Source organism: Acinetobacter sp. YH01005 (assembly GCF_013420465.1).
GTDB lineage: Bacteria > Pseudomonadota > Gammaproteobacteria > Pseudomonadales > Moraxellaceae > Acinetobacter > Acinetobacter amyesii.
In genome coordinates this window covers 57,672-115,342 of the sequence record NZ_VOYA01000011.1, presented here as the reverse complement: position 1 = coordinate 115,342, position 57,671 = coordinate 57,672, and the positions used below count along the sequence as shown (strand labels likewise).

General features: G+C 41.5%; 51 protein-coding genes, 5 tRNA genes and 1 pseudogene (1 of these 57 only partly in view). 47 read left to right on the top strand and 10 right to left on the bottom strand.

The annotated features are described in order from the left end of the window. Nucleotides 1–46 precede the first annotated feature (46 nt). Together FTT72_RS09840 and FTT72_RS09835 are read left to right on the top strand one after the other, a co-directional pair. Nucleotides 47–325: a hypothetical protein gene (locus FTT72_RS09840; RefSeq protein ID WP_078190480.1), complete on the top strand. Its 279-nt coding sequence runs from the start codon at nt 47–49 to the stop codon at nt 323–325. Nucleotides 326–702: 377 nt separating this feature from the next. Next, nucleotides 703–2,064 carry a GGDEF domain-containing protein gene (locus tag FTT72_RS09835; protein ID WP_180178286.1) on the top strand — a complete coding sequence of 454 codons (1,362 nt, stop codon included), beginning with the start codon at nt 703–705 and terminating at the stop codon, nt 2,062–2,064. A gap of 54 nt (nt 2,065–2,118) precedes the next feature. Here the strand turns inward: FTT72_RS09835 and FTT72_RS09830 are convergent, their stop codons facing one another. After that, the gene (locus FTT72_RS09830; protein WP_168379005.1) at nt 2,119–2,739 is read right to left on the bottom strand and encodes a hypothetical protein; all 621 of its coding nucleotides are present in this window, start codon (nt 2,737–2,739) and stop codon (nt 2,119–2,121) included. 297 nt (nt 2,740–3,036) lie between these two features. Here FTT72_RS09830 and tehB point away from each other — a divergent pair, with 297 nt between their 5' ends. Further along, the gene (gene tehB / locus FTT72_RS09825; protein ID WP_180054221.1) at nt 3,037–3,909 is read left to right on the top strand and encodes an SAM-dependent methyltransferase TehB; all 873 of its coding nucleotides are present in this window, start codon (nt 3,037–3,039) and stop codon (nt 3,907–3,909) included. A gap of 149 nt (nt 3,910–4,058) precedes the next feature. Here tehB and FTT72_RS09820 read toward each other — a convergent pair whose 3' ends face one another. The 3 genes from FTT72_RS09820 to fadB form a co-directional block, all read right to left on the bottom strand. Continuing rightward, a complete protein-coding gene (locus FTT72_RS09820; RefSeq protein WP_180041547.1) occupies nt 4,059–4,778 on the bottom strand; it encodes a hypothetical protein in 720 nt (239 codons plus the stop codon). 369 nt (nt 4,779–5,147) lie between these two features. Beyond that, nucleotides 5,148–6,320 carry an acetyl-CoA C-acyltransferase FadA gene (gene fadA, locus FTT72_RS09815; RefSeq protein WP_168379008.1) on the bottom strand — a complete coding sequence of 391 codons (1,173 nt, stop codon included), beginning with the start codon at nt 6,318–6,320 and terminating at the stop codon, nt 5,148–5,150. Between the two features lie 12 nt (nt 6,321–6,332). Then, nucleotides 6,333–8,486, bottom strand: coding sequence for a fatty acid oxidation complex subunit alpha FadB (gene fadB / locus FTT72_RS09810; RefSeq protein ID WP_078190473.1), 2,154 nt, complete (start codon nt 8,484–8,486; stop codon nt 6,333–6,335). Between the two features lie 471 nt (nt 8,487–8,957). Here fadB and lpxO point away from each other — a divergent pair, with 471 nt between their 5' ends. Continuing rightward, the gene (gene lpxO / locus FTT72_RS09805) at nt 8,958–9,872 is read left to right on the top strand and encodes a lipid A hydroxylase LpxO (protein WP_078190472.1); all 915 of its coding nucleotides are present in this window, start codon (nt 8,958–8,960) and stop codon (nt 9,870–9,872) included. A gap of 71 nt (nt 9,873–9,943) precedes the next feature. On the opposite strand, the gene FTT72_RS09800 is transcribed toward lpxO, so the two are convergent. Next, the gene (locus FTT72_RS09800) at nt 9,944–10,255 is read right to left on the bottom strand and encodes a hypothetical protein (protein ID WP_180007011.1); all 312 of its coding nucleotides are present in this window, start codon (nt 10,253–10,255) and stop codon (nt 9,944–9,946) included. Here FTT72_RS09800 and FTT72_RS16305 point away from each other — a divergent pair. From FTT72_RS16305 to FTT72_RS09790, 3 genes are all read left to right on the top strand, one after another. Continuing rightward, the gene (locus FTT72_RS16305) at nt 10,254–10,754 is read left to right on the top strand and encodes a protoglobin domain-containing protein (protein WP_257233418.1); all 501 of its coding nucleotides are present in this window, start codon (nt 10,254–10,256) and stop codon (nt 10,752–10,754) included. The genes FTT72_RS09800 and FTT72_RS16305 overlap by 2 nt on opposite strands. A 15-nt stretch (nt 10,755–10,769) precedes the next feature. Further along, nucleotides 10,770–11,336, top strand: coding sequence for a GGDEF domain-containing protein (locus tag FTT72_RS16300; RefSeq protein WP_373686912.1), 567 nt, complete (start codon nt 10,770–10,772; stop codon nt 11,334–11,336). A gap of 182 nt (nt 11,337–11,518) precedes the next feature. Then, nucleotides 11,519–11,929 (top strand): PH domain-containing protein, encoded by a 411-nt coding sequence (locus FTT72_RS09790; RefSeq protein WP_180025935.1) that lies wholly within the window; start codon nt 11,519–11,521, stop codon nt 11,927–11,929. A 52-nt stretch (nt 11,930–11,981) separates the two neighbouring features. On the opposite strand, the gene FTT72_RS09785 is transcribed toward FTT72_RS09790, so the two are convergent. After that, nucleotides 11,982–13,040 carry an AAA family ATPase gene (locus FTT72_RS09785; protein ID WP_180065789.1) on the bottom strand — a complete coding sequence of 353 codons (1,059 nt, stop codon included), beginning with the start codon at nt 13,038–13,040 and terminating at the stop codon, nt 11,982–11,984. A 178-nt stretch (nt 13,041–13,218) separates the two neighbouring features. Here FTT72_RS09785 and uvrC point away from each other — a divergent pair, with 178 nt between their 5' ends. The 3 genes from uvrC (at nt 13,219) to pgsA (ending at nt 16,641) form a co-directional block, all read left to right on the top strand. Beyond that, nucleotides 13,219–15,018, top strand: coding sequence for an excinuclease ABC subunit UvrC (uvrC, locus tag FTT72_RS09780; RefSeq protein ID WP_180002824.1), 1,800 nt, complete (start codon nt 13,219–13,221; stop codon nt 15,016–15,018). 136 nt (nt 15,019–15,154) lie between these two features. Beyond that, the gene (locus tag FTT72_RS09775; RefSeq protein ID WP_180178294.1) at nt 15,155–15,949 is read left to right on the top strand and encodes a thioesterase family protein; all 795 of its coding nucleotides are present in this window, start codon (nt 15,155–15,157) and stop codon (nt 15,947–15,949) included. 104 nt (nt 15,950–16,053) lie between these two features. Beyond that, complete coding sequence (gene pgsA, locus FTT72_RS09770; protein WP_078190467.1) at nt 16,054–16,641, top strand: CDP-diacylglycerol--glycerol-3-phosphate 3-phosphatidyltransferase; 588 nt, start codon at nt 16,054–16,056, stop codon at nt 16,639–16,641. 999 nt (nt 16,642–17,640) lie between these two features. Here the strand turns inward: pgsA and FTT72_RS09765 are convergent. Both FTT72_RS09765 and argH read right to left on the bottom strand, forming a co-directional pair. After that, the gene (locus FTT72_RS09765; protein WP_078190466.1) at nt 17,641–17,910 is read right to left on the bottom strand and encodes an oxidative damage protection protein; all 270 of its coding nucleotides are present in this window, start codon (nt 17,908–17,910) and stop codon (nt 17,641–17,643) included. A gap of 27 nt (nt 17,911–17,937) precedes the next feature. Beyond that, complete coding sequence (gene argH / locus FTT72_RS09760; RefSeq protein ID WP_171319324.1) at nt 17,938–19,368, bottom strand: argininosuccinate lyase; 1,431 nt, start codon at nt 19,366–19,368, stop codon at nt 17,938–17,940. On the opposite strand from argH, the pseudogene FTT72_RS09755 reads away from it, so the two are divergent. The 31 genes and pseudogenes from FTT72_RS09755 (at nt 19,359) to FTT72_RS09605 (ending at nt 50,458) form a co-directional block, all read left to right on the top strand. Further along, nucleotides 19,359–20,512, top strand: a pseudogene (locus tag FTT72_RS09755) (sensor histidine kinase). The gene argH and the pseudogene FTT72_RS09755 sit on opposite strands and share 10 nt — an antisense overlap. Nucleotides 20,513–20,565: 53 nt before the next feature. Further along, entirely contained in the window at nt 20,566–21,306 is a 741-nt protein-coding gene (locus FTT72_RS09750) for a LytTR family DNA-binding domain-containing protein (RefSeq protein WP_180012128.1), read from the top strand. 95 nt (nt 21,307–21,401) lie between these two features. Continuing rightward, nucleotides 21,402–22,319, top strand: a complete 918-nt coding sequence (gene hemC / locus FTT72_RS09745) for a hydroxymethylbilane synthase (RefSeq protein WP_218953483.1) — start codon at nt 21,402–21,404, stop codon at nt 22,317–22,319. Nucleotides 22,320–22,322: 3 nt separating this feature from the next. Further along, nucleotides 22,323–23,102 carry a uroporphyrinogen-III synthase gene (locus FTT72_RS09740; RefSeq protein WP_180106151.1) on the top strand — a complete coding sequence of 260 codons (780 nt, stop codon included), beginning with the start codon at nt 22,323–22,325 and terminating at the stop codon, nt 23,100–23,102. Beyond that, nucleotides 23,099–23,941: a hypothetical protein gene (locus tag FTT72_RS09735; protein WP_180007023.1), complete on the top strand. Its 843-nt coding sequence runs from the start codon at nt 23,099–23,101 to the stop codon at nt 23,939–23,941. The genes FTT72_RS09740 and FTT72_RS09735 overlap by 4 nt, the downstream gene beginning before the upstream one ends. A gap of 6 nt (nt 23,942–23,947) precedes the next feature. Beyond that, nucleotides 23,948–25,141 carry a heme biosynthesis protein HemY gene (locus FTT72_RS09730; protein WP_180178285.1) on the top strand — a complete coding sequence of 398 codons (1,194 nt, stop codon included), beginning with the start codon at nt 23,948–23,950 and terminating at the stop codon, nt 25,139–25,141. A 9-nt stretch (nt 25,142–25,150) separates the two neighbouring features. After that, nucleotides 25,151–25,582 carry a thioesterase family protein gene (locus tag FTT72_RS09725; RefSeq protein ID WP_180036137.1) on the top strand — a complete coding sequence of 144 codons (432 nt, stop codon included), beginning with the start codon at nt 25,151–25,153 and terminating at the stop codon, nt 25,580–25,582. Nucleotides 25,583–25,724: 142 nt separating this feature from the next. Continuing rightward, nucleotides 25,725–26,051: an H-NS family nucleoid-associated regulatory protein gene (locus FTT72_RS09720; RefSeq protein WP_078190459.1), complete on the top strand. Its 327-nt coding sequence runs from the start codon at nt 25,725–25,727 to the stop codon at nt 26,049–26,051. 167 nt (nt 26,052–26,218) lie between these two features. Beyond that, nucleotides 26,219–26,962 (top strand): type II secretion system protein N, encoded by a 744-nt coding sequence (gspN, locus tag FTT72_RS09715; RefSeq protein ID WP_180092862.1) that lies wholly within the window; start codon nt 26,219–26,221, stop codon nt 26,960–26,962. Continuing rightward, nucleotides 26,962–27,828 carry a type II secretion system protein N gene (locus FTT72_RS09710; protein ID WP_180178284.1) on the top strand — a complete coding sequence of 289 codons (867 nt, stop codon included), beginning with the start codon at nt 26,962–26,964 and terminating at the stop codon, nt 27,826–27,828. Before gspN ends, FTT72_RS09710 begins: the two co-directional genes overlap by 1 nt. Nucleotides 27,829–27,870: 42 nt before the next feature. Beyond that, on the top strand, nt 27,871–30,102 hold the full coding sequence (gspD, locus tag FTT72_RS09705) for a type II secretion system secretin GspD (RefSeq protein ID WP_180002842.1): 2,232 nt from the start codon (nt 27,871–27,873) through the stop codon (nt 30,100–30,102). 77 nt (nt 30,103–30,179) lie between these two features. Next, nucleotides 30,180–30,929 (top strand): FHA domain-containing protein, encoded by a 750-nt coding sequence (locus tag FTT72_RS09700; protein WP_180012116.1) that lies wholly within the window; start codon nt 30,180–30,182, stop codon nt 30,927–30,929. A 77-nt stretch (nt 30,930–31,006) separates the two neighbouring features. Continuing rightward, entirely contained in the window at nt 31,007–31,675 is a 669-nt protein-coding gene (locus FTT72_RS09695) for a phosphoglycolate phosphatase (RefSeq protein ID WP_180002846.1), read from the top strand. A gap of 117 nt (nt 31,676–31,792) precedes the next feature. Beyond that, the gene (gene trpE, locus FTT72_RS09690; RefSeq protein ID WP_180178292.1) at nt 31,793–33,286 is read left to right on the top strand and encodes an anthranilate synthase component I; all 1,494 of its coding nucleotides are present in this window, start codon (nt 31,793–31,795) and stop codon (nt 33,284–33,286) included. Between the two features lie 98 nt (nt 33,287–33,384). Then, nucleotides 33,385–33,460: transfer RNA gene (locus FTT72_RS09685), tRNA-Thr, on the top strand. 54 nt (nt 33,461–33,514) lie between these two features. Next, nucleotides 33,515–33,598: transfer RNA gene (locus FTT72_RS09680), tRNA-Tyr, on the top strand. 38 nt (nt 33,599–33,636) lie between these two features. Next, a tRNA-Gly gene (locus FTT72_RS09675) sits at nt 33,637–33,712 on the top strand. A gap of 23 nt (nt 33,713–33,735) precedes the next feature. Continuing rightward, nucleotides 33,736–33,810, top strand: a tRNA-Thr gene (locus FTT72_RS09670). Nucleotides 33,811–33,964: 154 nt separating this feature from the next. Then, nucleotides 33,965–35,155: an elongation factor Tu gene (gene tuf, locus FTT72_RS09665; RefSeq protein WP_180002848.1), complete on the top strand. Its 1,191-nt coding sequence runs from the start codon at nt 33,965–33,967 to the stop codon at nt 35,153–35,155. A gap of 55 nt (nt 35,156–35,210) precedes the next feature. Continuing rightward, nucleotides 35,211–35,286, top strand: a tRNA-Trp gene (locus FTT72_RS09660). A 76-nt stretch (nt 35,287–35,362) separates the two neighbouring features. Next, nucleotides 35,363–35,803 carry a preprotein translocase subunit SecE gene (gene secE, locus FTT72_RS09655; protein WP_078189832.1) on the top strand — a complete coding sequence of 147 codons (441 nt, stop codon included), beginning with the start codon at nt 35,363–35,365 and terminating at the stop codon, nt 35,801–35,803. A 7-nt stretch (nt 35,804–35,810) separates the two neighbouring features. Beyond that, the gene (gene nusG, locus FTT72_RS09650; RefSeq protein ID WP_078189831.1) at nt 35,811–36,344 is read left to right on the top strand and encodes a transcription termination/antitermination protein NusG; all 534 of its coding nucleotides are present in this window, start codon (nt 35,811–35,813) and stop codon (nt 36,342–36,344) included. 115 nt (nt 36,345–36,459) lie between these two features. Further along, nucleotides 36,460–36,888, top strand: a complete 429-nt coding sequence (gene rplK / locus FTT72_RS09645) for a 50S ribosomal protein L11 (RefSeq protein ID WP_004868049.1) — start codon at nt 36,460–36,462, stop codon at nt 36,886–36,888. A 3-nt stretch (nt 36,889–36,891) separates the two neighbouring features. After that, nucleotides 36,892–37,587 (top strand): 50S ribosomal protein L1, encoded by a 696-nt coding sequence (gene rplA, locus FTT72_RS09640; RefSeq protein ID WP_078189830.1) that lies wholly within the window; start codon nt 36,892–36,894, stop codon nt 37,585–37,587. 349 nt (nt 37,588–37,936) lie between these two features. Next, nucleotides 37,937–38,443 (top strand): 50S ribosomal protein L10, encoded by a 507-nt coding sequence (rplJ, locus tag FTT72_RS09635; RefSeq protein ID WP_078189829.1) that lies wholly within the window; start codon nt 37,937–37,939, stop codon nt 38,441–38,443. A 48-nt stretch (nt 38,444–38,491) separates the two neighbouring features. Then, nucleotides 38,492–38,863: a 50S ribosomal protein L7/L12 gene (gene rplL / locus FTT72_RS09630; protein ID WP_078189828.1), complete on the top strand. Its 372-nt coding sequence runs from the start codon at nt 38,492–38,494 to the stop codon at nt 38,861–38,863. A gap of 304 nt (nt 38,864–39,167) precedes the next feature. Beyond that, nucleotides 39,168–43,256 (top strand): DNA-directed RNA polymerase subunit beta, encoded by a 4,089-nt coding sequence (rpoB, locus tag FTT72_RS09625; protein ID WP_180002850.1) that lies wholly within the window; start codon nt 39,168–39,170, stop codon nt 43,254–43,256. A gap of 171 nt (nt 43,257–43,427) precedes the next feature. Beyond that, on the top strand, nt 43,428–47,627 hold the full coding sequence (gene rpoC / locus FTT72_RS09620) for a DNA-directed RNA polymerase subunit beta' (protein WP_180178283.1): 4,200 nt from the start codon (nt 43,428–43,430) through the stop codon (nt 47,625–47,627). An 85-nt stretch (nt 47,628–47,712) separates the two neighbouring features. Next, nucleotides 47,713–49,281, top strand: a complete 1,569-nt coding sequence (locus FTT72_RS09615; protein WP_180178282.1) for a hypothetical protein — start codon at nt 47,713–47,715, stop codon at nt 49,279–49,281. A 147-nt stretch (nt 49,282–49,428) separates the two neighbouring features. Beyond that, on the top strand, nt 49,429–49,971 hold the full coding sequence (locus tag FTT72_RS09610) for a hypothetical protein (RefSeq protein ID WP_180178281.1): 543 nt from the start codon (nt 49,429–49,431) through the stop codon (nt 49,969–49,971). A gap of 130 nt (nt 49,972–50,101) precedes the next feature. Beyond that, entirely contained in the window at nt 50,102–50,458 is a 357-nt protein-coding gene (locus FTT72_RS09605; protein ID WP_180178280.1) for a DNA transfer protein p32, read from the top strand. Nucleotides 50,459–50,508: 50 nt separating this feature from the next. On the opposite strand, the gene FTT72_RS09600 is transcribed toward FTT72_RS09605, so the two are convergent. Beyond that, nucleotides 50,509–50,991 (bottom strand): DUF4442 domain-containing protein, encoded by a 483-nt coding sequence (locus FTT72_RS09600; protein WP_078189823.1) that lies wholly within the window; start codon nt 50,989–50,991, stop codon nt 50,509–50,511. Between the two features lie 128 nt (nt 50,992–51,119). On the opposite strand from FTT72_RS09600, the gene FTT72_RS09595 reads away from it, so the two are divergent. From FTT72_RS09595 to FTT72_RS09570, 6 genes are all read left to right on the top strand, one after another. Then, the gene (locus FTT72_RS09595) at nt 51,120–51,995 is read left to right on the top strand and encodes an alpha/beta fold hydrolase (RefSeq protein ID WP_180113616.1); all 876 of its coding nucleotides are present in this window, start codon (nt 51,120–51,122) and stop codon (nt 51,993–51,995) included. 96 nt (nt 51,996–52,091) lie between these two features. Continuing rightward, nucleotides 52,092–53,459, top strand: coding sequence for a Na+/H+ antiporter family protein (locus FTT72_RS09590; protein ID WP_180007047.1), 1,368 nt, complete (start codon nt 52,092–52,094; stop codon nt 53,457–53,459). Nucleotides 53,460–53,769: 310 nt separating this feature from the next. Next, complete coding sequence (locus FTT72_RS09585) at nt 53,770–54,372, top strand: OmpW family protein (RefSeq protein ID WP_180178279.1); 603 nt, start codon at nt 53,770–53,772, stop codon at nt 54,370–54,372. 156 nt (nt 54,373–54,528) lie between these two features. Next, the gene (locus tag FTT72_RS09580) at nt 54,529–54,876 is read left to right on the top strand and encodes a lysozyme inhibitor LprI family protein (RefSeq protein ID WP_180113613.1); all 348 of its coding nucleotides are present in this window, start codon (nt 54,529–54,531) and stop codon (nt 54,874–54,876) included. A gap of 117 nt (nt 54,877–54,993) precedes the next feature. Next, nucleotides 54,994–56,913: a molecular chaperone HtpG gene (htpG, locus tag FTT72_RS09575; RefSeq protein WP_180178278.1), complete on the top strand. Its 1,920-nt coding sequence runs from the start codon at nt 54,994–54,996 to the stop codon at nt 56,911–56,913. Between the two features lie 153 nt (nt 56,914–57,066). Continuing rightward, nucleotides 57,067–57,240: a hypothetical protein gene (locus tag FTT72_RS09570; RefSeq protein ID WP_180163164.1), complete on the top strand. Its 174-nt coding sequence runs from the start codon at nt 57,067–57,069 to the stop codon at nt 57,238–57,240. Between the two features lie 170 nt (nt 57,241–57,410). Here the strand turns inward: FTT72_RS09570 and FTT72_RS09565 are convergent, their stop codons facing one another. Continuing rightward, on the bottom strand, nt 57,411–57,671 hold the final stretch of the coding sequence (locus tag FTT72_RS09565; protein ID WP_306669430.1) for a hypothetical protein. Its footprint extends 879 nt past the window's final position; 261 of the gene's 1,140 nt are visible here — the last part of the coding sequence; the start codon falls outside the window, past its right edge; it ends in the stop codon at nt 57,411–57,413.

Here is a 57,671-nt window from a genome sequence, read left to right as displayed (position 1 = left end):
AAAGTGGCTTTTAGCAGAGTTTTACATCATATAGAGGTCCATGCTCATGCGAGCTATTCAGATTTTTGATGATATTCAGCAGGTCTATATCGACTTTATCGCGAACCGCCAATATCCACGTTTGGAAAGTTTAAACAATTGGGGCAAGAACCGTTTTTTCTTCAGTCAGTATTTTCGCATGATTGAAGATTGGCATCTGACTGAACAGATTGTGATTGAATTTAATCAACAATTTTATAGTTTGGATACAGGGACGGCGCCTGACTTTATGGATCAAGATAAATACATGGCTTGGTTGATGGAACAATTACAAATATTAAAATAAGTCCTTTTCATTCAAATTATTCAGCACAGCTTCGAGATATGTTATGCAATTCAAAGCCATCCTTTAGCGGATGGCTTTTTTTGTTGCTAGCGAACTTAATTGGGGGGAGCGTGGTCTGAGCTAGTATGAATGGCGCAGAAAACGTGAGCCCTAAAATTGTCCTGAGGCATTGGATTTGCAAATTTAATACAACTATCAATCAATAGTGTGACTTAAATCACTTAAAATACGCCGAAAATTTAAACATAAATTTTTAGCCAGCAGCCCATAACTCATAAGAAGCTGAGCTGTATTGAACTTGCAAACATTCTAACCTTAGACCGATTGGCTTTGAATGAAAGGTTTATCGCCATCTTTAGAGATGATTTTTTTAGCGTATGAAAAAATTAATACTGCTATGGCTTGCCATATGTGCGGTTTCATTGGTGTCGATAGGCTATACCTATGAATTATTCATTAGCCCTGTTTGGGTGGTAAATGCATTTGCTGCCTATGGCATGATTTTAATGCGGAAGCATTTAAGCCACGATTTACTGATCGTGCTCTATGCTTTTAGTGCGATCTTTGTGGCTTCGCTGATGGTCGATCCTGCCAAAATCTTAGAAGATAAATTTCTCCTGTATGCGATTTCGGCATTTCAGATTTGGGTATTTATTAAAGCCTATTTAGCGCTGAGCCATTTAAAAAAACGCCGCTTTAAGCGAACCCTAATGTTAGCTGTTCCGAGTATCGTGAGTGCTTTTGCAGGCAGTCTCTTGTTTGTGGCGTGCTTTCAGATGGACAACCAATACTTTGCCTTTGTTGATTATTTTCTAGAGCAATTTGCAACAAGTTTGGCTGTGGTGTGTTTACTGTTTGGTGTTCAGCGCTGGATGAATGTGCCGTGGGTGGATTATGGCTATCTGATCGTGGCACTGGCCGTCCAATATGTGATCTCAAATGATCAGATCTTCTATGCCTGCATGGTCTTGCCTTTATTGATGTGTTATTACGCGATCAAATACGACCTCAAAACCTTTTGCTGGCTGATTGGCTTAATGACGCTGATCTGTGGCTGGTATGGTGCCATGCCATTGGCTGGGCAATATTGGTCGGATGCACAGGTACATATGCTCTCGCGGATCAGTTCTTATCGTTTGGCATTGGGTATTTATCTGATCATTTTTCTGTTTATTTGTGAGCTGTATGCACGAAATAAACGCCTGTATTTGGCTTTGCAACGTGTAAGTTTTTGCGATGAGTTGACGGGGCTGAAAAATCGCCATGCCTTTAAAGAACAAATATTTATAGAGGGTGCGGTTGATAAAGGCTGTGTCATTTTGCTCGATGTCGATAATTTTAAAAAAATTAATGACCAATATGGACACCAAATGGGGGACAGTGTTTTGGTGCATTTGGCAAAAATTTTAAAAAATTGTAGTCCACGCGCTAGTTTTATTAGTCGTTGGGGCGGTGAAGAATTTTTAATTGTCCTCGAAGGTGCCGATTTGGAACAGGGTAAAAAGTTATGTGAAACGATATTGGAACGCTGTGAACATGTGCCGTTTCGAAAAGATCAATTAAGGCTAGATGTCAGCTTTAGTATGGGCTTGGCCGAATTTCAACAGTTGAGTTTATCCAATTACTCCACGACTTTACAACATGTCGATGCCTGCCTATATCAGGCGAAATCACAAGGGAAAAATCAGTTTGTTTATCAAAAGATTATTCCGTTGTCAGAAAGCAGTATTGCAGTCTAAATGGGCAAAAAAAAGATGCCGTGAAGGCATCTTTTTTTTGCATTTAATCAACGATTAAGCTGCTTTTTTGAACCAAGAAAAGAAACCTTTTTTCTCAGCTTTTGCTGCTTCAGCTTTTTTCTCTGCACATTTTTTAGCGCAGTCTTTTTTCGCTTCAGCTTTTACTTCTTCAGTTTTAGTTTCAACAGCTTCTTTTGCATCAGTTGCTTTTTCTACAGCTGCATCTTTTGCTTCAACAGTTTTTGCAACGACAGCATCTTTAGTTGCTACAGTTTTTGCTACAGTCGCGTCTTTTGCTGCAACAGTGTTTGCAACAACAGCGTCTTTAGCCGCTACAGTTTTTTCTACAGTTGCATCTTTTGCTGCAACTGCAGTTTCTTTAGTTGCTGCTGCTTTTTCTACAACTGCTTTTTTCATGTCAGCAGTTTTTGCTTTAGTGGTTTCTTTCACTGTTAAAGTTTTAGTTTGAGTCGCTTTTTCTGCAACAGCCACTTGAGTTTTAGCAGCATCTTTAGTTGCTTGAGCAGCAGCTACAGTTGCAGTTTTCGCTTGTGCAGCTTGAGCTTTTACAACTTCAACAGCAGTCGCAGGTTTTTGTTCTACAGCAGTAGTTGCCATAGCAGAAGTTGTAGCAGCAACTAAAGCAACAGCTAAAGTAGTTTTGATCGCGTTCATAGTCATCACTCTATAAAACTTAGTTAAAATAAGGCATTGTAAATTTTATGCCTTATCAACAGCGCTTAGGTTACACGGCACAGAGTGAGGGATTTGATTGTGTGAATATTCCACCAATGTTACAAACGGATAACATGGAGTTACGCAGAAAAACAAACAAGAACAGTGAGTATTGCACAGCATTCGAAATTTTCAATTCAAAGCTGATTTAAAATCACTATTAAAGCCGTTATGGTGAATATACATTTCCGCCATTGGTATGGCATAAAAATAATGTCGCATGAGGGATAACGTCAGATGCAGCAGCTTATTTGTTATAAACAGCTCCCTGTGTGGACGCAGCAGTCGATTCCACAAGGTTTTAAACAACAGCACAATACCAAAGCAGGCACATGGGCAAAACTCACCGTACTGCAAGGTGAAGTGAACTTTGCCATGCTGGATGCGTCAGGAAATATCCTCTCGACGCATGTATTTAGCCCAGATCAGCCACCGCCGTTTATTGAGCCGCAGGCGTGGCACAAAATTGTGTCTGCGAGTGACGATGTGCAATGTCAGTTGAGTTTTTATTGCTTAGTACAGGACTATTTTTATAAGAAGTATCAACTCAGCCCAACACATTCAGAAATTTTGGCAGCAACACCATATTTGCAAGGTGGTCGAGCTTTGGATGTCGGCTGTGGGCAGGGGCGTAATTCGCTGTACTTAAGTCAGTTGTCTGAGCAGCATTTTGAGGTGGATGCTTGGGATGTGAACCCACACAGTTTGCATAAGCTGCAAGAGGTGATCGCTGCGGAAGGCATTGAAAATATTCATGTACAGCAGCGTGATCTAAACGCTGACCCAAGCATTACAGGTACATATGATTTTATTTGCTGTACCGTGGTGATGATGTTTTTAGAAGCCAAGACAGTGAAGCCTCTGATTCAACATATGCAGCAAGCCACCAATATCAATGGTTATAACCTGATTGTCTGTGCGATGGATACGCCTGATCTGCCTGCACAGCCTGACTTTCCATTTACGTTTAAAGCAGGGGAGTTAAATGCTTTGTATGAGGGCTGGAATATTGTGAAATACAATGAAAATGTCGGTGAGTTGCATCGGGTGGATGCAGAGGGAAATCGAATTCAACAGCATTTTGCGACTTTGTTGGCGCAGAAAATTTAAGCCAAGAATTGTAGGATGTTGAGTTGAAGGATTGGTGATCAACTCAACACTTACTTTACTTAAATTGGAAAAAGGGAACCATTTTTGAGCTAGTCAGGGTGTATGTGTACTTAGAAAATTCAACCAATTGAATATGATCATACTCTGATTTAAGGCTGATAAATAAAGCCTAAAGCTTTTAAAGGCAATTGAATGATGTCGATTGTGAGTGTTAAAGGCAATAGTGGTAATTCTGCCAATTTTTCCTGCCCTGACTTTTTGACATAGCCACTTTGGTCTTCGTAATGCTGGATACGGATCTTATAGGGATGGCTTAAGGGCTTTAAATCTGCGGCATTCGCAACTTTTGGGTAAACCGTACCTGCAATTTCTAAGTTAAACAGGTGATCTTGTTGTTCTGCCTTTGAACAATCACATGGTGCTACACCATATTGGTTGAATAATGCCCTTTCCGTAGGACTTAGTGTTCCATTGGGAGGCGCATAATAAAATTTAAAGCTTCCGCTAAATTTAGTGCTGTTCGGGCTCGGAGAATTAAAGTCAAGTTCTCGATGGAGACGAATATATTGTGGATTGAGTTGGCTTATCAGTTGAATAAAATCAGCACCGCCTTTATTGATCAAATAGCTGTATTTATTGCCTGCGACTACGATGCTATCGATTGGTTCATTGGGTATTGCTTTAGCAGGTTTGCCAAATGCGATCACATCATCTTCAAGGATTGTTCTCCATGCATATTTTGTTTCGTATTTTTGAAACAGATCACGGGAGAGTTCACCGATTTGATTATTTGTAACGCAAGCTGTAAGAAAAATAAAAGTGCTTAGGTAGCTCATCTTTATGAGGTAGTGAAGTCGTTTATTTATCATTGTTATGCATATTTAAGTTTTGGTTCAGGCCTTACCATAATTCAAAAATCGCTGAAAATCGAGAATTAACGTTTTAAATTTTAAATATGCTAAGACGTTTTTTAAGGGTTGTTTAGCACGGTTTATTGCTGAAGATTTTTGAACAAAATTTACTTCAAAATGGACATTCCCTCTCCTTTTAAGGAGACTTGCGCAGAATACCGCTCAGGGAGAGGATTTATATGAAAAATTTCCCTCATCCTCTTGTGGCGCATGCTGCTCATCCCAGAGGGAGAAGGGGCTTCCAGTATGTATTCATGAGAGTTTAGTTAACAAATAAAAAACCCCGCACTAAGCGGGGTTTCTTTTATCTCAGTATTTAACTAAATATTAAACACGTTCGATAATGGTCGCGATACCTTGACCAAGACCGATACACATAGTCGCAAGACCGATTTGTGTATCTTGCTGTTCCATAACGTTCAGCAAAGTCGTTGTGATACGCGCACCAGAACAACCCAATGGGTGACCCAATGCAATCGCACCACCGTTCAAGTTCACACGGTCTTGTTGGTCATAAATGCCTAAGCCTTTAAGAACAGACAAACCTTGCGCAGCGAACGCTTCGTTCAATTCAAACGTTTGGATGTCTGCGATAGACAAGCCAGCACGTTTAAGCGCTTTTTGAGTTGCTGGTACAGGACCATAACCCATGATCGCAGCATCACAGCCTGCAACTGCCATAGAGCGAATCACAGCACGTGGCTTAAGACCTAAAGCTTGAGCACGTTCAGCAGACATCAGCAACATTGCAGAAGCACCGTCAGACAAAGCTGAAGATGTTGCAGCAGTTACCGTACCGCCTTTCGGATCGAATACTGGACGTAACGATTGGAATGCTTCAAGGTTTGCATCAGGACGAATCACTTCATCGATATCGCACAGGATTTTGAAACCATTTGCATCGTGACCTTCAACGCCCACGATTTCATTTTTGAAACGGCCTTCTTGTGTTGCAGCCCAAGCACGGCGGTGTGATTCAACACCAAACGCATCTTGTTCTTCACGCGAAATACCGTTCATACGACCTAACATTTCAGCCGTTAAGCCCATCATGTTAGACGCTTTTGCATAGTGCTTAGACGCTTCAGGGTTGATGTCGATGCCGTGCATCATGCCAACGTGACCCATGTGTTCTACACCACCAATGATGAAGATATCACCTTGGTTGGTTGCAATTTGCGCAGCCGCTGTGTGGATTGCTTGCATAGAAGAACCACAAAGACGGTTCACTGTTTGACCTGCAACAGTACGTGGTAGGTCTGCTAACAATGCAATATTACGACCAATGTTCATACCTTGCTCTAGGGTTTGGTTTACACAGCCCCAGATTACGTCTTCAACTTCATTGGTATCAAACTGGTTACGAGCAACAAGCGCGCGTACTAATTCAGCAGATAAGCTGTCAGCACGGACGTTACGGAACATACCATTTTTGGTTTTACCCATTGCTGAACGTACGCCATCAACGATGACAACGTCACGTGGATTTAAAGTAGCCATTCACGTTGCTCCTTAACCGTAGAATTTTTTGTTGTTAGCAGCCATGTCACGCAACATTTGTGGCGCTTCATAAGCCTTACCTAAATACGCATATTTGTCGCAAAGCGCTACGTATTCAGCGACACCTGTTTGGTCGATGTAACGGCATGGACCACCACGGAATGGAGGGAAACCTACACCCATGATCATCGCCATATCTGCTTCAGCAGCAGTCGCTACGATGTTGTCTTCTAGGCAACGAACAGTTTCGTTACAGAACGTCAGCATCATACGGTCAATGATTTCTTGAGCATCAAATTCACGTTTTTCCGCAGTTGCAACAGAAGCCACAAGTTCGTAAGCCACTGGATCAACCACTTTGGCTTTCTTACCTTTACGGTCAAGTTCGTATTTGTAGAAACCAACGTCGTTCTTTTGACCAAGACGTTTGTTTTCGTACATGGTTAAAGTTGCGCCTTTGTAGTCTGGCTTCATGCGGTCAGGGAAACCTTCCGCCATTACTTCCGCACCGTGTACGCCTGTGTCGATACCCACAACGTCGATGAGGTAAGCAGGACCCATTGGCCAGCCGAATTTTTCCATGACTTTGTCGACTTGTTGGAAGTCAGCACCGTCTTTCAGTAGAAGGTCAAATGCACCGAAGTAAGGGAATAGTACGCGGTTTACCAAGAAGCCTGGGCAGTCGTTAACCACGATTGGTGTTTTACCCATTTTCTGAGCAAGAACCACAGTTGTCGCGATTGCTTCAGCAGATGTTTTCTCACCGCGGATCACTTCTACCAATGGCATCATGTGAACAGGGTTAAAGAAGTGCATACCTACGAAGTTTTCAGGACGTTGTAGGTTTTCAGCCAAACGTGTGATTGAAATTGTTGAAGTATTTGAAGCAATGATCGTATTGTCACGAACATTTTTCTCAGTTTCAGCAAGTACGATACCCTTAACTTTCGGGTTCTCTGTTACTGCCTCAATCACGATGTCCACTTCTTTGAATTCGTCATAGCTTAATGTAGGACGGATGCGAGCAAGAGTTTCACCCATTTGAGCAGGTTTCATCTTCTTACGTTCAACTTGTTTGGTCAGTAAGCCATTTGCTTCTTTCATACCTAAAGCAAGTTGTGGGTTACCAATGTCTTTCATGATGATTGGTGTGCCTTTGCTTGCCGCTTGGTAAGCAATACCACCACCCATGATACCCGCGCCTAATACAGCGGCTTGGTTGACAGGGTGCGCACCTTTTTCATATTTCTTCGAAGTTTTCTTCACAATTTGGTCGTTAAGGAATAAACCAATTAACGCACCTGCTTGTGGAGTTACAGCCGCTTTAGCAAAACCTTGCGCTTCGATTTTCAATGCTTCATCACGTGGAAGGCTTGCACCTGCTTGTAATGAGTCTAAAAGAAGTTTTGGCGCTGGGTATTGAGCAGGATTTGCTTTTGCAAGAACTGCACCTTTCGCTGTATTGAATGCCATCATTTGTTCAAGCATGTTCAATTTAACAGGATCTAATTTTTCTTGGCGTTTTGCTTTCCAGTCTACACGGCCAGCAATCGCTTGTTTCACAAGGTCAATTGCAGCGTCTTGTAGTTTGTCTGCAGCAACAACTGCATCAACAGCACCGTCTTTGAGCGCAGCAGCAGGCTTTTTCGGCGCAGCCATTGCCATCCATTCAACCGCATTGTCGATACCAATCACACGGCTTAAACGAACCGTACCACCAAAACCAGGGTAGATACCAAGTTTGATTTCTGGAAGGCCAACTTGTGCAGCTTCTGACATCACACGATAGTCACACACTAAGCACATTTCAAAACCGCCGCCCAATGCCATACCATTGATTGCAGCAACTTTAGGAACGTTTAGATCTTCAAACGCATTGAAGATGTCGTGAACAGGCAATGCCCAATCCACAATCGCTTGTTCGCCTTGAGCGAAGTTTTCACCGAATTCAGTGATATCTGCACCCACGATAAATGTAGATTTACCTGAAGTAACGATTAAACCTTTGATGTCACCGTTTGCTTTAACAGCGTCAATTGCAGCTTTAAAATCTTCAATTGTTGCGCGGTTAAACTTGTTGACCGACTCACCTTGTAAGTCAAAGCGGAATTCTGCAATTCCGTCCGAAAGCATTTGGACGGTAATGGCATTGCCAGCGTGGATCATGCCTGATCTCCTTTATTTTGGAGGACTTCTAAGTTGATGTTGTGAAGCGAGTACGCGGTTCCTGCGTACACTTTATGCCTCGCTAATCTTACGATAACTATATCTAAAAAGAACATAACAAGTTGTATCAAGCCGTGACGCTAGGGTCATCAAAATTTCTTTTGGAAATAGCCTTTGGATCTGCCTTTAATCGCTATCGCTCTAATTAAATATGTTGAAGCTTATGTTTCAGTTCACATTTTTTTATAAATGTAAGCTATAGATTGAGATGCAAAAGAAAAATTCAAGAAAAAAGCAAGTGTATTTTTCGGCAGAATGGTCAATTCACTTTTAACATTGTCATCCATCTTTGCTGAGACACAGTGTTCTATGCTGCTTATTTAGGCATCACTGAGCACTATGCTATACTCGCCGCGTTCTCAAAAGTTAATTTTTCATTAAGCACAATGCTTATTAGCACCAGGTCCTCATATGATTAAGTGGATTATCCTGGCGGTCTTTGTCATTTCTGCGTTTTATATCCAGCAACGCGGTAAAGTCCGTCATTCATTTTATCGTCAGTTTTTTGATCATTCGACATTGCTCGCACCGATCAATTTTCTCATGTACATGTTTTCAAAAGTGCCGAGTCAACCCTATATCGACACGCAGCATTTTAAAGATTTAAAAGTCTTAGATGAAAACTGGGAAATGATTCGTGATGAAGCCAAGGCCTTGTATGAAAAAGGGGGCATCAAAGCATCGAGTACTTATGATGACCTTGGATTTAACTCGTTCTTTAAAACAGGTTGGAAACGCTTTTATTTAAAATGGTATGACTCAGCTCATCCTTCGGCTGCTGAACTTTGCCCAAAAACTACGGCCTTGTTAAAAAATTTACCCACTATTAAAGCCGCGATGTTTACTGAGTTGGCGCCTGACAGTCGTTTAGTCCGTCATCGTGATCCCTATGCCGGTTCATTGCGTTATCACTTGGGCTTACTAACGCCAAATGATGACCGTTGTTTTATTGATGTCGATGGTCAGCGGTACTCATGGCGTGACGGCGAGAGTGTGGTGTTTGATGAAACTTATATTCACTATGCTGAAAATAAAACGGATCAGAACCGGATCATTTTCTTTGCAGATGTTGAACGGCCATTAAAGTCAAAGTGGATGGAAGCTTTTAACCATTGGTTTGGTAAAAATGTCATGACTGCTGCAAGTTCACCGAATGAAAGCGGTGATAAAACAGGTGGTTTAAATAAAGTATTTGGCTATGTCTATCAAATTCGCATAAAAGCCAAAGCCTTGAAAAAAACCAATCGTTCACTGTATTACTTTTTAAAGTGGTTCCTGATGTTGGGGCTGTTCTTCCTGATTTTTGTACGTCCATATTTATTTTAAAAGTGGAATAAATATCGAAAAAATGCGCCCTTAGGGGCGTTTTTTTATGCTGACAGTCAGCGAAATATCAGTTATCGTGCAAGCAGAATAAAAATAATCATGCAGAGCAAATCAGCAAAAGCAGAAATAGTGTTAGCCAGAATAAGCCAGAACCAGAATAAGCCAGAAAAAATGTGCCAACAGACGAGGAATATGATGTTGACGTCCAAACTTAAGCCCATGCAAAACCGTTGAGCTGAAAGAAAAGCGTCATCATCAATGATAGCCAAAACCCAAGGGTGAAAACGGTGGAAGCTTTGCATGCAGGCATGAAGACCTACTGCATAGAAACCCTGTGTAAGCGCCTGAAGGGATTGATTTGGTGGGAAGGGTATCCGATTCATGAAAGCAACCAACCAAACATTGATGCATCAAATGCATATTTCGATGCAAGATATAGAACGACGTAAACAGTTGCTTGGCTTGACTGATTTAGAGCTGGCGGAACTGGCTTCGATTGGTGGAATTGTGGCGCCGATCCTCGACAGTATGGTCGATGAATTTTATGAAAATCAGACCTCAATTCCAGAAATTGCAACATTGATTGGTGATCTTGATACCTTGAAGCGTTTGCAACGCGCGCAGCACCAGTATTTATTGGACTTATTTTCCGGGCGCTATGACAGCGCTTATGTGAATAACCGTTTACGGATTGGTTTGGTTCATAAGCGCATAGGTGTAGAGCCGAAGTTGTATCTCTCTGCGGTGCATACCCTAAAGACCATGTTGTTTCGCTTAATTCAGCGAACCTTTAATGATACGGAACAATATCAGCGGATTATTAACATCTTGGAAAAGCTCTTTATGTTCGACACCACATTGGTGGTGGAAACTTATGTGTAGAGTTTGATTAATGAGGTGAAGATCTCCCGTGAAAAAATGGAACAGTATGCGCATGCGCTAGAGTTTCGTGCACAAGAAATGGAAGAACTTTCACAGCGCGATCCATTAACAGGACTCTTAAATGTCCGGCATTTATCGACCTTATTGACCAGTATTTTATATACCGCACAGCGTAATCATGAACCTGTAACAGTAGTGTTTATTGATATCAATGATTTTAAAAAGATCAATGATGAACAAGGTCATCCACGTGGAGATCAGGTACTACAAATGGTTGCTGCGGCCATAAAGTCGGTTGCACGTTCGGATGATCATTGCTTCCGTTATGGCGGAGACGAATTTTGTTTGGTCTTGCCCGGATGTAGTGAAAAGCATGTGGAAGGGAGTTTTATCCCGCGTTTATTAGAAGCAGTGGCTGAAATGGAAGCAGGCTTAAGTTTAAGTATTGGGTTGTGTCAAACAGACCATCAGCAAGGCTATGTAGATGCGATGAGCTTAGTACAACAAGCCGATGCTAAAATGTATCAAGAGAAAAAGAATTATAAACGTTTGCAGGAACAACCCATGTCGAAAGAAGCGTGATCTGAGCCTAGAGAATGTCAAAAATGACAATGGATGAATTGCAAAACTTGAGCTAAATGGGTCTTAATCTTCCTGGAAATAATGTGATAAATACGCTTATTTCCTGCAAAAAAATAAAGCTGAAATAGCAGATGCATCCTTCAAAATCTTGTATAGAATAAAAGCTGTTGATGGGGGATAAGATGCAAGTTTTTCGTTCAAAAAAAGATTGGTGGGTGGTCGCATTTATTATTTGTATGAGTGGCTTGCTCATTCAATTATTACTGACGATGCAAGCTAAAGGTACCATGCAGCAATATCCTGTTCATACCGCCGTGTACGTGTTGACGGTGCTGATTTTATGGTGGCCTTTCAATACGCGTTATCAAATCACGAAAACACATTTGAATATCCGCAGCATGTTTGTGCGTTGGCGTATTCCATTGGTCGAGATTCAGCGCGTTAGTCCAAGTCAGGATTTATCTGCTGCGCCTGCGCTTTCGATTAAACGTTTAAAAATCGAATATGTGCAGGAGGGGAAAGCCAAATTTGTCATGGTTTCACCCAAAGACCAGCAAGCTTTTGCGCAGGCATTGGGCATCAACTTAAGTTGATTATCAATTTGGTTGCTTAAAATCAATAGAAAGCACGCGATCACGTGCTTTTTTATGAATTAAGTTCGTCGGTGATCACCAACTTGTCGTGTTGTGCATCTAAGTGTAATTGAGTTTGTTCAGGATACTGTAAAAAATACATCGCCAAAATTGGCTCAAGTTCTACTCGTATTTTTCGTGCTAAATGTCGTGCGCCATAACGAATATCATGGTTCTGATAAAAATGTGCTTTGGCTGCATCTGTGAGTTTGATACTGCGTTTTTGATGTTGTAGGCGTTGATTAAGTTTTTCCAGTTCAATCTCCACCAAACGGGGCAAGGCATCATCTTGAACGGGTTGATATTGCAGTACACGGTCAATACGGTTAATAAATTCAGGGTCGAATTTACGTTGCATGACTTTTTCAATAATGCTGCTGACCGGCACGCGTTTGAGACAAACCTTCTGTATTTTTTCGGGTAAAAAATTTAACTTATCTAGATATTGCTGTGCCGCTTGTGCACCGACATTGCTGGTCATAAAGATCATACAATTACGAAAGTCGATGGTTTTTGTACCTGAGGTTAGGGTTAATTTTCCGCTATCCAGCACATTCATTAAGCCGCGAAGCACTTCGGTTGACGCTTTTTCCAGTTCATCAAAAAGCACGATGCCCGGTCGGGTATGACTACCTGCAATGGCAACTTCATCAAATAAACTATGGCCTTCTTTAGAACCGACATAGCCCGGAGGCGCGCCAGTAATGGCAGCCGCATAATGTTCCTGTGCGAGCGTGTTCATATCAATACGGCAAAAGGCATCAGGTCGGCCATAAATCACTTCACTGATTAAACGCACAGTTTCGGTTTTACCAACACCTGTCGGTCCAAGCATTAAGGTTACGGAGAGCGGTCGTTCAGGACTGGAAAAATCAGCCTTGACCACATGCAGCATTTTTTCAATTTCGTCTAATGCTGCTTCTTGTCCAATGATCCGTTGCTTTAGGTGTTGCATAACGTCATGCGGTTCAAAATGAAAACGCGGCTTACCCATCAAACGGTTTTTTTCAGCAGTGCTATGCGTCGAAGTTGTCGGGTGTACGACATGGATGGCGGGATTGGCGTTCGTCATGCATCATGTTCCTAAAGCGGGATGTTTTGAGCATAGCAAATTTAGAATTTTGCATTAATAGCTTTTAGCAATCAGATCATTGCTATGAGCAACAATAAATTTGCTGGATTGCTTGAAAATGCAGGTAAAAGCATCACATCATGTCAAAGAGCAATATCGAAGACGGAACAAGGCAAAAGTGAACGAAAACGCACGCGAACATATTGAAAAAATTCTTGCCAATATGACGACTCTACCCGGTGTTTACCGCATGCTGGGTAAAGACGGTGAGTTGCTGTACGTGGGTAAAGCAAAGAATTTAAAAAATCGTGTGTCGAGTTATTTTGTGAAAACCATTGAGCATCCCAAGACACAGGCTTTGGTTGCCCGTATTTATGATATTGAAAGTTTGGTGGTGCGTTCTGAAACGGAAGCCCTATTGCTCGAACAAAACCTGATTAAGCTGCATCGTCCGCCCTATAACATCATGCTGCGTGACGACAAATCCTATGTCTATATTTTTATTTCAGCCGATAAACCCTATCCACGAATTGCCGCAGGGCGAGGCAAAGCGAAGCATCAGGCCGGTAAGTTTTTCGGGCCTTATCCGAGTGCTTATAACGCGCGTGATACTTTGGTGGTGCTGCAAAAACTGTTTAATGTGCGTCAGTGTGAAAATAGCTATTTTTCACAGCGCAAACGACCATGCCTGCAATACCAAATTAAACGTTGTTCCGCGCCTTGTGTGGGGTTGATCTCACCCGAAGATTATAAAGAAGATGTCAATAACTCGATTCGTTTCTTACAAGGCGACACCAAAGAGCTCAATCAAGAGTTAATTGGGAAAATGGAAGCTGCGGCCGAAGCACTCGAGTTTGAAAAGGCGGTGTTTTATCGTGATCGTATGGCGCTGCTGCGTGATGTGCAAACTCAGCAAGCGATTTATAAAGTCAAAGGCGAGGCAGATATCATTGCCATTGCTTATCAAGCCGGTGTGACCTGTGTGCAAATCATGCATGTGCGCAATGGCAAAATGCTCGGCGGAAAGAGTTATTTCCCTGATATGCAGGGTGATGATCTAGGTCAAATGCTCTCGGACTTCATTGCCAATTTCTACTTTCAAGTTGCAGATGAGATTCCAACTGAACTCATCATCAATGTCGATATTCCAGATCGCAAAGACATGGAAGATGCCCTACATCAGCACTTTGATAAAAAAATTCAAATCAAACATAAAGTGCGAGAAACTCGTGCCGAATGGCAAGAGCTTGCACAAATGAATGTGCAGCATGCGATTAAAGGTAAACTGGCTGATCATTTTGAATTGAATGAACGTTTTCATCAGTTAGAACAAGTGGTAGGGCGACCAATTGACAGTATTGAGTGTTTTGATATTTCTCACACTATGGGGGAGGCAACTATCGCGTCTTGTGTGGTCTTTGATGCTGGCGGTGCAAGAAAGCGCGACTATCGCCAATTTTCCATCAATGACATTACCGAAGGCGATGATTATGCTGCCATGCGTCAAGCACTGACCCGCCGCTATAAAAAGCATATGTTGCCCGATTTGCTATTAATTGACGGAGGCAAAGGTCAATTACACATGGCGATGGAAGTCATGCAGGAGCTCGAGCTCGATGCCTTTATGGTCGGGGTGTCCAAAGGCGAGGGGCGTAAACCAGGTCTGGAAACCTTGCACTTTACCGATGGTGAAAAAATCCAATTGCCCGAAGACCATAAAGCCCTGCATTTGATTCAACAGGTTCGTGATGAAGCCCACCGCTTTGCTATTACTAAACATCGAGCGAAACGAGATAAAAAGCGTGGCTCATCGGTACTTGAGGTGATTCCGGGCTTAGGGCCAAAACGTCGTCGGGATCTGTTGACCCATTTTGGTGGCATTCAGGGGGTACTCAAAGCTTCGGAAAATGATTTAAAACTTGTACCGGGATTAGGCGATGTGATGGCGCGCACCATTTATAAAATCCTGCATGAATAGCGCGAACTAAGCCCAATCGATGACGCATCAAGTCTGAATTTGCCAAAATGCTCATTGACGCATGAGTCACTGATCATTCACATCATTTGATTTTTATACAATGATATAAAAATCAAAAATATGATCAGGGATGATGATGTCACTCGCACAGTTGTATCAACATATTGAACACAATGAATGGGTTGAGATTCCAGAAGGATGGTTGCAAGGACGTACGATCTATGGCGGCTTAGTGGCTGGCATGATGATGCACAAAGCCGTTGCCACCATTGCCGATCCGCAGCGACGTTTACTCAGTTGTAATGTGACCTTTGTTGGGCCAGTACAATTGGCGCCCGTGCGTTTAAGTGCTGAAATTTTAAGACAGGGCAAATCCGTCACCACCATCGAAGTTCGACTTTGGCAAGATGATGCCGTACAAAGCATTTTATTGGCGAGCTTTGGTGTTCCACGTGAATCAACTATTGCCGTCAATCAGGAACGTCAAGCACCCGATTTCCCTGAAGTGAGCAGTTTAAAGATCGCCGAACATCATCCACTTGCACCCCAGTGCTTTCAGCAAATGGATTTGGCCTGGGTAGATGGGCAGTATCCGTGTACTGCAAGCAAAAAGCCTGACTTTAGTGGTTGGATGCGTTTTAATCCAGAACGCCACGATAATCGTAAGATGACCGTAGCCGATTTACTGGTCTCGATGGATATGTGGCCGCCCGGCGTGCTGCCTATGTACAAAACCATGGCGCCTGCGAGTTCTTTAACGTGGACATTGACCTATGTACATCCCTTGCAATCAAACTTACATAATTGGTTTAAATATAAAGTATTTACCGACTATGCAGCGGATGGATACGCCACGGAATATGCGCATTTATGGGATGAAAATAACCAGTTGATAGCGATTGCGCGACAGACTGTTACGGTGTTTGCCTAGTGACACTGAGGGGTATTTCGTATAAAGTGAGTGCAACTAACGATGGATAAATCCTCAAATTATTTTGCATTTTCATCGTGCATGAGGGGAAAACTGGGGTGTCTATGACAACAGGTCGAATCCTGAATATTCCTAATATTTTAACATTGGCACGAATTGCTTTAATTCCTGTGTTTTTGTTGGTGGCGTACTGGCCACCTGCAATGGGCGTGGGTGAGCATGCTGCAAGCATGTCACGACATATATTGCTGACTGCTATTTTTGTGATCGCAGCTGTCACTGACTGGTTTGATGGCTACCTTGCAAGAAGTTTAAATCAGACTTCAGCATTTGGACGTTTTCTCGATCCTGTTGCAGATAAACTGATGGTCGCAACTGCGTTGATCGTCTTGGTGCAATGGCAACCGACCATTTCGATGGCCTTTGCAGCGATTGTAATTATTTCACGTGAAATCACGGTGTCTGCCCTACGTGAGTGGATGGCTGAATTAGGCGCGCGTACCAGTGTTGCGGTTTCAACCGTTGGTAAATATAAAACAGCATTTCAGATGATTGCGATTTCAGTGTTCTTGCTAAATTGGCAACCCCTAGAAATGTTGGCGTATGGATTGCTCTATACAGCCGTAGTTTTAACGTTATGGTCGATGTTTATTTATTTAAAAGCCGCATGGCCGTATTTAAAGCAACCTTGATTTAAAGGTAGTTATTAAAAGCTCCGTGATCGGGGCTTTTTTATTGCCGAGTTTTTAGAAAAAATTGAGGGTTTGACTAGTTTGAACAGCGCTTCATTTGATTAGAGCTTGAAGTTAAATGTGAGACGTTAGTGCAAATTTTGGATAAAAAAATTCCCAGATTTTGGGGGAAATCTGGGAAGGAAAATCGGGGTTACTTATCGCTATTATGGAAGATGTTTCCATCTCCTTGATTGCTATTATAGGAAAGCAGATTTAGAAATACATGGAGTTTATTGTAGTGTAATGTTGTGTTTTATTGAGAAATGTATCACAAATTTACATTCAGAATTTTTGATACAAATTGGCCAATAACTTTGGTAGGTTTTGTTTGGATTTAAACGATAAAAGTCGATATATGTAATGGAAAAAATACAATTAACATTATTTAAATAATAAGTTCATTTATTTAAGTTTAAATAAAATTGATCAATGGATAAAAGATTTTCCAGCAATGATGAAGATCATTTCTGAATGAAAGCTTACACAGACGTCATCTTGGTTTTGCGAAAATAGCAGTGCTCCGAAGCAAAAAAGAGTCCTTTCAGACTTTATTTTGAAATTACGCACTTCGCTTGTCTTACGTAATTTTTAGAGCAATAAAAAAGAATCCCCAAGATTGGAGATTCTTTTCAATTCAAGCCTACGAGCAGCATAGCTGCTTGTCTTGCGGCGTGGCAGTACTCCTAAGCACAAAAAAGGGGCCCCTTTGGACTCCTTCATGACATTTGAAGCTACGCGCTTCGCTTGTGTTGCGTAATTTTTAGAGCAATAAAAAAGAATCCCCAAGATTGGAGATTCTTTTCAATTAAAGCCTACGCACAGCATAGCTGCTTGTTTTGCGGCGTGGCGGAGCAGTGCTCCTGAGTACAAAAAAGGAGTCCCATTGGACTCCTTCATGACATTTGAAGCTACGCGCTTCACTTGTCTTGAGTAAAACTTAAAGCAACGCTTTAAGTTTTACTCAGGCTTTAGGCCTTCGGCTTTTTCTAAAGATTCATCATTGCTGAAGAATTTTTCACGTTGCTCTTCAAGGAACTTTTTCGCGTCAGCTTCAAACACGTTTAAACGTTTTTCATTGATCAACGTAGTTTGGTGTTTTAGCCATTCTTGCCAAGCTTGTTTAGATACCGTATCAAACAATTCTTGTCCCTTTGCACCCGGGAATGGTGCAAAGTCTAAACCTTCCATTTCAGCCTGATATTTACGGCAAAAAACTTGTCGAGACATATCAATACTCCATTTAACTTGAAAAAGTTATGCGTAAAGTTTTTCTAAACGTGCATGCGCGCGTTCAATTGCTGCTTCAACTTGAGCAGGTGCAGTACCACCAATGTGGTTACGTGCATTGACAGATGCTTCGAGTGTTAAAGCTTTTTCGAAGACATCGGCCTGAATCAAGTCAGAGAACTGTTGAAGTTGCTCAAGGGTTAATTCTGAAAGGTCTTTGCCTTCTTGAACACCGAGAGCAACTGCTTTACCCACAATCTCATGTGCATCACGGAATGCTACGCCATTTTTAACGAGGTAGTCGGCAAGGTCAGTTGCAGTTGAGAAGCCACGCAGCGCTGCTTCACGCATGATGTCAATGTTTGGTACTAGTGCAGGAATCATGTCGGCAAATGCCATGAGTGAGCCACGAACAGTATCAATTGCATCGAATAGTGGTTCTTTATCTTCCTGGTTGTCTTTGTTGTATGCCAATGGTTGACCTTTCATCAGGGTCAATAGGCTCATCAAATCACCATATACACGGCCAGTTTTACCACGGATCAACTCAGGAACGTCTGGGTTTTTCTTTTGCGGCATGATTGAAGAGCCAGTGCAGAAACGGTCAGGAATGTTCACAAATTTGAACTGAGCCGATGTCCAAAGAATCATTTCTTCTGACATACGTGATAAATGCATCATGATGAGTGATGCCGCAGCATTGAATTCAATACCGAAGTCACGGTCAGACACAGCATCTAAAGAGTTTTCTGCAACGGCTTCAAAACCTAGTAATTCTGCAGTGAATGCGCGGTCGATCGGGTAGGTTGTTCCAGCAAGTGCAGCAGAACCTAAAGGCATGCGGTTGGTACGTTTACGGCAGTCAATTAAACGCTCTGAGTCACGAACCAACATTTCAAACCACGCCATTAGGTGGTGGCCAAAAGTCACTGGCTGTGCAGTTTGTAAATGCGTGAAGCCCGGCATGATGGTATTGGTATTTTTCGCCGCTAAGCCTAGGATGCCTTTTTGTAATTTTTTCAATAATTCTAAAATCGCATCGATTTCGTCGCGAACATACAGACGGATATCGGTTGCAACTTGGTCATTACGGCTACGACCGGTGTGTAGTTTTTTACCTGTAATACCGATACGTTGAGTCAAGCGTGACTCAATATTCATGTGCACATCTTCTAGGTCAATGCGCCATTCGAAGTTACCCGCTTCAATTTCTGCTTTAATGGTGTTTAAGCCATTAATAATATCGTCACGCTCTTGTTCAGTTAGAACGCCAACTTTTGCAAGCATGGTTGCATGTGCAATTGAACCTGCAATATCTTGTTTATAAAAGCGTTGGTCAAACTGTACAGATGCTGTAAATTCAGCAACAAAAGCGTCAGTAGCTTCGGAAAAACGACCGCCCCACATGCCTGAAGTTTGGGCTTGTGACGGATTTGAGGAATTAGAAGATGTGGTCATGTCGGCTCAATAAGATAAAAAGCATAGAACTGAGCAAGAGTATAGCAAATTCGAACCCAGTTGCCGAAGGGCAAGTTGATCAAACTTTTAGACAGGGTTTAGGTCTATGACAATTTCTGTATTTTCAGGAAAAATGGGCCGTTGGCACTATCTGTGGGAGCTGTTTCTTGCGGGCAATATTGTGGCTTTGGTTTTGGTCTTGGCCCAAGCTCAATCGTGGCAAGCCTTAAGTGTTTCCAGTGTCATGCAGCATGTGTTGTTTATTAACTGGATATTATTGGCATTTGCAGCATTTTCAGAGCTTTTGCAGAGCAAGACGCGTGGTTTAAGCATGAAAATGCTCATGTTTAGCGGGTTTGTTTTATTGCAAGCTTTGGTGTTATTCACCACCATAACTTTAAATGTTTTGATCTATTTTGGTGAAAATTTCAGTTTAGCTGGTTTGAGTGCAGACGTTTTAACTGCTGGTGTGGTTTTAAATCTGAGCTATGGGGTATTACTTGGGGCATTTTGTTTTCGATATTTATATTTAAGAGAACAGTGGGGTCGACAACATCATAGTGAATTAAACTCACGCATTCAGGCTATGCAAGCTCGGATTCATCCACATTTTTTATTTAATAGCTTAAACAATGTGATTAGCTTGATTGCGATTGACCCAGATAAAGCGGAGCAAATGCTACTGAATTTATCTCGATTATTCCGTGCAAGTTTTCAAGAATTGAAGTTGGTAAGTCTCAAAGATGAGATCGATCTGTGTCAGCGTTATTTGGCCATTGAACAAATGCGTTTAGGTGATCGGCTTAAGGTGGAGTGGAAACTAGAAGGTACTGAACAATACGCTCAAGTACAAATTCCACTATTAACTTTACAACCTTTATTAGAAAATAGTATTTTTCATGGAGTTGAAAAGATTTTGACAAAGAGTACGATAAATATATTGATTGAAATATTACAAAATCAAATTAATATCGTTATTACAAATCCCTATACACAGGATACAATTAAATTACGTCAGGGGAATGGTATTGCCATCGAAAACGTGAAACAGAGACTTGAGGCATATTATGGTCAGCATGTCACTTTTCAAACCTACGCAGGCGAGGGGATGTATACGACTGTGGTGCAATATCAATATAAATAGAAATCTCAGTTGACCAATAAAAATAAATGACGTTAACGAGATAAGGAGGAGAAATGGACATCCTAATCTGTGATGATGAGCCTCTAGCAGTAGAGCGATTGTCACGTTTAGTCACTCAACTTGGACATCAAGTGGTTGCGAAAGCTTCACATGGTCAACAAGCGATTGACTTGGCTCAAAGCCTCGAGCCTGATGTCATCTTACTAGATATACAAATGCCTGAAATGGATGGGTTGACTTGCGCGAAATTGTTGCGTGAATTAGACCCCATGCCCGCTATTATTTTTTGCACTGCATATGATCATCATGCACTTGATGCATTTAAATCGAATGCAGAGGGATATTTACTAAAACCAGTTATGCAACAGGAATTGCAGCAGGTTTTAGATCATTTAACTAAATTAACCCAAGCTCAATTGAGCACGATAAAACAAAAAGAAAATATGGACGAAATTAAAATCAGCCGCCATCAAATCGCGGCAAAGACTTATCGTGGTGTAGAACTGGTCCCTGTGGAAAATATTTATTATTTTCTTGCAGATCAGAAATATGTCACTGTTCGGCATAAAAATGGCAATGTACTTATTGATGAAACGCTGAAGGATTTAGAGCATGAATTTGGTGATCGCTTTATACGCATTCATCGCAATGCCTTGGTGTCTGTGAGCTTTTTAGATGGTTTGGAAGTCGTAAGCTCAGGGCAATATCAGGTGCGTTGTCGAGATTTAGAAGAGCGTTTGGCGGTCAGCCGTCGACATTTACCAAATTTACGTGAGCGAATACAAAAATTATAGGGCAAGGGTCAAAGCACATTGCGAATTAAGCTTGCATTTTCAACTGAGCAAGTTAAGTTTAGAATAATAGCCCTATAGACTGTATTTTAAAATTTATGAATATCCTTAAGATCGCAACTCGACAAAGCCCGCTTGCACTTTGGCAGGCGGAACATATTCGTGCACGCTTAGAAGCACTTCATGCAAATTTGAAAGTTGAGTTGGTGACCTTTGTGACTCAAGGTGACAAGATTCTAGATACCCCCTTAGCCAAAATTGGGGGGAAAGGATTATTTGTAAAAGAATTAGAAGCGGCATTGTTGGATGGTCGTGCAGACTTGGCAGTTCATTCGATGAAAGATGTGCCAATGGCCTTGCCTGAAGGTTTAAGCTTGGCCGTGATTTGTGAGCGTGAAGACCCATTAGATGCTTTCGTTTCAAATACCTATAACAGTTTTGATGAGTTGCCACAGGGTGCGAAGGTGGGAACGTCGAGCATGCGCCGCAAATGCCAAATTTTAAAACAACGTCCAGACCTTGAGATTATTGATCTGCGTGGCAATGTGGGTACGCGTTTATCTAAACTCGATGCGGGTAACTATGATGCGATTATTTTGGCGAGTGCAGGGCTGAAGCGTTTGGGCTTAGCAGAGCTTATTCGTCATACTCTTGAGCCTGTTGTGAGTTTACCTGCAGTTGGACAAGGCGCATTGGGCCTAGAATGTCGTAGCCAAGATCAAGCTGTATTGGATTTAATTTTGCCCTTAATGCACGCAGAGACCAATGCCTGTGTACGCGCAGAACGTGCTTTTAATGCATATCTAGAAGGTGGCTGCCAAGTACCGATTGCAGGTTATGCAACCTTAGAAAATGGTCAGATTCATTTGGAAGGTCGTGTCGGTAGTGTTGACGGTCAAACCTTGTTGAAAGCACAGCAAGTAGGTCTTCCCGAACAAGCTGAACAGTTGGGTGTCAAATTGGCCCAAGACTTGTTAGCCCAAGGTGCAGGTGAAATTTTAAAGGCACTGTATTAATACATGCTTTTTATCAATACACGTCCAGCAGATCGTGCAACGCAGCTTAGCTTGACGCTGCGCTCTGCGGGTGTTGCTGTGGCTGAGCTTCCATTACTTGAGCTCAAGCCACGGGCATGGTCAGAAGCATTGGCAGCGTGCTACGCTCAGTTGAGTGCTGCGGATGTATTGGTTGTGGTGAGCCCCTCTGCGGTCACCTTTGGTATGCAAGGTCTGCGTAAAGCAGGCATCTCACTTGAGCAGCTCGAACATACGCAATGGATTGCAGTCGGTGACGCAACCGCAGCAAAGCTGGCTGATTATGGCATTCACAGTGTTGTGCCGCAGGTGGAAACCTCAGAGGGAATGCTCACCTTAAGCCATTTAGAACAATTAGAGGCCGGGGCTTGTGTAGCGTTTTGGCGCGGTGAAGGTGGTCGTCAATTTATGATGCAGCAGTTGCTAGCACGTGGCATTCAGATTCTCAATTTTGTGCTATACGAACGGCATCTACCGGAAGAGACCACTCAAAAAGTAAAAACACTCATTTCTGAACATCAGTTGTCATCTCCGTATTGTATGTTGATCACCAGTGAGGCCAGTTGGCTCAATTGGCTTGACTTGATTCAGTCGCATTTATCAGTGCTGAGTCATGCACATTTTTTAGTTTTAGGTGTAAGGTTGTTCGAGCTACTTGAGCAAAGTCGTATAACACTGAACAAAGATTTTAAAATTATTCAACTCGAAGATTTAAACGCGACACACATATTGCAGCATGTGCAAGTCGTGCAGGGAAATACATGAAGAAGTTGTTTGTCGTTGTGGTCATTGTCGCCGTACTTTGGTTGGCTAAACTCAGTTTTGACTTGTTTCAGGTCAATGCTCAACAAACCGAACTGATGCAACAACAAACTTTATTGCAACAGCGCAATGCAGGTTTGAATGATCAGGTCGTGGCTTTGAAACGCCAGTTGAATGGCACAACGACCGAGATGTCGGCTGCAACGACATCGAATGCTTCGATTGCTGCTGAGGCGACCCATAGTATTGAGCCAATGATGGTTGTGGGCCAGCAACTTGATTTGGTTGAATTTGCCATGCAGCAACAACAATTTGCTGTCGCTTTAGAAAAATTAAACCAATTAGACCAACAATTAGATCAGTTGAGCTTGGCACCTGCACTGCGTATGAGTTTGCATCAGGTGATTCAAAAAGACCGTGAGACCTTAAAGCAATATGTGACAGAGCGTCAGTTGCAATCTGATAAAGTGAAAAATACCCTGCAATCCATCGATCAATTGTTAGAAAAAGAAATATTAAAGCCCTATAGTTCAAAAGAGCAGCAAAAAGGTCTTTCTTTTTGGCAAAAATGGATTCAAGTCGAATCAGTCGAACAACCGAGTCCCGTATTAATGCAGCGTAGCTTGGTATTAAAAGAAATGCAGTTACGTTTAATTTTGGCTCAGCAAGTTTTAAATCAAGGACAATATCCTCAATTTCAACAAGAAATCACTGAAATTATGCAAATTATGCAGCAATTGCCAGATGCTTCATTAAAACCGATACGCCAACGTCTAGAACAATTAAAGGACATTCCGGTTATTTCTGTACCGCTATTAAATACTCGGGCACTCATAGGATAATCGACTATGAAACATATTTTATTGGCCTATTTATTTATTAGCTTATTGGTTGTTGCCATTATTAGTTTGCTGAGTTTTGGACATGGTGCAGGCTATGTCTATTTATACTGGCGTGAATGGCAAGTTCAATCCAATATTTGGTTTTTAGCATTATTGCTGGCACTACTGAGTTTGTTCGTGCAAATGCTTTGGTATGCGGTTAAACGCTATTTAAGTCGAGAGCAGCGTAAATCTGAAACAGTCTTTAGTTTTAATAAACTGCATCCCTATGAACAATTGGCTGTCATTTGGCTTTTAAATGCTGCGCAAGATCAAAAAAACTTTATTCAGCAAGCTTTTACTGAGTCTGGATTATTAAAAGGGGTGATTGATGCGCGTTTATATTGGATTCAGCAACAATATGAAACAGCATTAAATGCATTAACTCAGACCAATCCAATGGCTTTTGAACTCGCAGAATTGCAACGGATTGAAATTTATTTATCCCAACAAGAGGGTGAAAAGGCTTTAACGCATCTCGAATTTTTGAATCAACATGAATTATCGCCATGGTTGCAAAAAGTCAGCACTGCCTATGAGCAGCGTTTAACCACGCTATGGGGCATGTTTGCGTTGCAGTTTCCTTGGTTGTATTTGCGTTCGACACGTTATGGACATTTAGATGAGCTGACAAAACAAGCTTGGTTGGAGCAATTATTATCTGCATTTGATCAAGCTGATGTCGATGACTTACAGCATTTAAAGCAGCGTTATTTGGATTTGCAAGATCAAATAACAGAGCGTAAATATGCGGTCAAAGTGTTGTGGTTAAAAGTCTTGTCTCGTATGCCAGAGATGAGTCAGGAACATGAGCAATTGGCTATTCATTTACTTGAACAGCAATTTAACAAAGAAGTGTTCTTTTTGTGGTTCCAGCAAAAAATGCTGAAGCAAAACCCTGACTATGTGGCTGTAGAACAGCAGATTCAACGTTGGGAAGAAAAGTATCCTGCGCTGCCTGTTTTTAGTTTTGCAAAATGGAATATTTACCAAGCGACAGCACGTCAAGCTGAAGCAGATGCATTGTTAGAATTATATCCAGATGATGTATTAATGAGTTATTTACGCATCAAGTCAGCCTTAAATCAGCAGGATGACTTGATCAAACAATTAAATTTAATATTTGAAAATAATGCCAATTTTATGGAAATTCGAATATAAGGACATTATATGCAAGAAGATTTAGCTCAATATTCATTGGTTCATACTCAACACGTCGCTTGGGGGGATATGGATGCTTTTGGTCATGTAAATAACGTGCATTATTATCGTTATATGGAAAGTGCGCGGATTGGTTATTTAGATCAGTTGGATATATTTAATCAGTCTGTGGTTACGGTTGTGGCTTCAAGCCAGTGTAAATATTTAAGCCCCGTGGTTTATCCTGATATTTTAAAAGTGGCAACGCGCGTTGAAGAATTAAGAAATAGTGCATTTCGTATGAGTTATATATTATGGAGTGAACAGCAACAAAAAATCGTTGCAACAGGCGATGCGGTTATTGTGTGCGTGGATAAAACTACCCTACAAAAAACTTCAATTCCAGAAAGTATAAAGACCAAAATAAAAGCTTTAGAGATTTCAGTGGGAAATAATATTTAAATACAATTTAACTTTATATATTTTAAGGAGTCGTGTTAAAATATTGTAGTAAAATGAAAATTATTTATTGAATAAAAATTTTATTATAATATTATGAGCGAGTTTTCATAAGCATTATTAAAATGAAATTTCGGAGTTAAAGATTATGCCTGATATTAGTAATTTATCAGTTGAAGAGTTAAAGAAGCTTCAAGTAGAAGCTGAAGCACTGATTGCATCTAAAAAAGATCAAGCGATTGAAGATGCGTACAACCGTATTGTTGAAATTGCAGAAAATTTAGATTTAAGTGTTGAACAAATCCTTGAATTTGGTTCAAGCAAACGTAAAAAATCAACTCGTAAAGCTGTTGAGCCACGTTACCGTAGCAAAACCAATGCAGATGACACGTGGACCGGTCGTGGTAAACAACCGCGTTGGTTAGTGGCTGAATTAGAAAAAGGCGCGAAACTAGAAGACTTCTTAATTTAAGAATAATTCATGAAATCGTCATATCCTGAGTTCAGGATAATTAAACCAGGCATTTGCCTGGTTTTTTTATCTCTTTGAATTGGCTATGCAGAAAAAGTATGCATAATGTGTCTATAAAGAAAAATGTTTAAATGATGGAAAAAAATTGATGGATCGGTTGTGGTGGGATGATCAATAAAACTAATAATATTCGGTGGCTCATTTTTGCTGCGATCAGTTTTTTAATTTTCGTTATGCTGCAAGTACCTGCAGCTTGGCTCATTACAAAATTTTATAAAAATAACCAAATGCTACATAACGTCAGTGGCAATATTTGGCACGGGCAAGCAGATTGGACACGAGGAAATTTGAAAGGCTCGTTAAACTGGAGCACACGCCCGTGGGACTTGATCTTATTGCGCTTGGGTGCAAATGTTGAGATTCATAGTGGCAATACCAAACTACAAGGTGTGATGGGTTATGGTTTTGGTAAAAGTATTAGTATTAAAAACTTAGAGGGTCAAATTGCTCCTGAAACCTTAAAAAGTTTTGCCGATTGGCAATGGCCAACGAATGCCATTCAATTAAATGATGTGCAGTTTAAATATAAGCCACAACAGGGATTTAGTCAGTCATCAGGTGAGATGCAGTGGGCAGGCGGGGATTTATCCTTTAGCTTTGCACAGCGTCAAGAGTCAATGAATGTGCCTGCCATGTTGGCCCAATTAAAAGATGATAATGGCAAATTATCGATTGATGTTCGAGATCAACGTGAACAAAAAATGATGAATTTGTCACTTGAGCCAGACCTCATGTTGGATGTGCAATTAACCCAGCGCTTTTTGATGAATGTTGCTTCCTATGAAGGTAAGGCAGGATTAGATACGTATGTGATTAGTTCGCGTCAACCCCTATTGAGTGGGGTGAACTGATGGCTGACTATTTAGAAAAAATCCGCGAGATCAATTGGAAGCAAACAGATCGTCTTGCACCTGTGGTCTTGGCTTTAATAATTTTGTACCTGTGCTGGAAGTTAGCCGCTTTATTTTGGTTATTGATTGCACCGCCACAAGCCATGCAGTTAGACCGAGTTGAATTGGGTTCACAGCAAACGCAAGTTCCTAATATTAGCTCTTTTGCCTTGTTTCAGGAAAACCGCAGTTCAGCAGCTGACGCGCAGTTAAATATGGTGTTACAAGGTGTGGTGGTTGGACAGCCAAGTCGCTACTCGTCGGCAGTGATTAAGGTTAATGAGAGTTCAGATCGCTACTTGGTTGGAGAAACCATTCAAGGTTCATCATATCAACTGGCTGAAGTGTACTGGGATAAGGTGATTTTAACGCAGGGTAATGGTGCACGGCGTGAATTAGCGTTCCAAGGCATTGAAAACGGATTAGATCAACCGATTGTCCCTACAGCCAATGCAACATCAGGCGGATCTTTGCAGAATAACAGCATGCAAAATACAACTGATCCTGCAAATTCAGGGCAAAGCACCACGCAGTCCGCGATTGGTCAGGCCGTACAACGTATGACTGAAAATCGTGAACAATATATGCAGGAAATGGGGGTAAATCCATCAGGTAATGGTGGATTTGAGGTTTCAAACCGAACACCTGCTGCCTTGAGAAATAAATTGGGTTTGCAACCGGGTGACCGCATCATGTCTTTAAATGGGCAGGCGGTCGGTGCGGGACAATCTGAGGCGCAATTATTAGAACAAGCCCGCCGTGAAGGGCAGGTGAAACTTGAAGTCAAACGTGGTGATCAAGTGATGACCATACAACAGGATTTTTAGTGATGTCTCATCACTTTATAGGGTTAGGAAACACAGGCGTATATGGCTTTATTTAATAATAACCGTTCAACTTTAGCTGCCTATGCCATGGTGCCCTTGGTTGCTATGGTTAGCACAGCAAGTTATGCACAAACTTGGAAAATCAATTTACGTGATGCAGATCTTACGGCATTCATTAATGAAGTCGCAGATATCACGGGGAAAAATTTTGCAGTTGACCCACGGGTACGAGGAAATGTAACGGTTATTTCCAATAAGCCTTTAAATAAAAATGAAGTCTATGACCTGTTTCTCGGTGTATTGAATGTCAATGGCGTGGTGGCGATTCCATCGGGCAACACCATTAAACTGGTTCCAGACAGTAATGTAAAAAGCTCGGGCATTCCTTATGATGCGCGCCACCGTGCGTCTGGAGACCAAATTGTCACCCGAGTAATTTGGCTTGATAACACCAATGCCAACGACTTAATTCCAGCCCTACGTCCACTGATGCCGCAATTTGCACATTTGTCAGCAGTGGCGGGGACCAATGCGCTGATCGTCTCAGACCGTGCTAGTAATATTTACCAGCTCGAAACGATTATTCGTAATTTAGATGGAACGGGTCAAAATGATATCGAAGCCGTGACGCTGCAATCGAGTCAGGCCGAAGAAATGATTGGGCTGTTAGAGTCGATGAGTTCGACCGGCGCATCAAAAGACCCGAAAGGTTCACGAATTCGTATTATTGCGGACAATCGAACCAATCGTATTATCATTAAAGGTGATACAGCGACACGTAAGCGTATTCGTAAGATTATTGAGACCTTAGATGTGCCTGCTGCAGATCGATTGGGTGGATTGAAAGTTTTTCGTCTAAAGTATGCAAGTGCCAAAAACTTGTCAGAAATCTTACAAGGCTTGGTCACAGGGCAGGCCGTTTCGAGTACAAATTCATCGAATAGCTCAAATAGCAGCACGATGAACAGTTTAATGAATGATAGTAACAGTTCGAATTCACAGTCATTCAGTTCACAAAATAACACCAGTTCAGGTATTAACCTCAACAGTAATAACTCTTCCAATAATACGCAAAACGGTATCTCAAGCTTTAATGCCAATGGCGTGAGTATTATTGCTGATGCCACACAAAATGCACTGATTGTGAAAGCAGATCCGCAGCTCATGCGTGAAATTGAATCTGCGATTCAGCAGCTCGATATTCGTCGTCAGCAAGTGCTGATCGAAGCGGCGATTATTGAAGTTGAAGGCACGGATACCGATCAGCTCGGTGTGCAATGGGCGTTGGGAGATATCAGTAGTGGTATCGGCTTAATTAACTTTGATAACTTTGGTTCTAGTTTAAAAAATATTGCCGCAGGTTATTTAACTGGTGGTGCTGCGGGTGCGGGTAGCGCGGTGAGTGCGGGTACTTCTGTAGTTCTTGGTGATTATCGTGAAGGCAGTGATGGTTCGCGCAAACTCTATGGTGCGATGATTCAGGCCTTAAAAGAAAAGACCAAATCCAATTTATTATCTACACCGTCGATAGTGACGATGGACAACGAAGAAGCCTATATTGTGGTGGGTGAAAACGTTCCATTTGTGACAGGTTCGGTCACCACCAATGGTGGTACAGCCAATCCGTATACATCGATTGAGCGTAAAGATGTCGGTGTTACTTTGAAAGTTGTGCCGCATATTGGTGATGGCGGCTCGGTGCGTTTAGAGGTCGAGCAAGAAGTTTCTGATGTAAAAGACAATAAAGGTCAAGCGTCGGACTTAGTTACGACTAAACGTGCGATTAAAACCTCGATCTTGGCAGAGCATGGTCAAACGATTGTGTTGGGTGGTTTGATCTCGGACAATACATTGCATGGGCGTCAATCCGTTCCGGGGCTCGGGGCTATTCCTGTACTGGGCAAACTTTTTAGCTCGGAAGGAAAATCCAACAGTAAACGCAATTTGCTGATCTTTATTCATCCGACCATTGTTGGAAATTCTGCTGATGTGAAGAAAATGTCTCAGCAACGTTACAGTCAGCTCTATAGTCTGCAACTGGCACTGGATAATGACGGTAATTTTGCGAAATTACCTGAAAATGTGGACGATGTGTATCAGCAGCGCATACCTGTTTCAAAAGGTACAGCACCAGCCCCTGTGTATAAGACGGTACCTACAGCACCACAAACCACACAGCCAGCGGCAGTGGTCTCCACGCCAGTCGCCATTGAACCTGCAGTGAAGCGCCAAACCATAACCGTACCGAATGGCAAAGTGGCGGAAACGCCTTAGGTTAGACAGTAGGGTGGTTTAGCTTTGAAACCACTGCATGCTATGATGAAAAAAACGAGCAATAGAGAATTAACTTCATGACTTGGAAAATTCAAGCAATTTCTGGTGATTTAACAGGACAAGAAATTAGTATTGAGCGAGATATGTTGGTGGGTCGTCATCAACAAGCAGATATTGTTTTACAAGAATCTGATGTATCGCGTAAACATGCTGCCTTTGTACTGAAAGATCAGGCACTCTGGTTGCAAGATCTCAATTCATCCAATGGGACGTTTATTAATGATGTCCGTTTGACTGGTGAATCACTTTTAAAAGAAGGTGATATTGTACAGTTTGCCAGTGTGAAGTTTAGTTTATTGGCTCCAGCTAAAGCTGTTCAGATCCCAGCGGATATTGAACAAAGCGTTGAAGCGTTGCAAACAGAAGAAATTACACCTGTTCAGCAGCCGTCTGAAGCTGTTGCGGTTTCTGAAACTGCGGCACAAGAACCTGTTGTTAAAACGTCTGAAACTGAGACACAAGAGCCTATCGTTAAAACTGCAGCACAACAAATGAATGATCAAGGGATGCCAGAGTTGAAAGAGCGTGATGGTTCAGTTCAATTGACTCGTGATGGTATGCCGACCAATGTGGGTGTGCCTAAACCTGCGCCAATCCCTGAGGGAATTGACATTACTGCTGCTCCGAAAAATGAAGCATGTGATGTAGAAATTCCAGCGACATGTGTAGAGCAAGAGCGTGAAGCGCAAAAAAATGCCTCTGTAGGCTTAATCTCAGTCATTGTTTTAATCATTCTTGCAATTATTGCATGGGTGTTGTTTAAATAAACCGAGACATTCCTCAAAAGGCATGCATGGGCATGCCTTTTTTATGGGGAAAATTTACAAAAAAATAGAGGGATATTATGTTTGAAGTTCGTTTAGCAGAACGCCAAATGATTTTATTTGATCTGGATGGAACGCTAGTCGATTCAGCATCTGACTTACATCGTGCGATGAATATGAGTCTAAATGCGTTGCAATTACCTTTGGTCACAGAAGAGCAGGTGCGAAACTGGATTGGGAAAGGGACTTCATTATTTTGTCATAGCGTACTTGAATACTTGACCGGAAAGGTGGATGCCGCACAGCACCATCTTTTACTGGAAACTTTTCTAAAGATTTACAATGCCGATCCTTGTGTCTTGACGCAGCCCTTTGACGGCATTCTATCGTTCTTGGATTGGGCAAAAGCAGAGCAGAAAATTCTGATTTGTGTAACCAATAAACCAGAGCAACCGGCACGCAGTATTGTGCAAGCACTGGGTATGCATGATTACTTTGATGATGTGATAGGCGGAGATCGTTTTGAAGAGCGGAAACCACATCCCAAGCAGCTAGAGTATTGTGCGGAACATTATGCCTTACCAAAACAGCAAATTTTGATGGTGGGTGATTCTGTCAATGATGTAGAGGCAGCACGTCGTGCTGGTATTGATTGTATTGTGGTCAGCTATGGCTATAATCATGGTGAAAATATTCGAGATTGTCAGCCGCAGCATGTGGTCGATAACTTAAAAGAATTATTGGGTTGAAATAATTAGGGTTAAGGAAGTGAAAATGAGCAAGTGTGTAGGTTTTCGATGGCGTCACTCAATCAGCATGAGAAGAAATTAACTGAAATTGACCACGCGAAATATAGAGAAACCGAGATGACTACACAAACTCAATTTGAACAACTGAAAGCTGCTGGATATAACTTGATTCCAGTCTATCGTCAGCGCTTGGCAGATACAGAAACTCCGCTGTCTGTCTTTGCGCGATTAAAACAACATAAACAAGCCTATTTATTTGAATCTGTAGAGGGTGGCGAAAACTGGGCACGTTACTCCATTATTGGTTTGGGTGAGTCCACCGTATTTTCGTGTAATGAAGGGCAGTTGACCGTTCAACATGTTGATGGTTCGATTGAAAAACAACAATGTGCAGACCCATTTCAATACATCCGTGACTTCCAAGCACAATATAAAGTCCCTACACAGCAAGATTTGCCTGCGTTACCGAGCTTTACCGGTGGATTGGTTGGATACTTTGGTTATGACGCTGTGCGTTATATCGAACCGAAGCTCAATAATGTGCCAGAAGCTGACCCAGTCGGGATTCCAGATATTTGGATGATGCTATCTAAAACCGTCATTGTCTTTGATAACCTCAAAGATACTTTATTCTTAATTGTACATGCCGATGTAAATGATGCTGAGGCCTATACCCAAGCGCAGCAACAATTGGATGAGCTAGAAGAACTTTTGGCAACCCCAATTGCACTCAAAGCAAATAAGCATACTGCACCACAGTTTGAATCCATCACTGGACATGACAACTTTATTGACTCTATTGCAAAAGTAAAAGAGTACATTAAAGCCGGTGATGTGATGCAGGTTGTGCCAGGTCATCGTATGGTATCCGATTTTGATGGTGAGCCTTTACAGGTCTATCGTGCACTACGTCACCTCAATCCATCGCCATATTTGTTCTTGGTGCAAGGGCAGACACTAGAAAATGACATTCCTTTTCATATCGTCGGTTCATCACCTGAAATTTTGTCCCGTTTAGAAAATGGTGTGGCAACAGTTCGTCCTTTGGCGGGAACGCGACCACGAGGTAAAACAAAAGAAGAAGATTTAGCGCTAGAAAAAGATTTGCTATCTGATGAAAAAGAAATTGCAGAGCATTTGATGTTGATCGATTTGGGGCGAAATGATGTTGGACGCGTTTCTAAAATCGGTAAAGTTCACGTGACTGATCAAATGGTGATCGAACGTTATTCGCATGTCATGCACATTGTGTCAAATGTGCAAGGTGAAGTACGTGATGATGTCGATGCTTTGGATGTTTTTAAAGCAACATTCCCTGCGGGCACACTTTCAGGCGCACCAAAAATCCGCGCTATGGAAATTATTGACGAAGTTGAACCAGTAAAACGTGGAATTTTTGGTGGTGCTGTTGGTTATTTAGGCTGGCATGGTGAAATGGACATGTCGATTGCGATTCGTACCTGTGTAATTCGTGAAAATAAGGTCTATGTTCAAGCTGGAGCAGGGGTGGTGTATGACTCTAATCCTGAATCAGAGTGGAATGAAACCCAAATAAAAGCTCGCGCAGTGATCAAAGCGGTTGAATTATCATCAAATGGATTGATTTTATGAGTTTTTCACGTTTTTTTTAGAAAAAACACTTGCAAGGATTTCAAGATTTGCTAAACTGCACACCGTTCCGATACGAAACGTACGAAACACTAAGAAACGCCGGCATAGCTCAGTTGGTAGAGCAACTGACTTGTAATCAGTAGGTCCACAGTTCGAATCCGTGTGCCGGCACCATCTTAGAAAGTTTGAGAGTGAGTAGAAAGAACGACACTGAAGTAAGTGTAAAATGGTGAGGTTCCCGAGCGGTCAAAGGGGGCGGACTGTAACTCCGCTACGAAAGTTTCGAAGGTTCGAATCCTTCCCTCACCACCAATTTTAAGACTTCAATAAGTGGTTTGTACCAACATCGTGCGGGAGTAGCTCAGTTGGTAGAGCGGTAGCCTTCCAAGCTACATGTCGCGAGTTCGACCCTCGTCTCCCGCTCCATATCTATTGAAGTGCTTATATTTGCTCTTATAGCTCAGTGGTAGAGCACTCCCTTGGTAAGGGAGAGGTCTCGAGTTCAAATCTCGATAAGAGCTCCAGATTTTACAGTTTAGCAACTTTAAATGTTGCGCAAGATTCCAGAAGCAGGCTTTTTAGTCTGCTTTTCAAGTATTGGGTGTTTATTTTTTTAGGCGATATGTCGGAGCTGGGTTTTACTCAGAATTGTGTTCGACGTAAACGAGGAAGAAAAGCATGGCTAAGGCTAAGTTTGAACGTAATAAGCCACACGTTAACGTGGGCACAATCGGTCACGTTGACCATGGTAAAACGACTTTAACAGCTGCGATTGCAACTGTATGTGCAAAAAAATTCGGTGGTGAAGCGAAAGATTACGCTGCAATCGACTCTGCACCAGAAGAAAAAGCACGTGGTATTACAATTAATACTTCACACGTAGAATACGATTCTCCAATCCGTCACTACGCTCACGTAGACTGCCCAGGTCACGCCGATTATGTTAAAAACATGATTACTGGTGCTGCGCAAATGGATGGTGCGATCCTTGTATGTGCTGCGACTGATGGTCCAATGCCACAAACTCGTGAACACATCCTTCTTTCTCGTCAGGTAGGTGTACCTTACATCGTTGTATTCTTAAACAAATGCGACCTTGTTGACGACGAAGAGCTTCTTGAATTAGTAGAAATGGAAGTTCGTGAACTTCTTTCTACTTATGACTTCCCAGGCGACGACACTCCAGTAATCCGTGGTTCTGCTCTTGCAGCGCTTAATGGTGAAGCTGGTCAATACGGCGAAGATGCTGTAGTTGCTCTTGTTGAAGCTCTTGACTCTTACATCCCAGAACCAGAACGTGCTATCGACCAAGCATTCCTTATGCCAATCGAAGACGTATTCTCAATTTCAGGTCGTGGTACAGTAGTAACTGGCCGTGTTGAAACTGGTATCGTGAAAGTAGGCGAAGAAGTTGAAATCGTTGGTATTAAAGATACAGTTAAAACAACTGTAACTGGCGTAGAAATGTTCCGTAAACTTCTTGACGAAGGTCGTGCGGGCGAGAACTGTGGTGTTCTTCTACGTGGTACTAAACGTGAAGACGTTCAACGTGGTCAAGTATTGGCTAAACCAGGTACAATCAAACCGCATACTAAATTCGACGCAGAAGTATACGTACTTTCTAAAGACGAAGGTGGTCGTCATACTCCATTCCTTAACGGTTACCGTCCACAGTTCTACTTCCGTACAACTGACGTAACTGGTGCAATCGCGCTTAAAGAAGGCGTTGAAATGGTTATGCCTGGTGACAACGTAGAAATGTCAGTAGAATTAATCCACCCAATCGCAATGGACGCTGGCTTACGCTTCGCGATCCGTGAAGGTGGCCGTACAGTTGGTGCGGGTGTTGTTTCTAAAGTAACTGCATAATATAATACAGTTATCTTTGTACAGATCGAGAGTTTCGACTCTCGATTTGCTCTGCAGGTCAGTAGTTCAATTGGTAGAGCGTCGGTCTCCAAAACCGAATGTTGGGGGTTCGAGTCCCTCCTGGCCTGCCAAATTTTTTTAAAAAGAAGCTTGATGCTGGCTCAACTGGTCATATAATAAGTCGCGAATCCTACGACGAGTACAAAAATGTCGAATGATAAATCGCGTGACGCATTAAGCGACGCGCCAATTCCTCAAAGAAATAATCCTGCTGAAGTTGTTAATTCTGGTTCCCCTTTAGACTATGTTCTGTGGGTTATCGCGTTGATTTTACTCGGTAGTTCTATGATGGTGAATCAACATTTGCCAGCATACTGGGCACCAGCGAATGATGTCTGGGTCCGTGTTGGGGTAATTTTGGCTTGTATCATCGTGGCTTTAGGTTTATTATACGCCACCCATCAAGGCAAAGGCTTTGTTCGATTGTTGAAAGATGCTCGAATTGAGTTACGTCGAGTGACTTGGCCAACCAAGCAAGAGACCATGACCACATCTTGGCAGGTACTTGCGGTAGTCTTAGTGGCATCTATTTTATTATGGTGCTTTGACTATGCTTTGAGCTGGTTAATGAAGTTTATTATCGGGTAAGAGAGCTATGAAACGTTGGTACATTATTCATGCCTATTCAGGCTATGAAAAACAAGTGTTACGCTCACTTAATGATCGAATCCAGCGTAGCGCTGTAGCCGATAGCTTTGGTGAAGTCCTTGTCCCTACTGAAGAAGTAGTGGAAATGAAGGATGGTAAGAAACGTAAATCTGAGCGTAAATTCTTTCCAGGCTATGTGTTAGTCGAAATGGAAATGAATGATGAAACTTGGCACATTGTTAAAGAATGTCCAAAAGTATTAGGTTTCATTGGTGGTACTGCAGAAAAACCTGCACCAATTACGCAAAAAGAAGCTGATGCGATTCTTGCACGTGTACGCAATACTGGCGAAGCACCTCGTCCTAAGACGATGTTTGAACCAGGTGAAGAATTACTCGTAATTGACGGTCCATTCACCGACTTTAAAGGCGTGGTGGAAGAAGTTCTATACGATAAGTCACGTTTAACGTTGACGATTAATGTATTTAATCGACCAACTCAAGTTGAACTGGAATTTCGCCAAGTCGAAAAATCGGTTTAATTTAACTTGGTTGATAAACGCCCGATTTGTTATGAGTCGGGCATTGTTGTTGTAACGGTATCGTTACTTAAATGTATGGGGAGCCTAGCGGCGTTAGTACCCAGAGGTAATTGAAATGGCTAAGAAGATTGACGGCTATATCAAGCTGCAAGTTCCAGCTGGTAAAGCAAATCCATCTCCACCGATTGGTCCTGCACTAGGTCAACGTGGTGTTAACATCATGGCATTCTGTAAAGAATTCAATGCTGCGACACAAAAAGTTGAAGCTGGTCTTCCAATTCCAGTAGTGATCACTGTGTACAACGACAAGTCGTTCACATTCATCATGAAAACTCCTCCTGCTGCGATTCTTCTTAAGAAAGCTGCGGGCATCCAAAAGGGTTCAGCTGTACCTAACAAGACTAAAGTTGGTAAGTTGACTCGCGCTCAATTAGAAGAAATTGCGACTACTAAAGAACCAGATCTTACTGGTGCTGATTTAGACGCACGTGTACGTACCATTGCTGGTTCTGCGCGTTCTATGGGCTTGGAAGTGGAGCTATAAGACATGGCTAAATTAACTAAACGTCAAAAAGCCATTGTTGCTGCTGTTGAAGCTAACAAAGTTTACACTTTGGAAGAAGCAGTTGCAGTTCTTAACGGCCTTCCAGCAGTAAAATTCAAAGAATCTTTGGATGTTGCTGTAAACCTAGGTGTTGATCCTCGTAAATCTGACCAAGTTGTTCGTGGCGCGACTACACTTCCTGCAGGTACTGGTAAAACTGTACGTGTAGCTGTGTTTGCTCAAGGCGCTGCTGCTGAAGCTGCTAAAGCTGAAGGCGCGGACGTTGTTGGTTTTGATGATCTTGCTGAAAGCATCCAAGCGGGTAACCTTGACTTTGACGTAGTAATTGCAGCTCCGGATGCAATGCGCGTTGTTGGTAAGTTGGGTACGATTCTTGGTCCACGTGGCTTAATGCCAAACCCTAAAGTGGGTACTGTAACTCCTGACGTAGCTTCTGCTGTTAAAAACGCGAAAGCTGGTCAAGCACGTTACCGTGTAGACAAAGCTGGTATTATCCACGCTGCGATCGGTCAAGTAGGTTTCACTGCTGAAGCTGTTCGTTCAAACGTTGAAGCTCTTGTAGCTGACCTTAAGAAAGCAAAACCTGCTACTTCTAAAGGTGTTTACATCCAAAAGATCACTTTAAGCTCAACTATGGGTCCTGGTCTTGTTGTTGATGTAGCAAACGTTTCTAAATAAGTTTCGACTTATTACAGAATTTTAAAGCCCTGAGTAATATTTAAAGCGCTGCTTTAAATATTACGCAAGATAGAAATTAAGCTTCATTCGAAGCACAGCTTCTCATCTTGCGGGTCGGTAAAGCATGCTTTGCTGATCGCCCCTCAGGCAAACTTTGAATTGATAAATTTAGATTTATCAGCGTCAAAGACCTCAGGCGAGGGGAGTTTTATGCTCTCTTCTTAATAGCCCAGCCTGAGTAGACGCGGTGGTGTGATTTGTTCCTCCTCCGCGTGTTGGTTCAGTGATGAGCTAACGAATTGGGAGTGCATCTGTATAGGTGCATAAATCACCGTTAGGAGGTTTTACAATGGCTCTTCTTATCGAAGGCAAAAAACAGATCGTAGCTGAAGTAACTGAAGTTGCTTCTACTGCGTATGCTGCTGTTGTTGCTGACTACCAAGGTTTAACTGTTGAGCAATTAACTGCTCTACGTGTTGAAGCTCGTAAACTAGGTGTTGCTACTCGCGTAGTTCGTAACACTTTGGCTAAACGTGCTCTTCAAGATACTCAATTCAATATCTTGAGCGACAACCTTGTTGGCCCAACAATCTTAGCTTTCTCAACTTCTGAAGACGACATGGGCGCAGCTGCTCGTTTGTTCGAAGAATTTGCTAAAACTAATAAAGCATTTGAACTTAAAGCTGCTGCATTTGACGGTAAAGTTTATCAAGGTGCTGAAGTTAGCGTTATCGCGAACCTTCCAAACCAAGAGAAAGCGCTTACTATGCTTGCAAGCGTTCTTCAAGCTCCTATTTCGAAATTGGGTCGCCTTATTACAGCGCTCAAAGAGAAAAACGAGTCAGAAGCTGCTTAAGCTTAAATCAATTTACACACCATTCAATACCCATTTGGAGTTACTCTCATGGCTTTAACAAACGAAGAAATCTTAAACGCAGTTGCTGAAAAAACTGTTCTTGAACTTGTTGAACTTATTTCTGCTTTCGAAGAAAAATTCAACGTATCTGCTGCTGCTGTAGCAGTTGCTGCTGCTCCTGGCGCTGCTGGTGCTGCTGCTGAAGAACAATCAGAATTCAACGTTGAGTTGACTTCTTTCGGTGCTAACAAAGTTGCTGTAATTAAAGCAGTTCGTGAAGCTACTGGCCTTGGTCTTAAAGAAGCTAAAGATCTTGTTGAAAGCGCTCCTTCAGTTCTTAAAGAAGGCGTTTCTAAAGAAGAAGGCGAAGAACTTAAGAAAAAACTTGAAGAAGCTGGTGCTACAGTTACACTTAAGTAATCTTAAGGGGAGTCGATTTTTTTATAATCGGCTCCAAAAAATGGCTGGTGGCCCTTGGGTCATCAGCCTTTTTGCGTTACAATTATCGGCTCGATTTTTGTTTGCATGATATAAAAATCATACAAATTAAAAATAATTTATAAAACCAAACGCTTACCAATATTTTTCAGTAAAAAAATATTGTTAAGCGTTTTAATACCACTAAAAATTGCAGCATTTGTGAAAGTGGTGGCCATATCGGCCTGCGTAATTCCTTCTAAGTTCGTTCTGCAGGCGGACTTAGTTTACTTTCCGAGGACTCCAGATGGCATACTCATATACCGAAAAGAAACGGATCCGTAAGAATTTTGGTAAATTGCCCAAGGTAATGGATGTTCCGTACTTGCTCGCGATTCAAGTCGACTCGTACCGAACTTTCCTTCAAGACGGCAAAACTCCAAAAAACCGCGAAGATATCGGTCTCCAAGCCGCATTTCGTTCAGTTTTTCCTATTGAAAGTTATTCTGGCAATGCTGCTTTAGAATTTGTTGAGTATAGTCTTGGTAAGCCTGAATTTGATGTGCGCGAATGTATTCTTCGTGGCTCAACTTATGCGGCGCCAATGCGTGTAAAAATTCGTCTGATCATTAAAGATCGCGAAACTAAAACAATCAAAGATGTGCGTGAGCAAGAAGTCTACATGGGTGAAATGCCACTTATGACAGACAACGGTACCTTTGTGATCAATGGTACTGAGCGTGTAATCGTATCTCAATTACACCGTTCACCAGGTGTGTTCTTTGACCACGATAAAGGCAAAACTCACTCTAGCGGTAAAGTTCTTTATTCTGCTCGTATCATTCCTTACCGTGGTTCATGGTTAGACTTTGAATTCGATGCAAAAGATCTTGTCTATGTTCGTATTGACCGTCGTCGTAAATTACTTGCGACTGTTGTGCTTCGTGCCTTGGGTTATAACAACGAACAAATCCTAGACATGTTCTACGAAAAAGTACCTGTATATCTTGATATGGGTAGCTATCAAATTGACTTGGTTCCAGAACGTCTACGTGGCGAAATGGCACAGTTTGATATCGTGGGTACAGACGGTAAAACAATTGTTGAACAAGGTAAACGTATTAACGCGCGCCATGTTCGTCAAATGGAAGCAGCAGGTCTTGAAAAACTTTCTGTTCCTGATGAATACCTATATGAACGTATTGTTGCTGAAGATGTAACGTTACGTGATGGCGAAGTTGTTGCGGCAAATACCGTGCTTAGCCATGAAATTATGGTGAAATTGGCTGAAGGCGGCGTTAAACAATTCAACGTACTTTATACCAATGATATCGACCGTGGTCCATTCATTGCGGATTCTTTACGTGCAGATACTACAACTGGTCGTGAAGAAGCACTTGTAGAAATCTACAAAGTGATGCGTCCAGGTGAGCCACCAACAAAAGAAGCTGCTGAAAACTTATTCAACAACTTGTTCTTCTCTTCTGAACGTTATGATTTATCACCAGTAGGTCGTATGAAGTTCAACCGTCGTTTGGGTCGTCCTTACGAAGTGGGTACGGATCAGAAGTCTCGTGAAGTTGAAGGCATTCTTTCGAACGAAGACATCACTGATGTATTGAAAACATTGGTTGAAATCCGTAACGGTAAAGGTGAAGTCGACGATATCGATCACTTGGGTAACCGTCGTGTTCGTTCTGTTGGTGAAATGACAGAAAACCAATTCCGTGTTGGTCTAGTTCGTGTTGAACGTGCTGTTAAAGAACGTTTATCTCAAGCTGAAACTGATAACTTGTCTCCGCAAGATTTAATCAATGCGAAACCAGTTGCTGCTGCAATCAAAGAATTCTTTGGTTCAAGCCAGTTGTCTCAGTTCATGGACCAAAACAACCCGTTGTCTGAAATTACACACAAACGTCGTGTATCAGCATTGGGCCCAGGTGGTTTGACTCGTGAACGTGCGGGCTTCGAAGTACGTGACGTACATCAAACTCACTACGGTCGTGTATGTCCAATCGAGACTCCTGAAGGTCCAAACATTGGTTTGATCAACTCACTTTCTGTTTATGCGAAATGTAATAACTTCGGTTTCTTGGAAACTCCATACCGTAAAGTTGTTGATGGTCGTGTAACGGATGACGTTGAATACCTTTCTGCGATTGAAGAAGTAGGTACTGTGATTGCACAGGCCGATTCTGGTATCGATAAAGACGGTAACTTAACTGAAGAATTCGTATCTGTACGTCACCAAGGTGAATTCGTACGTATTCCACCAGAAAAAGTAACGCATATGGATGTATCTGCTCAGCAGGTTGTATCTGTAGCGGCATCACTTATTCCGTTCCTTGAACACGATGATGCCAACCGTGCATTGATGGGTTCAAACATGCAGCGTCAGGCTGTTCCTACATTACGTGCTGACAAACCGCTTGTTGGTACAGGTATGGAAGCAAACGTAGCGCATGACTCGGGTGTGTGTGTACTTGCGAAACGTGGTGGTCGTATTGAATTCGTTGATGCTTCTCGTGTCGTTATTCGTGTAAACGAAGAAGAGATGGTGGCAGGCGAAGCAGGTGTAGATATCTACAACCTGATCAAATACACACGTTCGAACCAAAATACATGTATCAACCAAAACGTTGTTGTACGTTTAGGTGATAAAGTTGCACGTGGTGACGTTCTTGCTGATGGTCCATCAACAGATGGCGGTGAATTGGCATTGGGTCAAAACATGCGTGTAGCGTTCATGACTTGGAACGGTTACAACTACGAAGACTCGATCTTACTTTCAGAGCGTGTACTTCAAGAAGATCGTTTAACGTCTATCCACATCCAAGAGCTTTCATGTGTTGCACGTGATACCAAATTGGGTGCTGAAGAAATTACAGCGGATATCCCGAACGTGGGTGAAGCTGCACTTTCTAAATTGGATGAATCAGGTATCGTTTATATCGGTGCTGAAGTAACTGCTGGTGACATTCTTGTAGGTAAAGTAACGCCTAAAGGTGAAACTCAGTTAACTCCGGAAGAAAAATTGCTTCGTGCAATCTTCGGTGAAAAAGCGGCTGACGTAAAAGACTCTTCATTACGTGTATCTTCATCTGTGAAAGGTACTGTAATTGACGTTCAAGTATTTACACGTGACGGTCTTGAAAAAGACGAACGTGCTCAAGCAATTGAGAAAGCACAACTTGATGCTTACCGTAAAGACTTGAAAGAAGAATACAAAATCTTCGAAGAAGCGGCTCGTGAACGTATTGTTCGTCTATTGAAAGGTCAAGAATCTAACGGTGGCGGTACAACTAAACGCGGTGACAAATTAACTGAAGAGTTATTGTCTGGTCTTGAGTTGGTTGATCTTATTGAAATCCAACCAGTCGACGAAGCGATTGCTGAACGTTTAACTCAAATTCAAGTGTTCTTGAAAGAGAAGAGCCTTGAAATTGACGAGAAATTTGCAGAGAAAAAACGCAAACTTTCTACAGGCGATGAACTGACAACTGGCGTATTGAAAGTTGTTAAAGTTTACTTGGCTGTAAAACGTCGCATCCAACCGGGTGATAAAATGGCGGGTCGTCACGGTAACAAAGGTGTTGTATCTAACATCTTACCTGTAGAAGACATGCCACACGATGCAAACGGTGTTCCAGTTGATGTTGTACTTAACCCACTGGGTGTGCCATCACGTATGAACGTGGGTCAGATTCTTGAAACTCACTTGGGTATGGCGGCTAAAGGTCTTGGCGATCAAATCGACAAGATGATGAAAGAGCAGCGTACTGTACTTGAGCTTCGTGATTTCTTAGACAAGATTTATAACAAAGTTGGTGGCGAACAAGAAGATCTTGATAGCTTGACTGATGAAGAAATCTTGGTGCTTTCAGGTAACTTGCGTAAAGGTGTTCCTTTAGCAACACCAGTATTTGATGGTGCTGAAGAATCACAAATCAAAGAATTGTTAGAACTTGGTGGCATTTCACGTACTGGTCAAACAGTATTGTATGATGGTCGTACAGGTGAACGTTTTGACCGTCCTGTAACTGTAGGTTACATGTACATGTTGAAACTGAACCACTTGGTAGACGACAAGATGCATGCGCGTTCTACTGGTTCTTACTCTCTAGTAACTCAACAGCCGCTTGGTGGTAAAGCACAATTCGGTGGTCAGCGTTTCGGTGAGATGGAAGTATGGGCACTCGAAGCTTACGGTGCAGCATACACACTTCAAGAAATGCTTACTGTGAAGTCGGATGACGTTGAAGGTCGTACCCGTATCTATAAGAACATTGTAGATGGTAACCATTACATGGACCCAGGTATGCCTGAATCGTTCAACGTATTGACCAAAGAGATCCGTTCTTTAGGTATCAACATTGAACTGAAAAATGGTGACTAAGTAACCATTAATCCCCCCGGCCCCCTTTGCGAAAGGGGGAGTTCCCACTCGAAAGGGCAGGAGCTTCCCTCCTTAGAAAAAGGAGGGACTGAGGGAGGATTGTTCAGTTAAAAAACAATATTTGTGACCCAGTTGTGAAGTGAAAATCTCCACAACACACGGAGAAAAAAATTGAAAGACTTGCTCGATATCATGCGCAAAAAGACGGATTCAGACGGTCATGCTCCTGTAGAGTTTGATCGCATCCGTATTGGTCTTGCGTCACCAGAAATGATTAAGTCGTGGTCTCATGGTGAAGTTAAAAAGCCTGAAACCATTAACTACCGTACGTTCAAACCTGAACGTGATGGTTTATTCTGTGCCAAAATCTTTGGTCCAGTAAAAGATTACGAATGCTTGTGTGGTAAATACAAGCGTATGAAATACAAGGGCGTCATTTGTGAAAAATGTGGCGTTGAAGTAACAACTGCAAAAGTACGTCGTGAGCGTATGGGTCATATTGACCTTGCTTCTCCAGTTGCGCATATTTGGTTCTTAAAATCACTTCCTAGCCGTATTGGTCTGCTTTTAGACATGACTTTACGTGATATCGAACGTGTATTGTATTTCGAATCATACGTTGTAACTGACCCAGGTATGACTCCACTTGAGAAATACCAACTTCTAAACGATGAAGAATACTTCACGGCTTTAGAAGAACACGGTGATGAATTCACTGCGAAAATGGGTGCAGAAGCAGTTCAAGATTTGTTGAAAGACATCGATCTTGAAGCTGAAATTTCACGTCTTCGTGAAGAAATTCCAAATACAACTTCAGAAACGAAGCTTAAAAAAGCCTCTAAACGTCTGAAATTGATGGAAGCGTTCAAAGAGTCGAACAACAAGCCAGAATGGATGGTGATGAATGTACTTCCAGTACTTCCACCTGATCTTCGTCCGTTGGTTCCTCTAGAAGGTGGTCGTTTTGCGACTTCTGACTTGAACGATCTTTACCGTCGTGTAATCAACCGTAACAACCGTTTAAAGCGTCTTCTAGACCTTGCAGCACCAGACATTATCGTACGTAACGAAAAACGTATGTTACAAGAGTCTGTAGATGCATTGCTTGATAACGGTCGTCGTGGTCGCGCAATTACCGGTTCGAACAAACGTCCTCTTAAATCTTTGGCAGACATGATCAAAGGTAAACAAGGTCGTTTCCGTCAAAACTTATTGGGTAAACGTGTCGATTACTCTGGTCGTTCGGTAATTACTGTAGGTCCAACTTTACGTCTGCACCAATGTGGTCTTCCGAAAAAAATGGCGCTTGAATTATTCAAACCATTCATTTTCGCGAAACTACAAGCGTCTGGCCAAGCGACAACCATTAAAGCTGCGAAAAAAATGGTTGAGCGTGAAACTCCAGAAGTTTGGGATGTACTTGCTCACGTAATTCGTCAACATCCAGTGATGTTGAACCGTGCGCCTACACTTCACCGTTTGGGTCTTCAAGCATTTGAACCAACCCTGATTGAAGGTAAAGCAATCCGTCTTCATCCGTTAGTTTGTGCGGCATTTAACGCCGACTTCGACGGTGACCAAATGGCGGTACACGTACCATTAACACTTGAAGCTCAGTTAGAAGCTCGTGCGTTAATGATGTCAACAAACAACATTCTTTCTCCTGCGAACGGTGAGCCAATCATCGTACCTTCTCAGGACGTTGTCTTAGGCTTGTACTACATCACTCGTGATGCGATCAATGCCAAAGGTGAAGGCATGGTGTTTGCGGATACTGACGAAGTAAACCGTGCACTTGCAACAGGTCAAGTTGATTTACACGCTCGCGTAAAAGCACGTGTACACCAAACTGTCATTGACGAAAATGGTAACCGTGAACAACAAACCATTGTTGTAGACACAACTCCAGGTCGTTGTTTACTTTGGGAAGTTGTACCTGAAGGTATGGATTTCCAACAAATCAACGTTGAGATGACGAAAAAGAACATCTCTAAATTGATCAACTCTTGCTACCGTAAATTAGGTCTTAAAGATACTGTTATCTTCGCTGACCAATTGATGTACTTGGGCTTCCGTCAAGCGACTCACTCAGGTGTGTCTGTTGGTATGGAAGACATGTTGATTCCGCCACAAAAACAAGCAATTATCGAAAAAGCTGAAGTTGAAGTTCGCGAAATTGAACAACAATTCGAGCAAGGTTTCGTAACTGCCGGCGAACGTTATAACAAAGTTGTCGATATTTGGGCACGTACAAACGACCAAGTAGCGAAAGCGATGATGGACAACTTGTCTTTCACAACTGTTAAAAACAAACAGGGTGAAGACGAGAAACAAAAATCATTCAACTCGATCTATATGATGTCTGACTCAGGTGCCCGTGGTTCGGCAGCTCAGATTCGTCAGTTAGCGGGTATGCGTGGTTTGATGGCGAAACCAGATGGTTCGATCATTGAAACACCAATTAAAGCGAACTTCCGTGAAGGTTTGACCGTACTTCAGTACTTCATTTCAACACACGGTGCACGTAAAGGTTTGGCCGATACTGCATTGAAAACTGCGAACTCAGGTTACTTGACTCGTCGTTTGGTTGACGTTGCACAAGACTTGGTAATTACTGAGCCAGATTGTGGTACTTTCGACGGTCTTGTAATGACTCCGTTCATTCAAGGTGGCGATGTCATCGAGAACTTAGGTACTCGAGTATTGGGTCGTGTACTTGCTGAAGATGCGAAGAAACCAGGTTCGGATGATGTGATTCTTCCACGTAATACTTTAATCGACGAAAAACTTGCAAACTACTTAGAAGAGCAAGGTGTCGATGAAGTGAAAGTACGTTCAGTTGTAAACTGTGAATCTACTTTCGGTGTATGTGCGAAATGTTACGGTCGTGACCTTGCTCGCGGTCACTTGGTGAATCCAGGTGAATCTGTGGGTGTAATGGCTGCTCAATCAATTGGCGAGCCAGGTACACAGTTAACAATGCGTACGTTCCACGTAGGTGGTGCTGCGAGCCGAACTTCTGCTGCTAACAGCGTACAAGTTCGTAACAAAGGTACAGTACGTTTCCACAATGTGAAAACAGTACAACACGCTAAAGGTCACTTGGTATCAACTTCACGTTCAGGTGAAATCGGTATCGCAGATGACATCGGTCGTGAACGCGAACGTTACAAAATTCCATACGGTGCTTCAATCATCATTAAAGATGGCGAAGCTGTGGAAGCTGGCGGTATCGTAGCGACTTGGGATCCGCATACACATCCACTTGTTACCGAAGTTGCAGGTAAAGTGCGTTTCAGCCAAATCGCTGATGGCGTAACTGTGACATCGAAAACTGATGATGCAACAGGTATGACGACTATTGAGGTACTTCCAGTAACTTCACGTCCAGCATCTGGTAAAGATATGCGTCCAGCTGTTGTATTGGATACAACAGATGGCGGCGAACAGTTCTACTTCCTACCACAAAACACGATTCTGACTGTGCGCGATGGCGAAACAATTGGCGTCGGTGACGTAATTGGTCGTGTACCACAAGAATCTTCACGTACTCGTGATATTACCGGTGGTCTTCCACGCGTAGCTGACTTGTTCGAAGCACGTAAACCGAAAGAACACGCGATCCTTGCTGAAATTTCAGGTATCGTAAGCTTCGGTAAAGAGACCAAAGGTAAGAACCGTCTTGTGATTACTCCGGATGATGGCTCTGAGATTTACGAAGAGTTAATTCCGAAATGGCGTACCATTAACGTGTTCGAAGGCGAACATGTAAACCGTGGTGAAACCATTTCTGATGGTCCGCAAAATCCACACGACATCTTACGTTTGAAAGGCGAAGTTGCGCTTACAAACTACATCGTGAACGAAGTTCAAGACGTATACCGTCTACAAGGTGTAAAAATCAACGACAAGCATATTGAAGTCATCGTACGTCAAATGCTTCGTAAAGTTGAAATCACTGACGGTGGTGATACAAGCTTCATCAAAGGCGAACAAGTGGAATACATCCGCGTTGTTCAAGAAAACCAAGCTGTGGCAGCTCAGAACAAGTTCCCAGCGAAGTATGAACGTCAATTGATGGGTATCACCAAAGCATCGCTTTCTACTGACTCGTTTATTTCTGCTGCATCGTTCCAGGAAACAACACGTGTGTTAACTGAAGCTGCTGTAACAGGTAAAGAAGATGAATTACGTGGTCTGAAAGAAAACGTAGTTGTAGGTCGTCTGATCCCAGCGGGTACAGGTTTGGCATACCACTTAGAACGTCGTCGTCAAGAGTCTGAAGCTGCAGAGCTTGAGCTTCACAATGATTTCTCTGATGTTGACCAAGCTTTAAGTCAAGCATTCAGTGATGAGTTTAACGGTCTTTAATTAGCCCTTAAATGATTTAGAAAAGCCACCTTCGGGTGGCTTTTTTTTGTTTATAATCCCTTGAAATTACATAATGGAAAATTAAATGAATATTGTTGATGCATGGGATATTTTTTCTAAGGCTATGGGCGCGTATACAGAAAATAACTATATTAAAGCTAAAGAAATTATCTCAACTATTAACATATTAGATGATCAAGAAGATGAAAGTGTTACGAGGTTGTTACGGCGGAAAAAATGGCTTTTGGGTCATATTCTGAAAGAATTAGAAGATAATCAAAATGCAGTAAAAGTTTTTTCAAGTATTACCCGAAGTGAAAGTGGCGTATTTTATGCAGATGCTATGATACAAATATATGTTATTACTAAGGAGGTGAAGTATTTAAAAAATATTAATTTATCAGATAGTACTAATATTTATGGGGAGGCTCAATTTTTATTAGGAATGTTAGAAGACTCAATAGAAAATCAAATTGAATATTGGGGCAATATTCCTAGAGAAAGTGAAATTTATCTTAAAGAAAATTATCAAATCAATATTGTAAAAAATATCGCTGAACTAGAGGGTAATCAATTTAAAAATCAGCTTTATGAGATTTTTGAAAAAGTTAATGAGATCCTAAAAATTTTATTTGTTAATAATAAATATGAACAACTTATTGCACATTATACAAATTTGACGGTTTCTAAATTATTACTTTCTAAGGTTGAGAATGAAAATTTTTTTCAGCCTCTATCAAAACTGCGTTTAAATACAATTAATTTAATGAATGATCCCGAAGAAGGACAGTTGATCAATAACTTATTATGTTTATATCCAAAGATTACAACACAAGATTCTGCATTTATTGCTTGTTTTACTTTACATCATGATTCTCTAAACCAGTTCCGTTTATATGCTAAAGAAGGTCAGCAAGAAGCATCAGGTTTAAGTTTTGTTTTAGATAGAGACTTTTTTGCGAAAGAGCATAATACTTCACGTATTTATGAAAAAGAAACCCTTTTAAATCAAGATAAAGTTAAGGAAGAGGATCATACTCTGGCAGCTATGCCTTTGTATCGTTGTATCTACTTTGATCCTACCTCAGGATTGGTAAAGGTTGCTCAACGTGAAAAATGGAGCTTTTGGCGAGAGTTTAAATTAGAGGGTAAATATCCTTGGTACGCAGAAAATAAAAAAGCTGAGCAAAATTGGGGTGAGTATATTCATGGTGTAAATCACATGGATGGAATAAAAAATATTGAAAAAAGAGTGAAAAAATGTTTGGAAGAACTTTCTAAATTAGTCGAAGCGATTGATCTTGATGGTATGAATTCAAAAGAACAAGAACTTCTAGCAGAAATTGTTTTACCTTTACGCTATTTGATGAAACATATGGCATTTAAAGAAGAGCAAGAATGTCGAATCGTCTATGTAACAAAAATGGAAAATCCTTTAGTTAAATATGACAAAGAAATTAAACGTATTTATATCGATTATGAACCTTCAGTTATGGAGCATGTAGAAAAAATTTATCTTGCTCCCAAAGCAAAAGACGAAAAAACTTTTATGGAATATTTGTGCGCGCATGGTCAAACCGTGCGTCAGCATAAAGTCACTAAAGAAAGTAATGGACGTGTGCAAGTCAAAATTTCACAAAATCCATTCCGTTAAATCTTTATTGAGCCACCTTCGGGTGGCTTTTTTTATACAGATTATTTGAAAATTAAAGCTTTCTAAATGTCGAATTATTTCCTATAGTAAAAATAGAACATAACAAATCTCTTGATTTTTAAATTTAAAACATAACGGGGTCTTTTGATGAAATTCACACAGCAATTATTCGCAGTTTCTGCATTATTCAGCTCATTGACAGCGATTGCTGCACCTATGCCCAATTCGATTGTGGTAGAAGATAAAGCTGTAGTTCCAGTACTAAAAACAGAAGTGATTCGCCGTGTTGCAGGTCAAGAACCTGTACGCCAAGTGACTGCAACAGTGTTAGAAATGACCAATAAAGGTCAGGATATCGTGGCACGTGAAATTGAACTTTCTGATCACCAAGGTGATTTTTCTGAAAAGAAATTATCGATTCCTGTACTACAGCGTGGTGGTGTCATCGTCCCGACCTCTAAAATTGAAACCAAGACTACGGTGAAGCAGGACGGTCAGATTATTCGTCAAAACACCAATATTGATGCAGAAGGTGTAGAGTTTAAGAAAGGGCAAGACCCGATTAAACGCACGCTAAAACTAGATCAGGCAACAGATCCAGAAAGCAAAGCCAAACTCTCTCATGCTGTGCTGACTGAAAATGGTGAAACCACAAAAGATTTGATGATTTTGGATGAAAATCCTGAGTGATTTGTGAGCGATTAGGCGTCGTTTTTTACAAAATGCAGCATTTATGCTCCAAGCCGTAACAAGCTATATTTAATTGTTTCATACAATGGTTTTAGAATCATAGGTATTGAAGAAGACAAGGAACATCACAATGAAAAAAGTAATGAGCGTATGCGCAGTCGCGATGATGTCGACCCTAATGCTTGCTGGTTGTGAAAGTATGTCGCCCAATGAACAGCGTATTGGTGCTGCAGCTTTAGGTGGTGCCATTGGTGGTGGTGTGGGTAATAATGTCGGTGGTGGTGTAGGTGCAGCCGTTGGTGGTGGCACTGGTGCAGCTGTCGGTAGTAAAACTCAAAACGGTTCAAACCGAAATGCTACATATAGTGGTGTAGGTGGTGCGATTGGTTCTGCAGTCGGTAAAAGTATCTTTGGTGGTAATACCGGTGCTGCGATTGGTGGTGCAATCGGTGGTGGCGCAGGTGCTGCAATTGAGCAAAATCGCTAGTCCAATCCGATAAATTTGAATGAAAAGGCGCTTAAAGATAAGCGCCTTTTTTATTTGCGTGGACGGGGTTGCTTGCGACGAATGTATAGGGTTTTTTGAACTTCAGCGATACGTAAGCCTGCTTCATCAAAAATATTTAAGCTATAGTTCCGTAGTACAGGTGCGTGGTTATCTGCTAAGTTTTTAATATGATTGATTTCATTTGGGTCGAGCTGGATGTCAGCGTATACCGTTCCACGCCCGGGAGATAAAAATTGGATATTTGCCGCTTTGTCCCACACGATATAACGTGAGCCAAGGTGATGCATCAAAATCAACATATAAAATGGGTCAACCATTGAATATAGACTACCGCCAAAATGTACACCGACAATATTTTGATTTTTTCGAGTTAATGGCATTTTGACGCGAATGTGATAATTGGCGAGATCAATTTTATCAATCGAAATGCCAGCACCTTTATAAGGGGCATAATGATTGAGTAAGAATTTAGAGACAATAGGCATTGTCATTATTTTCTGGATTATGCTCATACTGGGTCAATTTTTTTTTATGCTGAACTTTGCATACTAAATGAGTTTCAAAACTGTGGCATTGATCACATTGCCCATGTTCACAAATAAAACGTCAATTCGATGGAATCGATAAAAGGACAAGAAGAATGCAACCACTAAATACGCAATGGGTGAATACCACAGATCAACAACGGCTCTATGTGAAGACATGGGGTGATGAAACTAAGCCGGCATTGGTTTTGGTTCATGGTTATCCTGATAATCAGGAAGTATGGGAACCGGTTATTGAACATCTTATTAATGAATTTTATATCGTCACCTATGACGTGCGAGGTGCAGGGCAGTCCTCTGTGCCCCGTAAAGTACGAGATTACCGTTTAGAACAACTTTCACTTGATTTAGATAGTGTGACGCAAGCGGTATTAGGCGAGCGTAGTTTTCATTTGGCCGCGCATGATTGGGGCTCTATCCAATCTTGGGAATCGGTAACTGAGCCAAAATTTCGCTCACGTATTTTGTCTTATTCAACTATTTCTGGGCCATGTTTGGATCATGCGGCATTTTTGCTCAGAAATAGCTTTAAGCATCAGCAGAAAAAATTACTCAAATTATTAAGTAAGTCATGGTACATCGGGGTATTCCAATTACCATTTTTGGCACCGACGGCGTGGCATTTTTTGAATGCTGAACGTTGGGGAAAAATTGTGAATGATTTAGAACGTACTCAAGAATTGCCTTTGAATCATAATATTCAGCATGATGGTAAACACGGTATTGCGCTTTACCGTGCTAATTTTATTCCCCGCTTAACTCAGCCTAGACAACGTTATGCCGTCTGTCCTGTACAAGCGATTGTGTTGAAACATGATAATTTTGTCAGTCCAGATTACATTAAAGAATTACCTAATTGGGTTGAAGATTTATCTGTAGTTGAAGTCAATGCCAATCATTGGGCCGTGCTGAGCCAACCCGAAAAAATTGCAAGTTACATCGCTCAATTTGCGCAATCACAGCAGCTTTAAGTAAATCGTTCAACAGTGGCAGTTTCATCGATAGGGGGCTAAATAGCGAGCAAATTCTGATAAAATACGGTTTTTTGTCAGACTCCCTTTTTTCTTATGTTTGCTATTCTTGCCGCAATTACAGTCATGTTTGGACTGTCGCTGGCACGCGTGCCTGTTGTATTTGCGCTGATCATTGGTGCAGTAACAGGTGGCTTGTTAGCTGGTCTTGGTATTCATGGCACCATCGAAGCGTTTAATAGTGGCTTAGGCAACGGTGCTCAAATCGCACTTGCTTATGGCGTGTTGGGGGCATTTGCTTTGGCACTTGCGCGTTCAGGTTTGCCAGATTTACTGGCTTATCAACTCATTACTAAACTCAAAGGTAACAGTAATGTGAAAGCCCAGAATCGCGTGAAATACGTAATTTTCGCTACTATCGCTTTAGCCGCCGTATGTTCACAAAACGTGATTCCAGTGCACATCGCGTTTATTCCAGTATTAATTCCACCATTACTCAGCGTATTTAATCATTTAAAACTTGACCGTCGTTTGATTGCTTGTGTTCTGACTTTTGGTCTTGTGGCGACTTATATGCTGGTACCTTTTGGTTTTGGTGCTATTTTCCTTAATGATATTTTAGGTCAAAACATCAATACCTTTGGTAAGCCATATGGTTTCAACATCAGCTATGACCAAATTCCAACTGCTATGGCAATTCCAGTATTTGGGATGTTTGTTGGCTTATTAATTGCTGTTTTTTATAGCTACCGTAAACCACGAGAGTATGCTGACGTTCAGGTTAAGGAATCACAGCACACCATCTCATCTGATGTAAAAGCAGATGAAAATGGTAAACCACAAGTCGCTAAATTTACTTTGATTATGGCTGCGGTTGCAGTGGTTGCTACGCTTTCTGTTCAAGTCATATCTGAGTCGATGATTTTGGCGGGTCTTGTTGGTGTTGCGATCTTAAGCTGTGCAGGTATTTTTAAGTGGAAAGAAGCCGATGATGTCATTATCAGTGGTATGCGCATGATGGCACTGGTTGGTTTCATTATGATTTCTGCGCAGGGCTTTGCATCTGTGATTGAGGCTACGAATCAAGTACCAATACTGGTACAAGCTTCGGTTGAATGGATTGGAAACAGCCGAGGTTTAGCTGCATTTTGGATGCTATTGATAGGGCTATTAATTACCTTAGGTATTGGTTCTTCATTCTCAACAATCCCAATTTTGGCCATTATTTATGTACCACTTTGTATTCAATTTGGTTTTAGCCCAGCGGCAACGATTGCCATTATTGGTACAGCAGCAGCTTTAGGAGATGCAGGTTCTCCGGCATCAGACTCAACTTTAGGCCCAACATCAGGCCTTAATATGGATGGTCAGCATGACCACATGAAAGACAGTGTGGTCCCGACCTTCATTCATTACAATATTCCGTTAATGATTTTTGGTTGGATTGCAGCGATGGTACTTTAAATTTTTTAAATATAAAAATGCTTAAAAAGGTGATTATATAATCACCTTTTTTATTGTTTAAATCTGAGGGTTTTGCTTGGATTAAAATAATAAGTATGATTAATTCTGATTAAAAAGGTTGGTATATAATAAATGATAAATTAATAAAAATTATGAAAAAATAAAACCAACCTATATGCTATGATTAAAATAAATAATAATATATAACAGTAATTTATATAATAATCTAAGAGTTTATAAAATAATAATGTTGCATAATTTTAATACTAATGTTTAATATTAATTATTCATTCTAGAAGGTTGCTTTAAAATGTTAAAACAAGCTGCTCTTATTGCATTATTGGGTGTGTCTGCTTCAGCGATGGCCGGAGGTTGGCAAGTGAAAGTTGGTGCTTCTGTAATCGCGCCTACAGCAGATTCTGATATCCTAGACGGTGCTGCGACTGTAAAAGCAGACAATGAATATGCATTTACACCATCGGTGGAATATTTCTTTAACGACAACATTTCAGCAGAATTGCTTTTGGCAACTCCAATCAATCATGATGTGCTGTTAAACGGTGAAAAGGCTGTTAAGCTTAAACACTTACCGCCAACGATTACTGCAAAATATAACTTTAAAAATTCAACACGTTTCACACCGTATATTGGTGTAGGTGGTACAGCATTTGTTGCGTGGGATGAAAAAGCAAGTGGTGATTTAGCTGGTGCTAAAGTAAAAGTAAAAGAAGACTTTGGTTTTGCAGGTCAAGTCGGTTTTAACTACCAGCCAGCTGATGCAAAAAACTGGGGTGTTTTCTTTGATGCACGCTATGCTCAGATTAGCCCAGAAGTGGAAATTACAGGTGTACCTAAATTTGATTTAGATATCGATCCTATGGTGTATACAATTGGTTATAGCTACAAATTCTAAGCTGTAACTGATCTTAAAACCCTGCCATTAGGCAGGGTTTTTTATGCAGCATATTCCATTCATCAGTTGATCGAATTGAACAAATAGGCAATAGAAAATTAAGGTGGAACTGTTAGAGTCAAAATAAATCAGCAAGTTGGAAGAAGAGAAAAGACGATGAAAAAAATTATTCAGGGTATGCTGGTCTTGGGCAGTGCTTATTTTATTTCGACAAGTTATGCCGCAAGTTTTGATTGTAAAAAGGCGAAAACCATTACCGAACATGCGGTTTGTGATAACCCGAGTATTAATGATGCCGATGTCAAAATGGCCACGACCTATACGATTATTCGTCATTTGGTTCCCATGGGGACACGTGGTGCAATTCAAGATCAACAAATTAAATGGCTACAACTACGCGATCAGTGCCGTGACAATGTCAGTTGTTTAAGTGATGTATATAAAATGCGGCAGCAAAAACTGGATCTCTACATGGACCGCGTTTATAAACAAGGACCTTTTTAAACCTTAAAATTTAGTGCGATAGAATAAAAATTTTCCATTCACACTATTGAAAAATAGTGAAGTCCCTCCATTCATATAGGCAATTGATAATTTTACTTAGTATGAACGGAGAGACTGATGAGCGAACAACAATCTCAAAAACACAGCTTCCAAGCGGAAGTGGCTCAGTTACTGCATTTAGTAACACATTCTTTATATTCAAATCCTGAAATTTTCCTTCGTGAGTTGGTATCAAACGCATCTGATGCCTGCGATAAATTACGTTTTGAAGGCATTAACCATCCTGAATATTATGAAAATGATCCCGAGCTACATGTCCGTATCAGCCTAGATAAAACCAATAACACCCTGACCATTTCCGATAATGGTATTGGGATGAACCAACAAGAAGCCATTGATCACCTAGGTACCATTGCCAAGTCAGGAACCAAAGACTTTATGTCGAAGCTTACGGGTGATCAAAAGTCAGATGCACAATTGATTGGTCAATTTGGTGTGGGCTTCTATTCAGGTTTTATTGTTGCTGAAAAAATTACAGTGGAATCACGTCGTGCTGGGGTAAATGCCGCTGAAGGGGTACGTTGGGTTAGTAATGGTACAGGTGAGTTTGATGTAGAGCCAATTGATAAGGCTTCACGTGGAACCGACATCATTTTGCATTTACGCGAGGATGCTTTAGATTATTTAGATTGTTACAAAGTTAAGCAGATTATTAATAAATACTCTGATCATATTAGTTTGCCAATTGAGATGCAGAAAGAAGTTTGGCAACAAGAGGAAGCTGCCGAAGGCGAAGAAGCAAAACCTGGTCAATATGTACTGACGGATGAATGGGAAGCGATTAACTCAGCAAGTGCATTATGGACGCGTAATAAAAATGAGATCAGTGAAGAACAATATACTGAGTTTTATAAAAACCTGAGCCATGATTTTGAAGCTCCGCTTGCGTGGACACACAACCGTGTAGAGGGAAGTACGGAATATACACAGTTACTTTATATTCCATCTCGCGCACCAAGCAATATTTTCACACGTGAAGCTAAAGCAGGAATTAAGCTCTATGTGAAACGTGTATTTATCATGGATGATGCGGATAATTTGATTCCTAATTATTTACGTTTTGTTCAAGGTGTGGTGGATAGCGCAGACTTACCACTTAATGTAAGCCGTGAATTATTACAAGAAAGTCGCGACGTTAAAACGATTCGTGAAGGTAACGCCCGCCGTATTTTAACGGTGCTAGATGGTTTGGCGAAATCTGAAGATGTTGCTGATCAAGAGAAGTTTGCAAAATTCTACGCTGAGTTTGGTTCAGTCTTAAAAGAAGGCTTAGGCGAAGACATAGCGAATCGTGAGCGTATTCTAAAATTATTACGCTTTGCTTCGTCAAATAATGATGAAGTGAAAACATCATTTGCAGACTATAAAGCCAATATGAAAGAAGGCCAAAAGGCAATTTACTATGTGACTGCTGATAGTTTAAATGCTGCGAAAAACTCACCACAACTTGAATTGTTCAAGAAAAAAGGTATCGAAGTGCTGCTCATGACTGAACGAGTGGATGAGTGGGCGATGGAATTTGTTTTTGAGTTTGATGGAACACCATTACAGAATGTATCGAAAGGTGCAGTTGATTTGGGTGATCTACAAGATGCTGAAGAGAAGAAAGCACTTGAGGAAGCTGCTGAGCAGTTTAAACCTGTTGTTGAAAAACTGTCGGATGCGTTAAAAGATAAGACCTCTGAAGTGCGTGTAACAACACGTTTAGTGGACTCTCCTGCGTGTTTGGTGGTGGCTGAGGGTGAGTTATCACCGCAACTGGTCCGTATGCTAAAACAAGCAGGACAAGCGGTTCCCGAGTCAAAACCAGTCTTGGAAATCAATCCATCCCATCCGTTGGTACAAAAATTAGAAAGTTCGGTGCAGTTTGATGACTTAGCAAATGTTATTTTTGATCAGGCGTTGATTGCTGAAGGCGGTTTACCCGAAGATCCTGCCCAATACATTAAACGGATTAACAGCTTATTGCTGAAGTAACGGTAGATATGAAATGAACCTCCTTCGGGAGGTTTTTTATTTGGTTTTTCGATAGAGCACATGAATAAAAACGTCCATGTTTCAATCTTTAAAATAAATTAAAAATAAATAATTAATCTATAATAACGATCATTAAGTGTTGGGAATCTTAAGATGAAAATTTTAGTGATCGCTGCAGTGGGCTCGCTGCTCTCTATGGGTCTCATGCAATCTGCTCAGGCAGATAGCGCTAAGCAAAAAATGGTGCGTAATGACCGTGTGCAGGTTTCAAAACAAATCGCACAATATGATATTAATCCTTTTGTAGATAGTCGCCGTGTGATGTGAAATGATCGTGTTCAGTATAGTTTTCCTAAAGTGAAAAAAGTCGCTGAAAAACAGCCGAGTATTCTACGTAATGATCGTGTGCGTGTGATTAAGAAAAATTGAAGCTGAGTTATTTAAAAAAAGCCCATCCTGTTGAGATGGGCTTTTTATTCGCTGTGAAATAGCGGGTTCTAGAACAAGGCTTCAAGGCGCACTAAAGCGCCCACAAAGTGGCTTTTATCGTCACGATGGTTGTTGAGGTAGTTGAGATCACCTTGGATATAAAACCATTCACGTAGAAAGGGCTGTCGCCATGATACATAGGGTCCCCAACTGTTTAAACGCAGTTGATCGTTATTGTAAAAACCACCTGTATATAGGCCGTAGTTGAATCGGTTACCTTTAAAAAATTGGTGTTGGCGGTAACTGAAGTTATCCCATTTCAGATCATC

Coding starts and splice junctions, on each gene's coding strand:
- fadA (WP_168379008.1), bottom strand. CDS start 6,320: ATGGCTACTTTAAATCCACGTGACGTTGTCATCGTTGATGGCGTACGT.
- nusG (WP_078189831.1), top strand. CDS start 35,811: ATGAAACGTTGGTACATTATTCATGCCTATTCAGGCTATGAAAAACAA.
- FTT72_RS09710 (WP_180178284.1), top strand. CDS start 26,962: ATGGCTGACTATTTAGAAAAAATCCGCGAGATCAATTGGAAGCAAACA.
- rplJ (WP_078189829.1), top strand. CDS start 37,937: ATGGCTCTTCTTATCGAAGGCAAAAAACAGATCGTAGCTGAAGTAACT.
- FTT72_RS09735 (WP_180007023.1), top strand. CDS start 23,099: ATGAAGAAGTTGTTTGTCGTTGTGGTCATTGTCGCCGTACTTTGGTTG.
- FTT72_RS09840 (WP_078190480.1), top strand. CDS start 47: ATGCGAGCTATTCAGATTTTTGATGATATTCAGCAGGTCTATATCGAC.
- FTT72_RS09580 (WP_180113613.1), top strand. CDS start 54,529: ATGAAAAAAATTATTCAGGGTATGCTGGTCTTGGGCAGTGCTTATTTT.
- trpE (WP_180178292.1), top strand. CDS start 31,793: ATGACTACACAAACTCAATTTGAACAACTGAAAGCTGCTGGATATAAC.
- rplK (WP_004868049.1), top strand. CDS start 36,460: ATGGCTAAGAAGATTGACGGCTATATCAAGCTGCAAGTTCCAGCTGGT.
- FTT72_RS09785 (WP_180065789.1), bottom strand. CDS start 13,040: ATGACGAACGCCAATCCCGCCATCCATGTCGTACACCCGACAACTTCG.
- argH (WP_171319324.1), bottom strand. CDS start 19,368: ATGACCACATCTTCTAATTCCTCAAATCCGTCACAAGCCCAAACTTCA.
- FTT72_RS09695 (WP_180002846.1), top strand. CDS start 31,007: ATGTTTGAAGTTCGTTTAGCAGAACGCCAAATGATTTTATTTGATCTG.
- lpxO (WP_078190472.1), top strand. CDS start 8,958: ATGATTAAGTGGATTATCCTGGCGGTCTTTGTCATTTCTGCGTTTTAT.
- FTT72_RS09605 (WP_180178280.1), top strand. CDS start 50,102: ATGAAAAAAGTAATGAGCGTATGCGCAGTCGCGATGATGTCGACCCTA.
- FTT72_RS09590 (WP_180007047.1), top strand. CDS start 52,092: ATGTTTGCTATTCTTGCCGCAATTACAGTCATGTTTGGACTGTCGCTG.
- fadB (WP_078190473.1), bottom strand. CDS start 8,486: ATGATCCACGCTGGCAATGCCATTACCGTCCAAATGCTTTCGGACGGA.
- htpG (WP_180178278.1), top strand. CDS start 54,994: ATGAGCGAACAACAATCTCAAAAACACAGCTTCCAAGCGGAAGTGGCT.
- FTT72_RS16305 (WP_257233418.1), top strand. CDS start 10,254: ATGAAAGCAACCAACCAAACATTGATGCATCAAATGCATATTTCGATG.
- gspN (WP_180092862.1), top strand. CDS start 26,219: ATGATCAATAAAACTAATAATATTCGGTGGCTCATTTTTGCTGCGATC.
- rpoB (WP_180002850.1), top strand. CDS start 39,168: ATGGCATACTCATATACCGAAAAGAAACGGATCCGTAAGAATTTTGGT.
- FTT72_RS09700 (WP_180012116.1), top strand. CDS start 30,180: ATGACTTGGAAAATTCAAGCAATTTCTGGTGATTTAACAGGACAAGAA.
- FTT72_RS09775 (WP_180178294.1), top strand. CDS start 15,155: ATGTCACTCGCACAGTTGTATCAACATATTGAACACAATGAATGGGTT.
- FTT72_RS09790 (WP_180025935.1), top strand. CDS start 11,519: ATGCAAGTTTTTCGTTCAAAAAAAGATTGGTGGGTGGTCGCATTTATT.
- FTT72_RS09765 (WP_078190466.1), bottom strand. CDS start 17,910: ATGTCTCGACAAGTTTTTTGCCGTAAATATCAGGCTGAAATGGAAGGT.
- FTT72_RS09610 (WP_180178281.1), top strand. CDS start 49,429: ATGAAATTCACACAGCAATTATTCGCAGTTTCTGCATTATTCAGCTCA.
- tuf (WP_180002848.1), top strand. CDS start 33,965: ATGGCTAAGGCTAAGTTTGAACGTAATAAGCCACACGTTAACGTGGGC.
- FTT72_RS09570 (WP_180163164.1), top strand. CDS start 57,067: ATGAAAATTTTAGTGATCGCTGCAGTGGGCTCGCTGCTCTCTATGGGT.
- secE (WP_078189832.1), top strand. CDS start 35,363: ATGTCGAATGATAAATCGCGTGACGCATTAAGCGACGCGCCAATTCCT.
- rplL (WP_078189828.1), top strand. CDS start 38,492: ATGGCTTTAACAAACGAAGAAATCTTAAACGCAGTTGCTGAAAAAACT.
- tehB (WP_180054221.1), top strand. CDS start 3,037: ATGCAGCAGCTTATTTGTTATAAACAGCTCCCTGTGTGGACGCAGCAG.
- FTT72_RS09725 (WP_180036137.1), top strand. CDS start 25,151: ATGCAAGAAGATTTAGCTCAATATTCATTGGTTCATACTCAACACGTC.
- FTT72_RS09615 (WP_180178282.1), top strand. CDS start 47,713: ATGAATATTGTTGATGCATGGGATATTTTTTCTAAGGCTATGGGCGCG.
- hemC (WP_218953483.1), top strand. CDS start 21,402: ATGAATATCCTTAAGATCGCAACTCGACAAAGCCCGCTTGCACTTTGG.
- FTT72_RS09800 (WP_180007011.1), bottom strand. CDS start 10,255: ATGAATCGGATACCCTTCCCACCAAATCAATCCCTTCAGGCGCTTACA.
- FTT72_RS09750 (WP_180012128.1), top strand. CDS start 20,566: ATGGACATCCTAATCTGTGATGATGAGCCTCTAGCAGTAGAGCGATTG.
- gspD (WP_180002842.1), top strand. CDS start 27,871: ATGGCTTTATTTAATAATAACCGTTCAACTTTAGCTGCCTATGCCATG.
- FTT72_RS09585 (WP_180178279.1), top strand. CDS start 53,770: ATGTTAAAACAAGCTGCTCTTATTGCATTATTGGGTGTGTCTGCTTCA.
- FTT72_RS09730 (WP_180178285.1), top strand. CDS start 23,948: ATGAAACATATTTTATTGGCCTATTTATTTATTAGCTTATTGGTTGTT.
- rplA (WP_078189830.1), top strand. CDS start 36,892: ATGGCTAAATTAACTAAACGTCAAAAAGCCATTGTTGCTGCTGTTGAA.
- FTT72_RS09740 (WP_180106151.1), top strand. CDS start 22,323: ATGCTTTTTATCAATACACGTCCAGCAGATCGTGCAACGCAGCTTAGC.
- pgsA (WP_078190467.1), top strand. CDS start 16,054: ATGACAACAGGTCGAATCCTGAATATTCCTAATATTTTAACATTGGCA.
- FTT72_RS09595 (WP_180113616.1), top strand. CDS start 51,120: ATGCAACCACTAAATACGCAATGGGTGAATACCACAGATCAACAACGG.
- FTT72_RS09600 (WP_078189823.1), bottom strand. CDS start 50,991: ATGAGCATAATCCAGAAAATAATGACAATGCCTATTGTCTCTAAATTC.
- FTT72_RS09835 (WP_180178286.1), top strand. CDS start 703: ATGAAAAAATTAATACTGCTATGGCTTGCCATATGTGCGGTTTCATTG.
- FTT72_RS09830 (WP_168379005.1), bottom strand. CDS start 2,739: ATGAACGCGATCAAAACTACTTTAGCTGTTGCTTTAGTTGCTGCTACA.
- FTT72_RS09820 (WP_180041547.1), bottom strand. CDS start 4,778: ATGATAAATAAACGACTTCACTACCTCATAAAGATGAGCTACCTAAGC.